Source organism: Pseudomonas sp. SAR267, from assembly GCF_052077595.1.
GTDB classification, from domain to species: domain Bacteria; phylum Pseudomonadota; class Gammaproteobacteria; order Pseudomonadales; family Pseudomonadaceae; genus Aquipseudomonas; species Aquipseudomonas vlassakiae.
The window spans coordinates 1,564,362-1,605,000 of record NZ_JBQIHU010000001.1 but is presented as its reverse complement, the minus strand read 5'-3'; the positions used below and the strand labels follow the sequence as shown (position 1 = coordinate 1,605,000).

The 40,639-nt window shown below is 63.0% G+C and carries 32 protein-coding genes and 2 rRNA genes (2 of these 34 only partly in view); 20 read left to right on the top strand and 14 right to left on the bottom strand.

Going from position 1 to position 40,639, the window contains the following annotated elements:
- From ACTORR_RS07795 to ACTORR_RS07760, 8 genes are all read left to right on the top strand, one after another.
- Positions 1-1,529, top strand: a 23S ribosomal RNA gene (locus ACTORR_RS07795) (it extends 1,364 nt beyond the left edge of the window).
- Between the two features lie 131 nt (positions 1,530-1,660).
- Positions 1,661-1,776, top strand: a 5S ribosomal RNA gene (gene rrf, locus ACTORR_RS07790).
- Between the two features lie 290 nt (positions 1,777-2,066).
- A complete protein-coding gene (locus tag ACTORR_RS07785) occupies positions 2,067-3,710 on the top strand; it encodes an acetolactate synthase large subunit (protein ID WP_054885603.1) in 1,644 nt (547 codons plus the stop codon).
- A 193-nt stretch (positions 3,711-3,903) separates the two neighbouring features.
- Positions 3,904-4,458 carry a UPF0149 family protein gene (locus ACTORR_RS07780; protein WP_313365579.1) on the top strand — a complete coding sequence of 185 codons (555 nt, stop codon included), beginning with the start codon at positions 3,904-3,906 and terminating at the stop codon, positions 4,456-4,458.
- 124 nt (positions 4,459-4,582) lie between these two features.
- A complete protein-coding gene (locus ACTORR_RS07775; protein ID WP_054885601.1) occupies positions 4,583-5,206 on the top strand; it encodes a glutathione S-transferase family protein in 624 nt (207 codons plus the stop codon).
- Positions 5,207-5,234: 28 nt separating this feature from the next.
- Positions 5,235-7,247, top strand: coding sequence for a pyridoxamine 5'-phosphate oxidase family protein (locus tag ACTORR_RS07770; protein WP_313365578.1), 2,013 nt, complete (start codon positions 5,235-5,237; stop codon positions 7,245-7,247).
- Between the two features lie 43 nt (positions 7,248-7,290).
- The gene (locus ACTORR_RS07765) at positions 7,291-8,187 is read left to right on the top strand and encodes a LysR family transcriptional regulator (RefSeq protein ID WP_313365577.1); all 897 of its coding nucleotides are present in this window, start codon (positions 7,291-7,293) and stop codon (positions 8,185-8,187) included.
- A 195-nt stretch (positions 8,188-8,382) separates the two neighbouring features.
- Positions 8,383-9,678 (top strand): MFS transporter, encoded by a 1,296-nt coding sequence (locus tag ACTORR_RS07760; protein ID WP_099815926.1) that lies wholly within the window; start codon positions 8,383-8,385, stop codon positions 9,676-9,678.
- A 44-nt stretch (positions 9,679-9,722) separates the two neighbouring features.
- Here the strand turns inward: ACTORR_RS07760 and ACTORR_RS07755 are convergent, their stop codons facing one another.
- The 8 genes from ACTORR_RS07755 to ACTORR_RS07720 form a co-directional block, all read right to left on the bottom strand.
- Positions 9,723-10,592: an aldose 1-epimerase gene (locus tag ACTORR_RS07755; protein ID WP_313365576.1), complete on the bottom strand. Its 870-nt coding sequence runs from the start codon at positions 10,590-10,592 to the stop codon at positions 9,723-9,725.
- Positions 10,592-11,512, bottom strand: a complete 921-nt coding sequence (locus tag ACTORR_RS07750; protein WP_054885596.1) for an EamA family transporter — start codon at positions 11,510-11,512, stop codon at positions 10,592-10,594. The genes ACTORR_RS07755 and ACTORR_RS07750 overlap by 1 nt, the downstream gene beginning before the upstream one ends.
- Before the next feature lie 139 nt (positions 11,513-11,651).
- Complete coding sequence (locus ACTORR_RS07745) at positions 11,652-12,932, bottom strand: TRAP transporter large permease (protein ID WP_441343608.1); 1,281 nt, start codon at positions 12,930-12,932, stop codon at positions 11,652-11,654.
- Complete coding sequence (locus tag ACTORR_RS07740) at positions 12,933-13,460, bottom strand: TRAP transporter small permease (protein WP_099815929.1); 528 nt, start codon at positions 13,458-13,460, stop codon at positions 12,933-12,935.
- A gap of 68 nt (positions 13,461-13,528) precedes the next feature.
- Complete coding sequence (locus ACTORR_RS07735; protein ID WP_054885593.1) at positions 13,529-14,500, bottom strand: TRAP transporter substrate-binding protein; 972 nt, start codon at positions 14,498-14,500, stop codon at positions 13,529-13,531.
- Between the two features lie 74 nt (positions 14,501-14,574).
- The gene (locus tag ACTORR_RS07730) at positions 14,575-15,450 is read right to left on the bottom strand and encodes a glucurono-1,5-lactonase (RefSeq protein WP_099815930.1); all 876 of its coding nucleotides are present in this window, start codon (positions 15,448-15,450) and stop codon (positions 14,575-14,577) included.
- Between the two features lie 25 nt (positions 15,451-15,475).
- On the bottom strand, positions 15,476-16,282 hold the full coding sequence (locus ACTORR_RS07725) for an NAD-dependent epimerase/dehydratase family protein (RefSeq protein ID WP_099815931.1): 807 nt from the start codon (positions 16,280-16,282) through the stop codon (positions 15,476-15,478).
- Positions 16,283-16,479: 197 nt separating this feature from the next.
- Positions 16,480-17,724, bottom strand: coding sequence for an OprD family porin (locus ACTORR_RS07720; protein WP_054885590.1), 1,245 nt, complete (start codon positions 17,722-17,724; stop codon positions 16,480-16,482).
- Positions 17,725-18,034: 310 nt separating this feature from the next.
- Here ACTORR_RS07720 and ACTORR_RS07715 point away from each other — a divergent pair, with 310 nt between their 5' ends.
- The 6 genes from ACTORR_RS07715 (at position 18,035) to ACTORR_RS07690 (ending at position 25,667) form a co-directional block, all read left to right on the top strand.
- The gene (locus tag ACTORR_RS07715) at positions 18,035-20,416 is read left to right on the top strand and encodes a glucose/quinate/shikimate family membrane-bound PQQ-dependent dehydrogenase (RefSeq protein ID WP_313365499.1); all 2,382 of its coding nucleotides are present in this window, start codon (positions 18,035-18,037) and stop codon (positions 20,414-20,416) included.
- Between the two features lie 228 nt (positions 20,417-20,644).
- Entirely contained in the window at positions 20,645-21,613 is a 969-nt protein-coding gene (locus ACTORR_RS07710) for a 2-dehydro-3-deoxygalactonokinase (protein ID WP_099815932.1), read from the top strand.
- A gap of 18 nt (positions 21,614-21,631) precedes the next feature.
- Positions 21,632-22,252 (top strand): 2-dehydro-3-deoxy-6-phosphogalactonate aldolase, encoded by a 621-nt coding sequence (locus ACTORR_RS07705; protein ID WP_054885587.1) that lies wholly within the window; start codon positions 21,632-21,634, stop codon positions 22,250-22,252.
- Between the two features lie 39 nt (positions 22,253-22,291).
- Complete coding sequence (dgoD, locus tag ACTORR_RS07700) at positions 22,292-23,440, top strand: galactonate dehydratase (protein ID WP_054885586.1); 1,149 nt, start codon at positions 22,292-22,294, stop codon at positions 23,438-23,440.
- Positions 23,441-23,498: 58 nt separating this feature from the next.
- Entirely contained in the window at positions 23,499-24,809 is a 1,311-nt protein-coding gene (locus tag ACTORR_RS07695) for an MFS transporter (RefSeq protein ID WP_313365931.1), read from the top strand.
- 60 nt (positions 24,810-24,869) lie between these two features.
- A complete protein-coding gene (locus ACTORR_RS07690; RefSeq protein ID WP_054885585.1) occupies positions 24,870-25,667 on the top strand; it encodes an IclR family transcriptional regulator in 798 nt (265 codons plus the stop codon).
- Positions 25,668-25,922: 255 nt separating this feature from the next.
- On the opposite strand, the gene ACTORR_RS07685 is transcribed toward ACTORR_RS07690, so the two are convergent.
- Both ACTORR_RS07685 and ACTORR_RS07680 read right to left on the bottom strand, forming a co-directional pair.
- A complete protein-coding gene (locus tag ACTORR_RS07685) occupies positions 25,923-27,173 on the bottom strand; it encodes a ribonucleotide-diphosphate reductase subunit beta (protein WP_054885584.1) in 1,251 nt (416 codons plus the stop codon).
- Positions 27,174-27,759: 586 nt separating this feature from the next.
- Positions 27,760-30,639 carry a ribonucleoside-diphosphate reductase subunit alpha gene (locus ACTORR_RS07680; RefSeq protein WP_054885583.1) on the bottom strand — a complete coding sequence of 960 codons (2,880 nt, stop codon included), beginning with the start codon at positions 30,637-30,639 and terminating at the stop codon, positions 27,760-27,762.
- Between the two features lie 662 nt (positions 30,640-31,301).
- Between ACTORR_RS07680 and ACTORR_RS07675 the strand changes: the two genes are divergently transcribed.
- Together ACTORR_RS07675 and ACTORR_RS07670 are read left to right on the top strand one after the other, a co-directional pair.
- Positions 31,302-32,000, top strand: a complete 699-nt coding sequence (locus tag ACTORR_RS07675; RefSeq protein WP_054885582.1) for a response regulator transcription factor — start codon at positions 31,302-31,304, stop codon at positions 31,998-32,000.
- Complete coding sequence (locus ACTORR_RS07670) at positions 31,997-33,598, top strand: ATP-binding protein (RefSeq protein ID WP_313364994.1); 1,602 nt, start codon at positions 31,997-31,999, stop codon at positions 33,596-33,598. Before ACTORR_RS07675 ends, ACTORR_RS07670 begins: the two co-directional genes overlap by 4 nt.
- Before the next feature lie 3 nt (positions 33,599-33,601).
- Here the strand turns inward: ACTORR_RS07670 and ACTORR_RS07665 are convergent, their stop codons facing one another.
- Both ACTORR_RS07665 and ACTORR_RS07660 read right to left on the bottom strand, forming a co-directional pair.
- Complete coding sequence (locus tag ACTORR_RS07665) at positions 33,602-34,303, bottom strand: 4'-phosphopantetheinyl transferase family protein (RefSeq protein WP_054885580.1); 702 nt, start codon at positions 34,301-34,303, stop codon at positions 33,602-33,604.
- Positions 34,304-34,369: 66 nt separating this feature from the next.
- Positions 34,370-35,164, bottom strand: coding sequence for a dienelactone hydrolase family protein (locus tag ACTORR_RS07660; protein ID WP_054885579.1), 795 nt, complete (start codon positions 35,162-35,164; stop codon positions 34,370-34,372).
- 128 nt (positions 35,165-35,292) lie between these two features.
- On the opposite strand from ACTORR_RS07660, the gene ACTORR_RS07655 reads away from it, so the two are divergent.
- From ACTORR_RS07655 to ACTORR_RS07640, 4 genes are all read left to right on the top strand, one after another.
- Positions 35,293-35,898, top strand: coding sequence for an outer membrane protein (locus ACTORR_RS07655; RefSeq protein ID WP_054885578.1), 606 nt, complete (start codon positions 35,293-35,295; stop codon positions 35,896-35,898).
- A 150-nt stretch (positions 35,899-36,048) separates the two neighbouring features.
- Positions 36,049-36,726, top strand: coding sequence for a response regulator (locus tag ACTORR_RS07650; protein WP_054885577.1), 678 nt, complete (start codon positions 36,049-36,051; stop codon positions 36,724-36,726).
- Entirely contained in the window at positions 36,723-38,069 is a 1,347-nt protein-coding gene (locus ACTORR_RS07645; protein ID WP_313364996.1) for an ATP-binding protein, read from the top strand. The genes ACTORR_RS07650 and ACTORR_RS07645 overlap by 4 nt, the downstream gene beginning before the upstream one ends.
- Before the next feature lie 413 nt (positions 38,070-38,482).
- A complete protein-coding gene (locus ACTORR_RS07640) occupies positions 38,483-39,805 on the top strand; it encodes a dicarboxylate/amino acid:cation symporter (RefSeq protein WP_054885575.1) in 1,323 nt (440 codons plus the stop codon).
- Between the two features lie 53 nt (positions 39,806-39,858).
- Here the strand turns inward: ACTORR_RS07640 and ACTORR_RS07635 are convergent, their stop codons facing one another.
- Both ACTORR_RS07635 and ACTORR_RS07630 read right to left on the bottom strand, forming a co-directional pair.
- Positions 39,859-40,353: a SprT family zinc-dependent metalloprotease gene (locus tag ACTORR_RS07635; RefSeq protein ID WP_313364998.1), complete on the bottom strand. Its 495-nt coding sequence runs from the start codon at positions 40,351-40,353 to the stop codon at positions 39,859-39,861.
- A gap of 145 nt (positions 40,354-40,498) precedes the next feature.
- Positions 40,499-40,639, bottom strand: partial view of a Yip1 family protein gene (locus ACTORR_RS07630; protein ID WP_054885573.1) — the end only. It continues 459 nt past the right edge of the window; only the last 141 of its 600 coding nucleotides appear in the window; its start codon lies off the right edge, out of view; the stop codon is at positions 40,499-40,501.

Sequence of the window (40,639 nt, the reverse complement as noted above, 5' to 3'; positions counted from 1 at the left end):
TCGATGGAAAACAGGTTAATATTCCTGTACTTCCAGTTATTGCGATGGAGGGACGGAGAAGGCTAGGCCAGCTTGGCGTTGGTTGTCCAAGTTTAAGGTGGTAGGCTGAGATCTTAGGCAAATCCGGGATTTCAAGGCCGAGAGCTGATGACGAGTGCTCATTAGAGCGCGAAGTGGTTGATGCCATGCTTCCAAGAAAAGCTCCTAAGCTTCAGATAACTGGGAACCGTACCCCAAACCGACACAGGTGGTTAGGTAGAGAATACCAAGGCGCTTGAGAGAACTCGGGTGAAGGAACTAGGCAAAATGGCACCGTAACTTCGGGAGAAGGTGCGCCGGCGAGGGTGAAGGACTTGCTCCGTAAGCCCATGCCGGTCGAAGATACCAGGCCGCTGCGACTGTTTATTAAAAACACAGCACTCTGCAAACACGAAAGTGGACGTATAGGGTGTGACGCCTGCCCGGTGCCGGAAGGTTAATTGATGGGGTTAGCGCAAGCGAAGCTCTTGATCGAAGCCCCGGTAAACGGCGGCCGTAACTATAACGGTCCTAAGGTAGCGAAATTCCTTGTCGGGTAAGTTCCGACCTGCACGAATGGCGTAACGATGGCGGCGCTGTCTCCACCCGAGACTCAGTGAAATTGAAATCGCTGTGAAGATGCAGTGTATCCGCGGCTAGACGGAAAGACCCCGTGAACCTTTACTATAGCTTTGCACTGGACTTTGAATTTGCTTGTGTAGGATAGGTGGGAGGCTTTGAAGTGGGGACGCCAGTTCTCATGGAGCCATCCTTGAAATACCACCCTGGCAACTTTGAGGTTCTAACTCAGGTCCGTTATCCGGATCGAGGACAGTGTATGGTGGGTAGTTTGACTGGGGCGGTCTCCTCCCAAAGAGTAACGGAGGAGTACGAAGGTGCGCTCAGACCGGTCGGAAATCGGTCGTAGAGTATAAAGGCAAAAGCGCGCTTGACTGCGAGACAAACACGTCGAGCAGGTACGAAAGTAGGTCTTAGTGATCCGGTGGTTCTGTATGGAAGGGCCATCGCTCAACGGATAAAAGGTACTCCGGGGATAACAGGCTGATACCGCCCAAGAGTTCATATCGACGGCGGTGTTTGGCACCTCGATGTCGGCTCATCACATCCTGGGGCTGAAGCCGGTCCCAAGGGTATGGCTGTTCGCCATTTAAAGTGGTACGCGAGCTGGGTTTAGAACGTCGTGAGACAGTTCGGTCCCTATCTGCCGTGGACGTTTGAGATTTGAGAGGGGCTGCTCCTAGTACGAGAGGACCGGAGTGGACGAACCTCTGGTGTTCCGGTTGTCACGCCAGTGGCATTGCCGGGTAGCTATGTTCGGAAGAGATAACCGCTGAAAGCATCTAAGCGGGAAACTTGCCTCAAGATGAGATCTCACTGGAACCTTGAGTTCCCTGAAGGGCCGTCGAAGACTACGACGTTGATAGGTTGGGTGTGTAAGCGCTGTGAGGCGTTGAGCTAACCAATACTAATTGCCCGTGAGGCTTGACCATATAACACCCAAGCAATTTGCTAGCGCAGATTGCGGTGGTGAAGATGACACGAACCGAAAGTTCGCAAGATCACAAATTCACATATCCGAATTAGCCAAGAGTGTTCAAAAGACATTCTGGCAACAGAATTTCTTGACGACCATAGAGCATTGGAACCACCTGATCCCATCCCGAACTCAGTAGTGAAACGATGCATCGCCGATGGTAGTGTGGGGTTTCCCCATGTGAGAGTAGGTCATCGTCAAGATTCATTTCGCAAAACCCCTATCTGCGCATGCAGGTAGGGGTTTTGTCTTTTCCGTCCTCCGGCAATGCGGCGCTATGACGCTGCAGCCAAATGTCTTTTGTCTGTATCCTCCTATCTGTGCCGTCTGTACGGTGCGACAATATTTCTCGCAAATTAACGTGACTTGTTTGCGCTTAAGCTGCGTCAAGACTTAAGTTCGGGGCAATCCTGGCCCCCGAACCGAGCGATGCCAGCGTACCGTGCTGCGCATTTCTGGACTTTCCGTCCGATCACTTGAGGTTACAAGCAAGATGGCCAAGGCCGCCGATGTCGTTGTGCAATGCCTGGAAAACGAAGGTGTCGAGTATGTGTTCGGCATTCCTGGTGAGGAAAACCTCGACCTGCTGGAATCCCTGCGCAAGTCGAAGATCAAGCTGGTACTGACCCGCCACGAGCAGTCCGCGGGCTTCATGGCTGCCACCTATGGTCGCCTGACCGGCAAGACTGGCGTCAGCCTGTCGACCCTGGGCCCTGGTGCGACCAACCTGGTAACCGCCAGTGCATACGCCTACCTGGGCGGCATGCCGATGATGATGATCACCGGCCAGAAACCGATCAAGAAGTCCAAGCAGGGCCGCTTCCAGATCATTGATGTGTGCGGCATGATGGACCCCATCACCAAGTACACTCACCAGTTCGCCTCGGCCGACAACATCCCGGCCCGTATGCGCGAAGCGTTCCGCCTGGCTGAAGAAGAAAAGCCGGGCGCTGTGCACCTGGAGCTGCCGGAAGACATCGCCGCCGAGCAGACCGACGCCCTGCCGATCCCGCGCAGCCTGCACCGTCGCCCGCTGGCCGAGCACGTGGCCATCGAAGCCGCTGTAGAGAAACTGCACAAGGCCCGTAGCCCGATCCTGGTGATCGGCGCCGGCGCCAACCGCAAGATGACCGCCAAGGTCCTCAAGCAGTTGATCGACAAGACCGGTATCCCGTTCATCACCACCCAGATGGGTAAAGGTGTGGTCGACGAGCGCCACCCGCGCTTCCTCGGCAACGCTGCGCTGTCGTCCGGTGACTTCGTCCACCGTGCCATTGAAGCCGCCGACCTGATCATCAACATCGGCCACGACGTGATCGAGAAGCCGCCATTCTTCATGGTCCGTGGTGGCACCGAAGTCATCCACATCAGCTTCCGCTCCGCCGAAGTCGATGCCGTGTACTTCCCGCAGGTCGAAGTGATCGGCGACATTGCCAACGCCGTGTGGCAGATCAGCGAAGCACTGAACGACACCGCGCACTGGGACTTCACCCGTCTGATGGCCATTCGTGAAGCGAACGAGGCGCAGATCGCCGAAGGCGCCGACGACAATCGCTTCCCGGTCTACCCGCAGCGTCTGGTCGCCGACATCCGTCGCGTGCTGCCGTCCGAAGGCATCGTGGCCCTGGACAACGGCATCTACAAGATCTGGTTCGCCCGTAACTACAAGGCGCACAAGCCGAACACCGTACTGCTCGACAACGCCCTGGCGACCATGGGCGCAGGCCTGCCATCGGCCATGGCTTCGCACCTGGTGTACCCGGACCGCCCGGTGATCTCGGTGTGCGGCGACGGCGGCTTCATGATGAACAGCCAGGAGCTGGAAACCGCAGTCCGTCTGGGCATGCACATCACCGTGGTGATCCTGCGTGACGATGGCTACGGCATGATCCGCTGGAAACAGGCCAACATGGGCTTCACCGATTTCGGCCTGGACTACGGCAACCCGGACTTCGTCAAATACGCCGAAGCCTATGGTGCCAATGGTCACCGCGTCGAAAGCGCCGAAGCCTTGCTGCCACTGCTCGAGCACTGCATCAAGACCCCTGGCGTGCACGTAATCGACTGCCCGGTCGACTACAGCGAGAACGACCGCATCCTCAACAGCGAGCTGCGTGAGCGTGCGCTGGCGGTTTAAGGCTTAAGGGCCTATTCGCGGCGGTTCGCCGCCCCGCTGAACCCGCTGCCACTGGGACCGCACAGCTTGCGAAAGTTGTGCAACCCTTGGCCGCAGGTTCAGCGGGGTGTCGAACCGCCGCAGAATGCTTTCTGCAGATCCGATCCCCCATGTGCTAGGGTGCAGGCAAATCTTCACCCCAGGATACCCGCACATGCTCCCTGCCCTCAGCGAAAAAGAACTCGCCCGCCTCGAAGACTTGCTGATCACCTACGGCAACGACTATTCGGTGCTCAACCTGGCCGAGCTCAACGGCTTTTTCACCGCCCTGGCCAGCTCGCCGGTCGACGAGCTGCCCGAGCAATGGTTGCCTACCGTCGCTGGCGGCAAGGTGCCGAAGTTCAAGAAACCCGCCCATGAAGAGGCCTACACCGCCTTGATGCTGCGCTATGCCTACCAGATCGCCGAGCAACTGGCGCAGGACCTCGAAAGCTTCGAGCCGTTGTTCGAAGAGAGCGAGGCCGAGGAGGGGCCAGCGATCATCATGGAAGAGTGGTGCTTCGGTTACATGCGCGGCACGCAGGTGGCGGGTTGGGGGGAGCTGCCGCCAGAGCAGGAGCAGTTGCTCAAGGCGATTTCACTGCATGGGCTGGAAGACAACTTCGAATTGCTCGATGCCATGAGTTTCGATGAATTGCAGGCTTGCGTGCCGCACGTGGTCGAGGCAGCGCGCGGGCTGTATCGCTATCAGAAGCAGTCGCGGCACTGACCGGCCTATTATTCCACTAGGCGAAATTATGGTTTGCTCCTCACGCTGATTCTGCTGCCCGCCGGATCAGTGCAGGATGGGCTCCACCTGGCATCACCCCGATGCCGGCCCTGGAGCCCAGCCCATGATCAAACTTTACAACTTCCCCAAGTCCGGCCACGCCCACCGCATCGAGCTGATGCTGTCGCTGCTCGGCCTGCCTACCGAGCTGGTGTTCGTCGACCTGGCCAAAGGTGCGCACAAGCAGCCGGAATTCCTCGCCCTCAATCCGTTTGGCCAGGTACCGGTGATCGATGACAACGGCACCGTGATCGCTGATTCCAATGCCATTCTGGTGTACCTGGCCAGCACCTACGACAAGGCGGGCAAGTGGTTACCCCATGACCCGGTCAAAGCGGCACGCGTGCAGCGCTGGTTGTCGGTTGCAGCCGGGCCGCTGGCCTTCGGCCCCGCAGCCGCCCGCCTGGTGACCGTGTTCGGCGCTTCGTTCAACACCGACGAAGTCATTGCGCGAGCACACACCTTGCTCAAGGTGATGGACGCCGAGCTGGCCAAGTCGGCGTTCCTCGCCGGCAGCGAGCCGACCATCGCCGACGTCGCCAACTATTCCTACATTGCCCACGCACCCGAGGGCAATGTCTCGCTGGAACCCTATCCCAACGTGCGTGCCTGGCTGGCCCGGATAGAAGCATTGCCTGGCTTTGTCGCCATGCCGCGCACGGCCATTGGCTTGCAGACCAGTATCTGAGCCGCTACTCCACACGAGGACTGCCGCCATGCAGCAACTCCCCAGCCATCGCACTTCGCCCTGGCATGCCGGCGAGAAGCGCCTGCAAGAACAGGTCGGTGTTTCGGAGCGCATGGAAGTGTTCGGGCAGAAAGTCATCCGCGACTACATGCCCGACCAGCACCGCGCGTTCTACCAGCAATTGCCATTCATCGTTGCCGGTGCTGTAGACCAGGGCGGCAAACCTTGGGCGACGTTGCTCGAAGGCCCGGCAGGCTTCGTCAGCTCGCCTGACCCACGGCAATTGCTGATCGACTGTCACCCGGCCAGCGACGACCCTGCAGCGCCAGGGCTTGCTGCTGGCGGGGCCATCGGCCTGCTCGGCATCGAATTGCATACGCGCCGGCGTAACCGCATCAACGGGCTGATCGCTCAGGGTGCAAGTGGTGCGCTGCAGGTGCGGGTCGAGCAGTCTTTCGGCAATTGCCCGCAGTACATCCAGCTGCGCCAGTACACCCGTGTCGATGAACCGCAACAAGGGCGGATTGATGCGCGAGGGCTGGACGCAACGACCGCCCAGATGATCGCAAACGCGGACACGTTCTTCGTCGCCAGTTACATCGACCACGCCGACGGGCACCGTTCGGTGGACGTCTCGCACCGAGGCGGCCGCCCCGGCTTCGTTCGGGTCGAAGGCAACCGCCTGAGCATTCCAGACTATGCCGGCAACCTGCATTTCAACACCCTTGGCAACCTGCTGGAAAACCCGGTGGCCGGGCTGTTGTTCGTCGACTTCAGCAGTGGTGATGTGCTGCAAGTGACCGGGCGCACCGAGGTGATACTCGACAGCCCGCTGATCACGGTATTCGAAGGCGCCGAGCGGTTATGGACACTGGACATCGAGCAGGTGGTCCTGCGCCGGGCGGCGGTGAGTTTGCGCTGGGCCTTCGAGGAGTACGCGCCAACCAGCTTGATGACCGGCACCTGGGCCGAGGCGCAGCAGCGGCTTGAGCTGCGTGAGCGGCAACGCCAGTGGCTGACCTGGCGGGTGGCGCGGGTGGAGCAGGAGAGTCGAGACATACGCTCGTTCTATCTGGCCGCGGATGAGCCGGTGATCTTCTCGCCCGGCCAGCATATTCCCGTGCGTATCCCGCTGGGGGCCGATGCGCCGCTGATTCGCACCTACAGCCTGTCCTGCGCGCCGTCCGATGGCTACCTGCGGATCAGCGTCAAGGCGCAGGGCCCGGCGTCGCGCTTTCTGCATGAGCGTGTCAGGGCAGGGGACAGGCTGGAAGTCCGCCGGCCGATGGGCAGCTTCATCCTGGACAGCGTCAGCACCAGGCCTGTCGTGCTGATCGGTGCGGGCGTGGGTATCACACCGCTGATCGCCATGCTGCGCGAGCTGTTGGCGAACGGGCAGGCGCGCCGCATCCATTTGTTCCACGGTGCCCGCAGCCTGAGTGATCTGCCGTTCCAGCAGGAACTGGCCGAACTGCGTCAGCGAGCCGGCCCTGGCTTGAGCGTGCATCGTTCGTTGAGCCAGCCTGAGGCCGAAGCCGTGCAAGGGCGTGACTTCGAGCACGTCGGGCGCTTGGGCGTCGAGCAGGTGAAGGGCGCGCTGGCACTGGATGATTACGACTTCTACCTGTGTGGGCCGGCCAGCTTCACCCAGGATCTGTATGAGGGATTGCGCGGCGTGCATGTGCCGGATGCCCGCATTCATGCCGAAGCCTTCGGGCCATCGACACTGCGCCGGCATGGCGACGACCAGCGCCCCACGCTGCAGCAGCCGCCGGCTGCCAGCGAGCCGGTACCTGTGTACTTCGCCAGCTCCGCCAAGGAGGCGCGTTGGGCACCGGGGGCTGGGACCTTGCTGGAGCTGGCCGAGGCGCGCGGGCTGTCACCGGAGTTCAGTTGCCGGGGTGGGTCTTGCGGGACGTGCAAGACCAAGGTGGTGAGTGGGCAGGTGCATTACCCGAATCCCCCTGCCGAGATGCCGGAGGAAGGCACTGCGCTGATCTGTTGTGCCGTGCCAGCGCAGGCACTGGTGCTTGAGCTTTAAGGCAGCCGATAATCTCCCGCATCCCCGATGCTCAGGAGCGTGCATGGACCAGATCCACCTGATGAAGGTGTTCGTTGCTGTCGGCGAGCTGGAAAGCTTTGCCGCTGCCGCCCGCCGCCTGGACATCTCGCCGGCCGCCGTTACCCGTGCCGTCAGCGCCCTCGAAGAGCAGATCGGGGTCAAGCTGCTGTTGCGCACCACCCGCAGCGTGCGGCTGACCGATGCGGGCGGCCGTTACCTGGAAGACACCCGGCACATTCTCGCCAGCATCCATGAAGCCAACGAAGCTGCGGTTGGGATCAACGCCACGCCCAAGGGTGAACTGGCGATCACCGCGCCGATCCTGTTCGGCAAGAAGTTCGTCATGCCTTGTATCGTGCGCTACCTGCAGCGCTACCCCGAGGTCGATGTGTCGGCGTACTTCCTCGACCGCGTGGTGAACATGGTCGAGGAGGGCATGGACGTGGCCGTGCGCATCGGGCCGCTGCCTGACTCCGGTCTCAAGGCGCTGCGCGTGGGCCGGGTGCGGCGGATGCTGTGTGCATCGCCCGACTACCTTGCCCGATGGGGCGAGCCGCAGCACCCGTCGGACTTGCTGGAGCATGCGGTGATCGCCACTACCACCCTCTCGCCGCGCGCCGGCTGGCGCTTCGGCCTGGCCGACGAACCCACCCTGGTACGCATGAAGCCGAGGCTGACAGTCACCAGCAACGATGGCGCGATCGCTGCGGCAGTGGATGGACTGGGCGTTGCCAGGCTGTTGTCGTATCAGGTGGTCGATGAGCTGGCCAGCGGCAAGCTGAAGGTCATTCTTGCCGATTACGAGGAGGCCCCCTGGCCGATCCATATCTTGCATCGAGAGAGCAAGTACGGCTCAGCCAAGGTGCGTTCGTTCATCGACATGCTGGCGCAGGATTTGCGAGCCCGTCACCTGGATTGAGTAAAGAGATCGTACAACAACGCAGGGTCATCAGAGGCCCGCTGCCAACTGTTCGATTTATAGCGTCATTGATATTTATTGTTGTACGACGACCTACGACATGGCACTCTTCACCTGAAACAATTTGTCTCATTTCGCCCTGCCGGCGCATGGGGCAGATCACCCGTCACTCTAAAAACAAGATTCAGGTGAACCATGAAGATCAAAGGCATCCGTTGGTGGATGGTCAGCCTTGTCACGGCCGGGCTCGTCGTCAACTACCTCGCCCGCAACACCCTCTCGGTGGCAGCTCCCACCCTGATGACCGACCTATCCATCACCACCGAGCAATACGCCAAGATCGTCGCGACCTGGCAGATGTGTTACGCCCTCATGCAGCCGATTGCTGGCTGGCTCATCGATTTCATCGGCACCAAACTGGGCTTTGCCGTCTTCGCCTTGGCCTGGTCGCTGGCCTGTGCGGGGGCCGCCCTGGCCAGCGGTTGGCAGAGCATGGCGTTCCTGCGCGGGTTGCTGGGCATGACCGAGGCGGCCGGCTTGCCGGCCGGGGTCAAGGCCACCACCGAATGGTTCCCGGCCAAGGAACGCTCGGTCGCCATCGGCTGGTTCAACATCGGCTCGTCCTTGGGCGCATTGCTGGCGCCACCGCTGGTGGTATGGGCGATCCTGCACAGTGGCTGGCAGCTGGCATTCGTCATCGTTGGCGCGTCCGGTGTGCTGTGGACCCTGCTGTGGATGCTGCTGTACAAGCATCCGCGTGATCAGCAGCGCCTGAGTGACGCTGAGCGTGACTACATTCTCAGCGGCCAGGAAGCCCACTTCAAAGCCGAGCAGCGTGAAAAGGGCGCGTGGAAGCGCATCTTCAAGACCCGCAACTTCTACGCGATCGCCTCGGCACGCATTCTTTCCGAGCCGGCCTGGCAGACCTTCAACGCCTGGATCCCGCTGTACCTGATGACCGAGCGGCACATGAACATCAAGGAAGTGGCAATGTTCGCCTGGCTGCCGTTCCTGGCTGCCGACATCGGCTGCGTGCTTGGGGGCTACCTGAGCCCAATGTTCCATCGTTACTTCAAGGTGTCGCTGTTCACCTCACGCAAGATGGTGCTGGTATTCGGCGCCAGCTGCATGATCGGCCCGGCCTGTATCGGTTTGGTCGAAAGCCCGTACACGGCGATCCTGCTGCTGTGCATTGGCGGCTTTGCCCACCAGACCTTGTCGGGGGCGCTGTATTCGATCACCTCGGATTCGTTCAGCAAGGACCAGGTGGCGACGGCGACCGGCATGGGCGGGATGTGTGGTTACCTGGGCGCGGCGCTGTTTACCCTGGTGTTCGGCATCCTGGTTACGCAAATTGGCTACAGCCCACTGTTCGTGGTGCTGGCGGCATTCGATATCGTGGCGGCAGTGCTGGTATGGAAGGTCGCACGCGAGGTGAATGGGGCTGCTTCGCCACAGTCGTTGGCAACCTCGTCCGAGGCACTGGCGTAAGGCTTGAAGTCTTGGGGCTGTAAAGCAGCCCCAATCCCAGCCAGTCACATTGGCTGATAGTGCATCCTCAATCCCAGGCTCATCGATTCTCCCTGCTGCAACATTCTCAATCCTGGTCGCCCTGGCAAGTGATGCGCATTGATCGGGTGGCTCACTGGCTCGAAGCAGAAGAATGGCTGCTCGTGCGGGCAGAACAACAGAAAATGTTCGGCGCCGCTGGCACTGCATAGCAGCCGATATCCCGCGCCCGGCTGCTCGATCACGCAGTGGCCGGGCCATTCGCTGAAGGCATGATCCACCGCCGTGGCCGGCAGTGTCCGTGCGCGGGCGAAATTCCAGTGATCAGGTACCTCGGCTTGCCGTGACGGCAACGCACCGTTCTCCGCCAGCCAGACGGTGCGCGCCTGCGCCTGCAATCGCGTATCAGGATGGCGCGGAAAGTAAGGATGCAGCCCGAGGCCATACCAGCTAGCCGCCGAATCCAGATGCGTGGCCTGCAGATCGATGGCAAGGCAGCCCTCATGCAGGTGCACAGCCAGTGTCGCACGGTAGGCAAACGGTATTGTGCTGTCGAGGCTCAGGCGGGCGTGGTGCTCGCTGTGCTGCTCCACCTGCCAGGGCTGCTGCCAGGCACTGCCGTGGATCGGGTAGGGATCGTGCCCGGTGTTCGGTGCCAGGGCCAGCCAGCCATCGGGGCGCTGGAAGCCGCCCTCGGCGATCCGGTTGGACCAGGGGACCAAGGGGTAGCAGCCCAGGCGCCGCGGGCTGCCGCTAGCCAGGGCGGCCGCGTCGGCAGGGCGCAGCAGCGCCTGGCCGGTGGCGCTGGCCTGCCAGTTGACCAGGCTGGCGCCCAGCTCAGGGGCGATGCTCAGGCGGGTCAGCGGGTCTTGCAGGTGCAGCAGGGGGACGCTCATCAGGGCCTCCGATAGGTCAGCAGGACGATGCCGCACACCACTACGGCACCGCCAATCAATTGCAAGCCACTGAGTTGCTGGCCGAGCAACGCCCAGCCCAACAACAGGGTAGCGATGGGCTCTACGTTCATCACCGGTGCGTTCTGCGCCATGTTCAGCCTCGGCACACAGACGAACAGCAAGGTGAAGGCCACGCCATACAGCACCACCAGGCTGGCCAGTGCCACCCAGCCGGTGGAGCTGCCCGGCAGCGACAAGCCGGCAGGCATCACGCCGCTGATACCAGCGGCCAGCATGCTGGTGAACACGATCAGCAAAGTCAGCAGGCTGCGCACCGGGCCGCGTACGGCGGCCAGCTTGTGGTCGGTGATCCACAGGGCGCAGGCAAACACGCAGGCGGCGCAGAACGCCAGGCCCACACCCAAGGTCCAGTGCGGGTTGGCGTCGCCACCGTCGGCCAGGCGTGCCGGAACATCCAGCGCCAGCACCAGGCCACACAGGATCAGCCCCATGAACAGCAGCGTGCGCCCGCTCGGGCGGGTACCGCCCAGTGCCCAGGTCAGCAGTGCCAGGAGCATGGGGAAGGTGTTGCCCACCAGCAGCGCCAGGGCGACCGGAATGCGTGCCACCGCCGAATACAGGCACAGGCTCTGGGTCGCGATCAGCAAGCCCAGCAGCAGCTGCCAGCGCCGTGTGCCGGCAGGCAGGCCGAGCGGCTGGCGTTGCCATAGCACCAGGCTGGCCAGCACCAGGAAGGTGATGCCCGAGCGGCAGAGAATGGCCAGCAGCACCCCGGTGTCGTCGTCGAAGGCGATGCGTGCGGCGATGTGGTTGCCGGCGAACGAGCAGGCCAGCAGCGCCAGGAGGGCGATGGCCAGTTTGCGCGGGAAGAGGGTGGTTGCAGAAGAGGGGGCAGCCATGTGCAGGATCCGTTTGCATGGGAAATCCGGGGGCTGCTTTGCAGCCCATTCGCGGGCACGCCCGCTCCCACAGGGACCACGCAATCCCTGTGGGAGCGGGCGTGCCCGCGAATGGGCCGCAAAGCGGCCCCCATTGCGATTACAGGACGACGCTCGGCAGCCACAGCGAGATGGCCGGTATGTAGGTCACCGCCATCAGCACCAGGAACAGCGCCAGGTAGAACGGCAGCAACGCCTGCACCGTGGCCTCGATGCTGACTTTGCCAATCGCTGACCCGACGAACAGCACCGCACCCACCGGTGGGGTGATCAGACCGATCCCCAGGTTGACCAGCATGATCATGCCGAAGTGCACCGGGTCCACGCCGATACCGGTAATCACCGGCAGCAGGATCGGCGTGAGGATCAGAATCAGCGGTGCCATGTCCATCACCGTGCCCAGCAGCAGGAGCATGAAGTTGATGCACATCAGGATCACGTAGCGGTTGTCCGGCAGGGTCAGGAACGCCGTGGTGATCTTCGACGGGATCTGCATCAGGGTCATCACATAGCCGAAGCTTGCGGCGAAGCCGATCAGGATCATCACGATCGAGATGGTGCGTACCGTGCGGTGCATCAGCTTGGGCAGGTCGCGCCACTTGTAGTCGCGATAGATGAACATGGTCACGAAGAACGACCACACCACCGCCACCGCAGCCGATTCGGTCGCGGTGAACACACCCGACAGGATGCCGCCAAGGATGATCACCATGGCCATCAGGCCCCACAGGGCTTCACCGGCAATCTTCAGCGCCTGGCGCAGCGGAATCACCTCGCCCTTGGGGTAGTTGCGCTTCTTGGCGAAGATCAGGCACAGGCCCATCATCACAGCGCTCAGCAGCAGCCCCGGCATCACCCCGGCCATGAACAGCGAAGCGATCGACACCGTCCCCCCAGCAGCCAGCGAGTACAGCACCGAGTTGTGGCTCGGCGGCGTCAGCAGGGCCTGCACCGAGCCGCTCACGGTCACGGCTGTGGAGAATTCACGCGGGTAGCCCTTGCGCTCCATTTCCGGGATCAGCACCGAGCCCACCGATGCGGTATCCGCCACCGACGAGCCGGAGATGGCACCGAAGAAGGTCGACGCGGTGATGTTCACCAGCGAAAGCCCGCCGCGCACGAAGCCCACCAGCACCCCGGCGAACGCTACCAGGCGCCGCGACATGCCGCCCTCGGCCATGATCGCACCGGCCAGCACGAAGAACGGAATGGCCAGCAGCGAAAACTTGTTAACCCCACTGGCGACCTGGATCATCATCGCCTGCAGCGGGATGTCGATGTACCAGGCGCCGATCAGTGCCGACAGGCCCAGGGCGTAGGCCACCGGCATGCCCAGCAGGATCAGCGCAATGAAGCTACCCAACAGAATGAACGCATCCATTTACGCCGCCCCCTCGTTTTCTTCAACCAGGTCGAAGCGCACCACCTTGCGCTGGCTCTGGTCGCCCAGCAGAAGTTTCTCCAGCACGAAGATCAGCGTCAGCACGCCGCCGACCGGGATCGGCGCGTAGCTCATGCCCACCCGTACGCCGGGCAGCGAGGCCATGTACTGGTTCCAGGTGGTGACGCACAGCTTGTAGCCGTACCAGGTCATGAACACGCAGACCCCCACCATCAACAGTTGAGTGAACACCGCCACCAGCCGACGCAGCGGCTCCGGCAGGCGGTCAGTGATCATCGCCACCGCCATGTGCGCGCCGGCGCGGTAGCTGGCGGCGGCGCCGATGAAGGTGAACAGCACCATCAGCAGGATCGACACCGGCTCCGGCCAGCTGGACCCGGTACCCAGCACGTAGCGGGCAAAGATGCCCCAGGGGATGATCAGCGCCATGGTCAGGATCGACAGGCCGGCGACCCAGATGCAGGTGCGGTACAGCGTGTCGTTGACGCTCAGGAAAAGCATTTTCATAGGCATCACCAGAGCGGCAGGGCGACGGGTGTCGCACTGCCGAGGTCATCTTGGGAGGAGGGCCGGGGTTACTGGACCGCGTCGATACGCTTCATCAGGTCGGCATATTGCGCACCGTACTTCTCGCGCACCGGGGCGGTGGCGTCGTAGAACGGCTTGGTGTCGACGGCGATGAACTCGACACCGGCGGCCTTGAGCTTCTCTTCGCTGGCTGCGGACTTGGCGTCCCACAGTGCGCGTTCTTCCATCTGCGCTTCACGGGCAACCTTCTTCACCAGCACCTGCTGCTCAGGCGTGAGCTTGTTCCAGGTGGTCTTGGACATCACCACCGGCTCCGGCAGGATCAGGTGATTGGTCAGGGTGAAGTACTTGGCGCTCTGGTAGTGGTTGTGTTCGAGCAGGGTCGGCGGGTTGTTCTCGGCGCCGTCGATTACCCCGGTCTGCAGCGCGCTGAAGATTTCGCCGGTGTCCATGGCGATGCCATTGCCACCCATGGCGTTCATCATGTCGATGAACAGCGGGTTGCCCTGCACGCGGATTTTCATGCCCTTGAGGTCTTCGAGGCGGCGCACCGGCTTCTTGGTGTAGAGGCTGCGTGAGCCGCCATCCATCCAGGCCAGGGCCACCAGGTTGAATTCGGAGTTGGTGATCTTGTCGAGGATTTCCTGGCCGATTTCCCCATCGATGATCTTGCGCATGTGCTCATGGTCACGGAACACGAACGGCATGTTGAACACGTTCACGTCCGGTACCACCGGGCCGACGATACCGAGGCTGACGCGGGTCATCTGCACGGCACCGATCTGCGCCTGCTCGATCACTTCCTTTTCCGAACCCAGCACGCCGCCGGCGAACATCTTGAAGGTGATTTCGCCATTGCTGGCCTGTTCGAGCTTCTTGCCCATGTTCTGTTCGGCGACCACGGTCGGGTAGCCGGCCGGGTGGATCTCGGCGAACTTGATGTCGAGTGCCGAGGCCGGCAATGACAGGCTGAACGCGAATGGGAGTACGGCAAGAAGCAGCTTGCGTTTGAAGGTCATGGTGAAACTCCGTGGTTTTTATTATCTGGTTTCGCGTGCGAGTGTCGGGTGCTGCGGTGTTGCATGGGCCGCGGTCAGCCGCGCCAGGCAGGTTCCTCCAGGCCTTGGACGCCGGGGTGCAGGGCAAATACGCCACCGGCCAGGGGCTGGTCGCTGAGGTCAGTGCCTGCAGGGCGGATCGAGGTGACGAACAAGGTGTCGAGGTTGGCCCCGCCGAAGGCGCACATCGCCGGTTTCTTTACCGGCACGCTGAGCGAGCGGTCGAGCCGCCCGTCGGGGGTGAACCGGTGGATCTGCCCGGCGTCGTTGCCGCAGATCCAGTAGCAGCCGTCGGCATCGATGGCGGCGCCGTCGGGGCGGCCGGGGAAGGCGCGCATGTCGACGAACAGCCGCTGGTTGTGCGGGGTGCCGCTGTCGGTGTCGTAATCGAAGGTCCAGATCTTCTGCACGTTGGGATGCGAGTCCGACAGGTACATGCGCGTGCCGTCCGGGCTGAAGGCCAGGCCGTTGGGCACGATCATGTCCTTGAGCTGCTGGTGCAACCGGCCCTCGCCATCGAGCCGGTACAGCGCGCCGACGTGGGCGCCTTGCTGCATGTCCATCAACATGCTGCCGGCCCAGAACCGGCCCTGGCGGTCACAGCGGCCATCGTTGAAGCGCATGCCGTGGTGCGGGTGTTCGACTGTGGCGAGCCGGCGGCTGTCGAGGCGGCCGTCGGCCTGGGCCCGCAGCTGGAAGATGCCGCTTTCCATGCCAGCGACCCAGCCCCCTTCGGTGCGGGCGATGCAGGCGAGCATCTCGTCACCCTGCCAGACCTGATGGGCGCCGTCCTGCCAACGGTGCAACTGGCGGGCCGGGATATCGACCCAGTACAGGGCCTGTTCGCTGGGGTGCCATACAGGGCTTTCACCGGTGCCATTGCGGGCGTCGACGATCAGTTCGCAGTGCATGCTGGAGCCTCCTGGCAGGGGGGTGTCAGCTGAAAGGGCCGGCAGCGACGAAGGCGCCACCCTGGTAGACCATGCTCGGGTCGTCGGCGGCGGGCGCCGGTTTGGCCTCAACTGCGGCGCGGAACACTTCCGAGGTGTCCTTGGGTTGGTAGCCCAGGTGCGCAGCATGGCGGTTGTCCCACCAGACGGTGCGGTTGTCTGAGGCTCCGTAGACCACGGTGTGGCCGACATCGGCGGTGAACAGGCCGCGCTCGATCAGCTGAGTGAGGTCGTCGTAGCTCAGCCAGGTGCTGAGCATGCGTAGGTTCTGTGGCTCGTCGAACGAGGAGCCGATGCGGATGCTGACGGTCTGGATGCCGTAGCGGTCGAAGTAGAAGCTGGCGACATCCTCGCCGTAGCACTTGGACAGCCCGTAGTAGCTGTCGGGGCGGCGCAGGGCATGGGCGTCGATCGTCTGGTCCTGATGATAGAAGCCAATCACATGGTTGGAGCTGGCGAAGATGATGCGCTTGACCCCGTGCTTGCGTGCGGCTTCGTAGATGTGGAACACGCCGCAGATATTGGGGCCGAGGATGTCCTCGAAGGAATGCTCGGTGGACACGCCCCCGAAGTGGACGATAGCGTCGACGCCTTCGACCAGGGCATGGACCGCGGCCTTGTCGGCCAAGTCGCAAAGGACAACTTCTTCATGGGGGCCAGTGGCAGGGGCCATCGGCGCGATATCGGAAAGGCGCAGGACTTCGGCGAAGCCGGTGAGGCGTTGGCGAAGCACCTTGCCCAGGCCGCCTGCGGCTCCGGTGAGCAGCAGGCGCTTGAAGGGGGTGGTGGTCATGGCGGCTCTACTTGTGATTGTTGTAAGTTGTCGTATGACTTGGCTGATTATCGGCAGCGCTTCCCGAGGTTGTCAATGCTGCTTTTGGGCGTTTTCATGGCCCTGTGGGAGCGGGCATGCCCGCGAACACCGGCAGAGCCGGTGCCATCCACCGCGTCGCCTGTTTCGCGGGCGCGCCCGCTCCCACAAGGGCCGCATTACAGCAACGACAGGGGATAGTTGAAGATCAACCGGTTCTCATCGAATTCGTTGTTGCTGTAGTCGCGACGAATGCTCGAGTTGCGCCACTTCACGCTCAGGTCCTTGAACGGCCCGCTCTGGATCACATAGGCCAGCTCCGACTCGCGCACCCACTCCTTGCCGTCGGTCACCGCCCCGGTGTGCACGTCGCGGCCACTGATATAGCGGTTCATCAAGGTCAGCCCGGGCACCCCGAGCGTCACGAAGTTGAAGTCATGGCGCACCTGCCACGAGCGCTCTTCGGCATTGTCGAAGCTGGAGTTGTAGCTGTCGTTGGCCAAGGTCCCGCCGCTGGTGCCATTGACCCGCATCCAGGTATCGCCATCGACTTTCTGCAGCCCGATCCAGAAGGTGTTACCGCCGTAGCGGGCCGAGAACATCCCCGAATAGGTCTTGTTGTCCAGCTTGCCGGCACGTTCCGAGCCGTCCTCGCCGCCACGGAAGTAACCCAGGTTGGCGCCGAGGGTCCAGTCGCCCAGCGGCTGGCTGTGGCTCAGTTGCAGGTATTGCTGCGCGTAGACGTCCTTGAGCACCGCCTTCCATAGCCCGACCAGGGTGCGGTTCTGGTTGAACGTGTATTCGCCACCGACAAAGTTGAAGCGGTCCGATACGCCGCCGCCGTAGCTCATGTCTTCCATGCTCGCATCGTTGCGCGGGCTGTTGCCGCGGAACTGGCCGCCATACAGGGTCAGCCCGCCAATTTCGCTGGAGGTTACCTGGCCGCCGCGGAAGGTCTGCGGCAGTGAGCGACCATCGTCAGAGCGCAAAATCGGCAGCACCGGCATCCACTCGCCGATCTTCAGTTCGGTCTTGGAAATACGCGCTTTGCCTGCTACTGCCAGACGCCCGTAGTCATCCGCCGGCTTGCCGTCGTCATGGCGTGGCAGCAGCGCCGTGCCGTAGGTGCCGCCACCGCCATCGAGCTTGAGCGACCACAGCCCCAGCACATCCGCGCCAAACCCCACCGGCCCCTCGGTGAAGCCGGAACGGGCGTCGAGAATGAAGCTTTGGGTCCATTCTTCAGCTTTGCTCTGTGGGTTGCCGGGGTTGGTGAAGTTACGGTTGATGTAGAAGTTGCGCAGGCCCAACACGGCCTTGCTGTCTTCGACGAAGCCCTGGGCGAGGCTGATGCCCGGCATGCCGCCGAGCAGGCTGGCGCCGAGTAGCGCAAAGGGAAGGGGGATATGGCAGATTTTCGACATGGGGTGGGTCCGCTGTTGTTTTTGTTATGTGTTGTCGTACAACTGCGGCGTTTTTTATCAAGCGGGAAATGCACTGTCAACGTCGAAAATCGCAATGAATTAGCGCAGTCAAGTGAAACCTCGCCAGCGAGCGCTCTAGATCAAGGTTCAGATAAAGCCAAGGTCATACGATGACGTCGGGGAATATTGTTGCATTTGCGGCAACGGAGTCCCTTTGGCGCGATGGTTAGTCGCAGAATCATTTCGTAATACTATTCTTCGCTGCTGAAGGGCTAATCGATTCAGTCCAATGGAAACGGAGAATTCACCCATGAGCACAACCCGTGCTTCGCAACCCTCACGCTTGCTGCCCAGGCTGCTAGGTGTGCTCTTTCTGCTGATGGGCCTGGCCCTGGTAGCCGGCGGCATCAAGCTGATGGGCCTCGGCGGCTCGCTGTATTACCTCCTGGCCGGCATCGGCATCCTGATCACCGCTGGCCTGCTGCTGGCCGTGCGCCGCGAGGCGCTGAGCGTCTATGGCATCGTGCTGCTGCTGAGTACGTTGTGGTCAGTGATGGAGGTAGGTCTGGACTGGTGGCAACTGGTACCGCGCCTGGCGCTATGGTTCGTCCTTGGCCTGGTCCTGCTGTTGCCTTGGCTGCGCAGGCCGCTGACCCTTGGCCAGCTCTACCTCTTGGGCAATGGCGTGCTGGGCCTGGCCGTGGTTGTGGCGGGGCTGATGGCCCTGGCCAGCCAGTTCACCCATCCCGATACCGTCGTCGGCCGTCTCGACCGGGAAACCGCAGGCACCACCAGCGCGGCGCCGCAAATGCCCGACGGTGACTGGCAATCCTACGGCCGCACCGAGTTCGGTGATCGCTACTCGCCGCTCAAGCAGATTACCCCGGAGAACGTCGGCAAGCTCAAGCTGGCCTGGACCTACCGGACCGGTGATATTCCCGGCCCTAATGATCCGGGCGAGACCACTGCGGAGAACACCCCGCTAAAGGTCAACGGCAAGCTCTACGTGTGCACCCCGCACAGCCAGGTGATTGCCCTGGACCCGGATAGCGGCAAGGAAATCTGGCGTTTCGACCCCAAGCTCAGCACTCAGAACGCTGCCAACTTCAAGGGCTGGGCGCACATGACCTGCCGTGGCGTGGCCTACTTCGACACGGCCAAGTCCCAGGCGAGCACCGCTGAAGGCCAAGCCTGCGCCAAGCGTGTCTACGTGCCCACTGCCGACACCCGCCTTATTGCCTTGGATGCCGATACCGGCAAGCAGTGCGAGGGCTTTGGCGACAACGGCCAGATCGACCTGACCCGCAACATCGGTATCTTCGCCCCCGGCGGTTACTACTCCACCTCGCCACCCACCGTGGCCGGCGGCCTGCTGATCCTCGGCGGCCACGTCACCGACAACGTCTCCACCGACGAGCCGTCTGGGGTAGTCCGCGCCTATGACGCAGTCACCGGCAAGCTGGTGTGGAACTGGGACAGCGGCAACCCCGAAGCTACTACGCCGATCGCCGATGGCCAGTTCTACACCCGTAACTCACCGAACGTGTGGTCGGTGATCAGCGCCGATGAAAAACTCGGCCTGCTGTACCTGCCCATGGGCAACCAGATGCCTGACCAGTGGGGTGGCAACCGCACGCCCGAAGCCGAGAAGTTCAGTGCCGGCCTGGTGGCCCTGGACATTGCCACCGGCAAGGTGCGCTGGAACTACCAGTTCACCCATCATGACCTGTGGGACATGGACGTCGGCGGCCAGCCTAGCCTGATCGATATCAAGACTGCCGACGGCATGAAGCCTGCGGTGATGGCCTCGACCAAGCAAGGCAGCATCTATGTGCTCGACCGCAGCAACGGCCAGCCGCTGGTGCCTATCCACGAGACGCCGGTGCCGCAAGGTGCGGTAGAAGGCGATCACACCTCGCCGACCCAGCCGATGTCCGAACTCAACTTCATGCCGCCGACCCTGCACGAGCGCGACATGTGGGGCGTGACGCCGTTCGACCAGATGCTCTGCCGCATCGACTTCCGATCGCTGCGCTATGAAGGCATCTACACCCCGCCGTCGCTGCAGGGCTCGCTGGTTTATCCGGGCAACTTCGGGGTGTTCGACTGGGGTGGCATTTCGGTCGACCCGGTGCGCCAGATCGCCTTCGTCAACCCCAGCTACATGGCGTTCAAGTCACAGCTGGTGCCAGCGTCCAAGATCGCCGGGCAGCCGGCGCGCAAGAGCGAGACCGAAGGCATCCAGCCGAACAAGGGCGCACCTTATGGCGTGATCATGAGCGCCTTCCTGTCGCCGATGGGGCTGCCGTGCCAGGCACCGTCCTGGGGCTATGTGGCGGCCGTGGACCTGACCACGCACAAGGTGATCTGGAAGCACAAGAACGGCACTGTGCGGGACAGCTCGCCAGTACCGATCCCGCTGACCATGGGCGTACCGAGCCTGGGTGGTGCCTTCACCACCGCCAGCGGCCTGGCGTTCCTCAGCGGTACCCTCGACCAGTACCTGCGTGCCTATGACGTACGCGACGGCAAGGTGCTCTGGGAAGGGCGGTTGCCGGCAGGGGCGCAGACCACGCCGATGACCTATACCGGCAAGGACGGGCGCCAGTATGTGCTGGTGATGGCCGGCGGGCATGGCTCGCTGGGCACCAGGCAAGGGGACTATGTGATGGCGTTTGCCTTGCCTGAGTAACTGCCTTTTCCAGGTCGATTCGCGGGCACACCCGCTCCCACAGGTACTGCATCGCCCTTGATGGCAAAGCAGATCCCTGTGGGAGCGGGCGTGCCTGCGAATGGCCTCACAGATTCTTGAATCAAAAAAATCCCTATATGTGGGATTCAATTCTACATATTGGAATTTTCGTCCCTCCAGGTTTATAGTCGCCCTCACTCACTGCCAAAAAACAGAACAGGTGAAGCGATGCAGGCGCAATTGATCGCGCTCGACTGGGGAACCACCTCCCTTCGTGCTTACAAACTCGCCACCGACGGCCAGGTGCTGGACGTGCGCACGCTGCCCAGCGGCATCATGCAACTGCCCAAGGCTCCCCGCCTGATCAACGGCCAACCCTGTGCCGACGGTTTTGAACTGGCCTTCGACGACGCCTGCGGCGACTGGCTCGACGCCCAACCGGGCCTTCCGGTGATTGCCTGTGGCATGGTCGGCAGCGCCCAGGGTTGGCGCGAAGCGGCCTACCGCGACACGCCAGCCAACGTCGCCAGCCTCGGCGCGTCCCTGCAAACGGTGCGCAGCCAGCGCGGCGTCGATGTGCATATCGTGCCCGGCGTGATCCAGCGTTCGCGGCTGCCCAATGTCATGCGTGGTGAAGAGACTCAGGTGCTCGGCGCACTGCCCAGCGTGACCACGGATGACCTGCTGATTGGCCTGCCCGGCAGCCATTCGAAATGGGTACAGGTGGCCGACGGCTGCATCATGCAGTTCGACACCTTCATGACGGGCGAAGTGTTTGCCGTGCTCAGTGAGCACAGCATCCTCGGTCGTACTCAACAACGCGGCGCAGCGTTCGATGCACCGGCTTTCGACCACGGTGTGCAGGTATCGCTGTCCGCCGAAGGCGAGATCGGCCCGCTGTCCACCGTGTTCAGTGCCCGCAGCCTGGGCTTGACCGGTGAACTGAGCGCCAGCGCCCAGCCCGATTACCTCTCCGGCCTGCTGATCGGCCATGAACTCTCTGCCCTGGCCAAGGTGCAACGCGAGCGACGCAACAGCGTGCACTTGCCGGCGATCTTGCTGATCGGCAATGGCCCGCTCTGCATGCGCTACAGCCGTGCCCTGCAGGCGTGTGGCTTCAGCCACGTGAGCGTTGCCGAACAGGCCACCGAACGCGGCCTTTGGCAACTGGCGCTCGCGGCCGGCCTTACTCATTGATCCTGAAGGGAGCTCGACATGCTCGAACAAGCACTGGCACAGAACGGCCTGATCGCGATCCTGCGTGGCATACAGCCGCATGAAGCCGCGGCGATGGGTGAAGTCCTCTATGGCGCCGGTTTTCGCGTCATCGAAGTGCCGCTCAATTCCCCACAGCCCCTCGAGAGCATCCGCATCCTGCGCGACACGTTACCCGCCGATTGCCTGATCGGCGCAGGCACCGTGCTGACGCCGGCGCAGGTCGCGCAGGTGAAGGAGGCGGGCGGACAACTGATCGTCATGCCCCACAGCGACTCGCAGGTGCTACGGGCTGCCAAGGCGGCGGGCCTGTACCTGGCACCGGGTGTCGCCACGCCGACCGAGGCTTTCGCCGCCCTGGCCGAAGGTGCCGATGTACTCAAGCTGTTCCCGGCCGAGCAGATGGGCCCGGCGGTGGTGAAGGCCTGGCTGGCCGTGTTGCCCGCCGGCACCGTGCTGGCGCCGGTGGGCGGCATCACGCCAGGCAACCTGCAGCAGTTCTTTGACGCTGGCGCCAGAGGCTTCGGCCTAGGCTCCGGCTTGTACAAGCCGGGCATGACGCCTGAACAGGTCGCGGCCTCTGCCAAGGCTTACGTGACCGCTTGGCAGGCCCTGCACTGATCCATTCCTGCGCCGCATCCCAACAAGAGAGACAAGCAGATGAAAATTACCAAGCTGACCACCTTCATCGTTCCGCCACGCTGGTGCTTCCTCAAGGTCGAGACCGACCAGGGCGTGACCGGCTGGGGTGAACCTGTGGTCGAGGGGCGCGCCCATACGGTTGCCGCTGCCGTCGAAGAGCTTTCCGACTACCTCATCGGCAAAGACCCGCGCAACATCGAAGACATCTGGACCGTGCTCTACCGGGGCGGCTTCTACCGCGGTGGCGCCATCCACATGAGCGCCCTGGCCGGTATCGACCAGGCCCTCTGGGATATCAAAGGCAAAGCACTGGGCGTGTCGGTCAGCGACCTGCTCGGCGGCCAGGTGCGCGACAAGATCCGCGTGTATTCGTGGATCGGCGGCGACCGCCCAGCCGACACCGCCCGTGCAGCGAAGGAGGCCGTTGCCCGCGGCTTCACCGCGGTGAAGATGAACGGCACCGAAGAGTTGCAGTTTCTGGACACCTTCGACAAGGTCGACCAGGCCCTGGCCAACGTCGCCGCCGTGCGCGATGCGGTGGGCCCGAACGTCGGCATCGGCGTCGACTTCCATGGCCGCGTGCACAAGCCCATGGCCAAGGTGCTGATGAAGGAACTCGACCCGTACAAGCTGATGTTCATCGAAGAGCCAGTGCTCAGCGAAAACTACGAAGCGCTGAAAGAGCTGGCGCCGCTGACCAGCACGCCGATCGCCCTGGGCGAGCGGCTGTTCTCGCGCTGGGACTTCAAGCGCGTGCTCAGCGAAGGCTATGTCGACATCATCCAACCTGACGCCTCCCACGCGGGCGGGATCACCGAAACCCGCAAGATCGCCAACATGGCCGAGGCCTACGACGTCGCACTGGCGTTGCACTGCCCACTGGGCCCGATTGCCCTGGCGGCCTGCCTGCAACTCGACGCCGCCTGCTACAACGCCTTCATCCAGGAACAAAGCCTGGGCATCCATTACAACGAGAGCAACGACCTGCTCGACTACGTGCGCGACCCAGGTGTGTTCGACTACGAAAAAGGCATGGTGAAGATCCCCAACGGCCCGGGCCTGGGCATCGAGATCAACGAGGAATACGTCATCGAGCGCGCCGCCGTCGGCCACCGCTGGCGCAACCCGGTGTGGCGCCACGCCGACGGTAGTTTCGCCGAGTGGTGACACCGCTTCGGCAAACGCGTTGAAACGACCTCAATAACCATAACAAGAGGCACTTCTCATGCTCCCGCACACCCTCACCGGGCAGGCCACCTTGGTGGCGCCCAGCCGCAAGCGTTTTTTCATCATGGTGCTGCTGTTCATCACAGTGGTGATCAACTACCTGGACCGCAGCAACCTGTCGATCGCCGCGCCTGCCCTGACCAGCGAGCTCGGCATTGACCCGATCCATGTCGGCCTGGTTTTCTCGGCGTTCGGCTGGACCTACGCTGCCACGCAGATCTTTGGTGGTTGGCTGGTCGACCGGGTGCCGCCGCGTATTCTCTACAGCGTGGCGCTGGTGCTGTGGTCGTTGGCCACGGTGATGCTCGGTTTCGCTGCCAGCTTCATCGCGCTGTTCGTGCTGCGCATGGCGGTCGGCGCGTTGGAGGCGCCGGCCTACCCGATCAACAGCCGTGTGGTCACCACCTGGTTCCCCGAGCGCGAGCGGGCCACTGCCATCGGCTTCTACACCTCAGGGCAGTTTGTCGGCCTGGCGTTCCTGACCCCGGTGCTGGCCTGGCTGCAGCATGCGTTCGGCTGGCACATGGTGTTCGTTGCCACTGGTGCGGTCGGTATCCTCTGGGGCGTGATCTGGTACGCGGTGTATCGCGAGCCGCGTGATTTCAAGGGCGCCAACGAAGCCGAGATCGAACTGATCCGCGAGGGCGGTGGGCTGGTGGACATTCAGCACGAGCAGGCCAAGGCCAAGGCCAGTTTCAACTGGGCCGACCTCGGCATCGTGTTGACCAAGCGCAAGCTGTGGGGCATCTACCTCGGCCAGTTCTGCCTGAACTCGACGCTGTGGTTTTTCCTCACCTGGTTCCCGACCTACCTGGTGAAGTACCGCGGCATGGACTTCATCAAGTCCGGCATGCTGGCATCGCTGCCGTTCCTCGCGGCTTTCGTCGGCGTGCTGTGCTCAGGCTTCTTCTCCGACTGGCTGATTCGCCGCGGGTCGAGCGTGGGCTTTGCCCGCAAGCTGCCGATCATCAGCGGCCTGCTGATCTCCACCGCGATCATCGGCGCCAACTTCGTCGACTCGACCCCGCTGGTGATCGCCTTCCTGGCCCTGGCGTTCTTCGGCAACGGCCTGGCCTCGATCACCTGGTCGCTGGTCTCGACCCTCGCCCCGGCGCGCCTGCTCGGGCTGACCGGCGGGGTGTTCAATTTCATCGGCAACCTGTCGGCGATCGTCACCCCGATCGTGATCGGCTTCCTCGCCAGCGGCGATTCTTTCGCCCCGGCGATCACCTACATCGCCGTTCTGGCCCTGTGCGGCGCGCTGTCGTACATCCTGCTGGTGGGCAAGGTCGAACGCATCGAGTTGTAGGCACGCCCTGCGGGCGAACATAATGTTGCCCGCCCACTCGCTCATCGATAAAGGCAGCATATGCTGGAAGACCCCGCAAAAACCGCCCCCACCGGCACCCAGACCCTGCTGCGCGGCCTGGCCGTGGTGCAGGCCGTGGCCGCCGGCGCGCGCGACCTCAAGGACATCGCCCAACACATCGGCACCACCCGCAGCACCACCCACCGGCTGGTCAGCTGCCTGGTGGACGAACGCTACCTGCGCGTGGTGCCTCAGGTTGGTTATCTGCTCGGCCCCAAGCTGATCGAACTGGGCTTTCAGGCCCGCGAAGAGCTGCCCCTGGTGACCCTGGCCGGTCCTTATCTGGATGAGCTGTCGGCGCTGACCGGCGACACCATCCACCTGGCGATCCGCGAAGGCGACGAGGTGCTGTACTTGCACAAGACCCCGGGGCGCAACGGCCCGGAGATGCGCTCGCGGGTCGGCCACCGCATGCCGCTTGCCCGCACCGGCATCGGCAAGGCGCTGATGCTCGACGACACCCCGGCCGAATGGCAGCGCCTGTATGAAACCAGCCTGCCGACGGGTGGCAAGAGCGCGTTCTGGCCGCACCACAGCGAGCAGACCTGGGCGCAGTTCGAGCAGCGCATGGTCGAGTATGTGGAGGGCGGGTATGCCTTCGACCTGGAGGACAACGAACCGTCGATCCGCTGCGTGGCGGCGCCGGTGCGCGATGCCAGCCGCCGGATCGTGGCGGGGATCAGTGTGGCGAGTACGGTGCCGTACATGCCTGAGCAAAAGATGCGTGAGCTGGTGCCGGTCATGAAGGATGTGACGGCTAGGCTGTCCGCCGAGCTCGGCCTGAAGCAACGCGTGTAGGAAGATTCCCCGTACGGTCGTGGTTTGGCGACTTCAGAATAGAACCAATGGCATCCTTCTGGTCACCGTGCTCTCGCGCAACCAGGCGCTCGCCCCAGCCACCAGGGGCCGCATCCCACCTGCCCATCACGCAGCACCGTCACCACCTCGTGGGTCAGCCACCAGCCGTAGTTTGTAGGACACTTCCTGTTCTGATTTCGTAGGCAATAAAAAAGGCTGCCGTTCGGCAGCCTTCTCGATATTCAGCCCGGACGATCAGTCCCAGCTCAGCGCCCCACCAGTCTGATACTCGATCACGCGAGTTTCAAAGAAGTTCTTCTCCTTCTTCAAGTCCATGATCTCGCTCATCCATGGGAACGGGTTGGTAGTCCCCGGGTACTCTTCCTTCAGGCCAATCTGGGTCAGGCGACGGTTGGCGATGAACTTGAGGTAGTCCTCCATCATCGCCGCGTTCATGCCCAGCACGCCGCGTGGCATGGTGTCACGGGCGTATTCGATTTCCAGCTGGGTCCCTTGCAGGATCATCTGGGTCGCTTCTTCCTTCATCGCCGCGTCCCACAGGTGTGGGTTCTCGATCTTGATCTGGTTGATCACGTCGATACCGAAGTTCAGGTGCATCGACTCGTCACGCAGGATGTACTGGAACTGCTCGGCAACACCGGTCATCTTGTTGCGGCGGCCCATCGACAGGATCTGGGTGAAGCCGCAGTAGAAGAAGATGCCTTCCAGTACGCAGTAGTAGGCGATCAGGTTGCGCAGCAGCTCTTTGTCGGTTTCGACGGTACCGGTGTTGAATTCCGGGTCGGAGATGGCGCGGGTGTACTTCAGGCCCCAGGCGGCTTTCTTCGCGACCGACGGGATCTCGTGGTACATGTTGAAGATCTCGCCTTCATCCATGCCCAGCGACTCGATGCAGTACTGGTAGGCGTGGGTGTGGATCGCCTCTTCGAAGGCCTGGCGCAGAATGTACTGGCGGCACTCCGGGTTGGTGATCAGGCGGTACACGGCCAGGGCCAGGTTGTTGGCAACCAGGGAGTCGGCGGTGGAGAAGAAGCCGAGGTTGCGCATGACGATGCGGCGCTCGTCTTCGGTCAGGCCGTCCATGCTCTTCCACAGGGCGATGTCGGCGGTCATGTTGACCTCCTGCGGCATCCAGTGGTTAGCGCAGCCGTCGAGGTACTTCTGCCAGGCCCAGTCATACTTGAACGGTACCAGCTGGTTGAGGTCGGCGCGGCAGTTGATCATGCGTTTTTCGTCAACGGCGACGCGGGCCGAGGAGCCTTCCAGCTCGGCCAGGCCTTCGGCGATGTCGAGGGCGTCGAGGGCGGCCTTGGCACGCTTCACGGCGTCGGAGTCCGAGGCGGTGGCGGCACGGGCTTCCAGGGCGGCGGCACCGCCGGCGCTGTCGAGCTTGTCGAGGGTGGCGGCGGCAGTGGCCTGCGCAGGGGTGTTGCCTTTGGCGGCGACTTCGCCGTCTTCCTTGTCGAATTCGTCCCAGCTCAGCATGGTGATTGGCTCCTGCTTGAGGGTTGCCCTGGGGCAACCGGTTGGATTTTAAGAATGTGATGCCTGACGCAAGGCCGTTACGGCGAATGGACAGCTCGAGAGGCTGACTCTCGTTACATCGGGTTCGTGCCTGGCCAGGCCTTGGGGAGGGGCCAGGGACGTGAATGGGTGCCCTTTTCAGAGGGGGCGCAGTATAACGGAATTCGCTTTCGATCGGGGCGCGTGTCTTGCGGGCGAGGGTAAATTTTCGACCGGTTTTGTGCGCGTCCGTTCAGGGAATCTCGTGTCGTCTTTTCCGGGGAAGGAGTTTAGCCGCAAACGGCGCGAGGCACTACATGTTGTGGGTTTTTATTTTTACATCACAAGATGATGGGTTGCAGAAACCCTTGTGGGAGCGGCCTTGTGTCGCGAAAGGGCCGCGCAGCGGCCCCGGCAATCTCGCACTGGAGCAGAGATCCCGGGGCCGCTGCGCAGCCCTTTCGCGACACAAGGCCGCTCCCACAAGGACAGCATTCCTGTGGGCCATTCTGCGGATACAAAAATGCCGCGAGGGGCACCCATGGGGCACCCCGCGCGGCATCAGGCCTTACTGGCAGGCTTCGCAGTCAGGCTCGTCGATCGCGCAGGCCTTTGGCACTGGCGCTGGGCCAGCTGCCTGGACCGGGGCGCTGTCGCCGCCGCTGGAAACGGCGTTGAGCTTGCCGGTGTTGATGGTCGACTTCTCGGTGCTGGTCGCGGCCAGGGCACGGAGGTAGTAGGTGGTCTTCAGACCACGGTACCAGGCCATGCGGTAGGTCACGTCCAGCTTCTTGCCCGAGGCGCCGGCGATGTACAGGTTCAGCGACTGGGCCTGGTCGATCCACTTCTGGCGACGGGAGGCGGCGTCGACGATCCACTTGGTCTCGACTTCGAACGCGGTGGCGTACAAGTCCTTCAGCTCTTGCGGGATACGCTCGATCTGCTGCACCGAACCGTCGTAGTACTTCAGGTCGTTGATCATCACCGAGTCCCACAGGCCGCGGGCCTTCAGATCGCGGACCAGGTACGGGTTGATCACGGTGAATTCGCCCGACAGGTTCGATTTCACGTACAGGTTCTGGTAGGTCGGCTCGATCGACTGCGACACGCCGGTAATGTTGGCGATGGTCGCGGTTGGCGCGATGGCCATGATGTTCGAGTTACGAATGCCTTTCTGCACGCGGGCACGGACCGGCGCCCAGTCCAGCGACTCTTCCAGGTTGACGTCGATGTACTTCTGGCCACGGGCTTCGATCAGGATCTGTTGCGAATCCAGCGGCAGGATGCCCTTGGACCACAGCGAACCCTGGAACGTCTCGTAGGCGCCACGCTCGTCGGCCAGGTCGCAGGAAGCCTGGATCGCATAGTAGCTGACCGCTTCCATCGACTTGTCGGCGAACTCGACGGCAGCGTCGGAGCCGTACGGGATGTGCTGCAGGTACAGCGCGTCCTGGAAGCCCATGATGCCGAGGCCGACCGGGCGGTGCTTGAAGTTCGAGTTACGCGCTTGCGGCACCGAGTAGTAGTTGATGTCGATCACGTTGTCGAGCATGCGCACGGCGGTGTTCACGGTGCGTTGCAGCTTGGCGGTGTCCAGCTTGCCGTCGACGATGTGGTTCGGCAGGTTGATCGAGCCCAGGTTGCAGACCGCGATCTCGTCCTTGTTGGTGTTCAGGGTGATCTCGGTGCACAGGTTCGAGCTGTGGACCACGCCCACGTGCTGCTGCGGCGAACGCAGGTTGCACGGGTCCTTGAAGGTCAGCCACGGGTGGCCGGTCTCGAACAGCATCGACAGCATCTTGCGCCACAGGTCTTTGGCCTGGATGGTCTTGAACACCTTGATCTTGTTGTACTCGGTCAGGGCTTCGTAGTACTCGTAGCGCTCTTCGAAGGCCTTGCCGGTCAGGTCGTGCAGATCAGGCACTTCCGATGGCGAGAACAGGGTCCACTTGCCGTCATCGAAGACGCGCTTCATGAACAGGTCAGGGATCCAGTTGGCGGTGTTCATGTCGTGGGTACGACGGCGGTCATCACCGGTGTTCTTGCGCAGCTCGATGAATTCTTCGATATCGAGGTGCCAGGTTTCCAGGTAGGCACATACGGCGCCTTTGCGCTTGCCACCCTGGTTCACGGCGACGGCGGTGTCGTTGACCACTTTCAGGAACGGCACGACGCCCTGGGATTTGCCGTTGGTGCCCTTGATGTAAGAGCCCAGTGCACGCACAGGGGTCCAGTCGTTGCCCAGGCCACCGGCGAATTTCGACAGCATGGCGTTGTCGTGGATCGCGTGGTAGATGCCCGACAGGTCGTCCGGCACGGTGGTCAGGTAGCAGCTCGACAGCTGTGGACGCAGGGTACCGGCGTTGAACAAGGTCGGGGTCGAAGCCATGTAGTCGAACGACGAGAGCAGGTTGTAGAACTCGATCGCACGGGCTTCTTTGTCTTTCTCTTCCAGCGCCAGGCCCATGGCCACACGCATGAAGAACACCTGCGGCAGCTCGAAGCGCACGCCATCCTTGTGGATGAAGTAACGGTCGTACAGGGTCTGCAGGCCCAGGTAAGTGAACTGCTGGTCGCGCTCGTGGTTGATCGCCTTGCCCAGTTTTTCCAGGTCGAAGTCGGCCAGGGCCGGGTTCAGCAGTTCGAACTCGATACCTTTGGCGACATAGGCCGGCAGGGCCTTGGCGTACAGGTCGGCCATCTCGTGGTGGGTGGCGCTGTCGGCAACGTTGAGGAAGCCCAGGCCTTCGGCGCGCAGGGTGTCCATCAGCAGGCGGGCGGTGACGAACGAGTAGTTCGGCTCACGCTCGACCAGGGTACGGGCGGTCATCACCAGGGCGGTGTTGACGTCCTTGATGGCCACGCCGTCGTACAGGTTCTTCAGGGTTTCGCGCTGGATCAGGTCGCCATCGACTTCGGCCAGGCCTTCGCAGGCTTCGCTGATGATGGTATTCAGGCGCGCCATGTCCAGCGGCGCCAGGCTGCCGTCGGCCAGGGTGATGCGGATGCTTGGGTGCGGCTCGACCACTGCGTCGGTGTGGGCGCGGGTGGCGCGCTCCTTGGCGCGCTGGTCACGGTAGATCACGTAGTCGCGGGCGACTTTCTGCTCGCCGGCACGCATCAGGGCCAGCTCGACCTGGTCCTGGATTTCTTCGATGTGGATGGTGCCACCCGATGGCATGCGACGCTTGAACGTGGCAGTGACCTGCTCGGTCAGGCGCGCGACGGTGTCGTGGATGCGCGACGAGGCAGCGGCGGTGCCGCCTTCAACTGCGAGGAACGCCTTGGTGATGGCCACGGTGATCTTGTCGTCGGTGTAGGGGACGACAGTGCCGTTGCGCTTGATCACGCGCAGTTGGCCCGGAGCGGTGGCGGCCAGATCCTGGTTGGAATCGGCGGCCTGCGGCGCCAAAGCCTGCGGGTTCTCGCGAGTTGTGTCGGTTTGCATGGGTGGGTGTCTCCACAGTTTCTATAGTGTTCAGGCGCCTTTTGGGCGCCCACCGTTCCGTCCACTTGCTCGATGGCCTTGGCGAGGATGCGTCATGCACGCGCATCCACCCGCTCGGGCGTACCGACTTCGGGACAGATCAGGAATAAGGGGCAATAACCTGCCGCTCCCTGGCCGAAGTCAAATGCTCAACGGGATGACCCCGAAGGCTGTTGCTCTCAATGCTTCCGCTGGAGCGGTTTGGCTGATGAAACCACGTAAAGTTCTGCCAGAAATATCGCTTGAATTTCTGCGCTGACTGGTGTTGGTGACGAAAGGTCAACCCCAACATCTAGTGGTTCGTTGCGATAGGGATACAAGATAATGCGGTCTTGGGGGCTTTGCAAGGCAATCGACTGTGGATAAGTTGTGCGTACTTTGTGAGTGAATAGTGGGTATTCCCTGTAGGCCTTGTGCCAAGAGGTTTGCACTATTTTTCACAGGGCTGCTGCCCGCAGCCACAATTTTTCGGGCGCGCACCCTACCACAAAAAACGGTTCAGTCGAGGCTACCGGCGGGCAGGTTGGCAGTACTGGCGGGCGGCACGTAGTATCCGGGGGTGATGTTGCCTTTTGGTTAAAGGCCGGTACCGACAGAAAAACAATAATCCAAAGGCAGGGGCCATGGACCAACCCAGCAATCGCATCCTCATCGTCGAAGACGACCAGCGCCTGGCCGAACTCACCGCCGAATACCTGCAGGCCAACGGTTACGAGGTTGCCGTCGAGGGCGATGGCGCCCGCGCCGCGCGCCGCATCGTCGACAGCCAACCAGACCTGGTGATCCTCGACCTGATGCTGCCCGGCGAAGACGGGCTGAGCATCTGCCGTCGCGTACGTGGCCAGTACCCCGGCCCGATCCTGATGCTGACGGCCCGCAGCGACGAACTCGATCAGGTCCAGGGGCTGGATCTGGGGGCTGACGACTACGTGTGCAAGCCGGTGCGTCCGCGTTTGCTGCTGGCACGGATCCAGGCCCTGCTGCGGCGCAGTGAAAGCCCAGAGTCCAAGCGCCATGACCTGGCCTTCGGTGCGCTGCGCATCGACAATCGCCTGCGCGAGGCCTGGCTCGGCGCGCAGCAGATCGACCTCACCGGCGCTGAATTCGACCTGCTATGGCTGTTGGCCAGCAACGCCGGGCGGGTGCTGTCGCGTGAACAGATCTTCACCGCCTTGCGCGGGGTCGGCTACGACGGCCAGGACCGTTCCATCGACGTGCGCATTTCCAGGATTCGCCCCAAGATCGGCGACGACCCGATCCACCCGCGGCTGATCAAGACGCTGCGCAGCAAGGGCTACCTGTTCGTCGGCGATGCCCCATGAACCGCTCGATTTTCCTGCGCATCTATGGGGGCATGCTCGCGGTGCTGGTGCTGGTGGCGCTGCTCGGCGCGCTCAGCCTGCACTGGGTCAACGAAGTGCGCGCGGCCCAGCACCGCGAACGCCTGGCCCAGGGCACGTTCAGCCTGATGGCCGACAACCTGGCGCAGCAGAACGACACCGAGCGCAAGCGCTCGCTGTTGATGTGGGAGCGCTTGCTGGGCGTGCCGCTGGCGCTGCAGCCGATGTCGGCGCGTACCCTCGATGGCGGCCAGCGCGCTCGCCTGAACCGTGGCCTGGTGGTGGTGGAAAAGACCGGGCCACACGCCGCCCAGGTACTGCGCAAGGTCGGCCAGGAGGACCTGATGCTGGTGGCTCAGGTCAAGCAGGTCAGCGAGCAGCTGGCGCGTGCCACGCTTTATCTGCTGGCCGATGAGCTGGTGCGCTATCCGGTGACCGAGCAGCAGCAGCGCCTGGCGGACATCACCCAGAGCAAGGGCTTCGGCTTCGGCGTCGCCCTGCAGCGCATCGAGCGGGTCGGCCTGGACGACGACCAGCGGCGCCGGGTGGAGGAGGGGGATACGGTGATGGCGCTGGGGCGCGATGGTGACTCCATCCGTGTGTTCGCCGGGCTGCCAGGTTCGCCGCTGGTGCTGGAGATCGGTCCGCTCTATCAACTCAACCCTTATCCGCCGCAGTTGCTGATCCTGATTGCCTTTCTTGGCCTTTGCCTCATCGGCCTGGTGGTGTACCTGCTGGTGCGCCAGCTGGAGCGGCGCGTGTCAGGCATGGAAATCGCCGCCACGCGTATCGCCCAAGGCAGCCTAGACACCCGCGTGCCGGCCGGTGATGCCGATTCGGTGGGGCGCCTGGCTGCGGCATTCAATGGTATGGCCGAGCACCTGCAACGTTCGCTGAACATGCAGCGCGAACTGGTGCGTGCGGTGTCGCATGAACTTCGCACCCCGGTGGCACGCCTGCGCTTTGGCCTGGAGATGATCGAAAGTGCGCCCACCGAGCAGGCCCGCGCCAAGCACCTGGCCGGCATGGATGGTGATATCCAGGACCTGGACCAGCTGGTCGACGAAATGCTCACCTATGCGCGGCTGGAGCAGGGCGCCCCGGCGCTGAAGTTCCAGCGGGTCGAACTGGATGCCTTGCTCGATCGGGTGATTGAAGAACTGGCGCCGCTCAACAGCAAGGTCCGTTTGCTGCGCGGGGCCTGCCAGGCCAGCGACGGCTGCTGGGTCGAGGCCGAACCGCGCTACCTGCATCGTGCGCTGCAGAATCTGGTGAGCAATGCCTTGCGCCACGCCAGCTGTGAAGTGCGCCTGAGCTACCAGTTGGGCCAGCAGCGTTGCCGCATCGATGTCGAAGACGATGGCCAGGGGATCCCCGAGGGTGTATGGGATCGCATCTTCACCCCCTTCACCCGGCTCGATGACAGTCGCACCCGCGCTTCCGGCGGGCATGGCCTGGGCCTGTCGATCGTACGGCGGATCATCTACTGGCACGCAGGCCGGGCCACGGTGGGGCGCAGCGAGGCGCTGGGCGGGGCCTGCTTCAGCCTCAGCTGGCCGCGTGAACAGGCTCCGCAGTAAGGCTCAGACGCTGATCAGGCTGAGCAGGTGGCCGTCCTGCAAGCAGAACTGGCCTTCGACTTCGGCGCCGTGTCGCCACTGCGGCGACAGGTCAGTAAGCAGCCGTAAACGCGCCAGGCCATCGGCGGACCACGCCAGCACTTCGGCATGTTCGAAATAGAAGCGCTGCCGGGTCAGCGGGTAGAGGGCCTTGAACAGGCTTTCCTTGAGCGAGAAGGTCAGGGTGACCGTGAGGCCCAGTTGGCCAGGGGCCAGCCGTTCGCGTTCGGCGGGCGTCAGGATCTCGCCCATGAGCCGCTCGGCGCGCTGGTCATCCAGCAGCGCTTCCTGGTCCAGGCCCAGGCCACGGCAGGCGCCCTCGGCAGCGACCACCGCAGCGGCCCAGCCTTTGCCGTGGGTGATCGATCCGTGGATACCCGTGGGCCAGATCGGCGAGCGGTCCTCATGGGTGCCGGGCACGTAGTCGCGGCCATCCAGGCGCTGCAGTGCAGCGCGCGCGCAAACGCGGCCGGCCAGGTACTCGGCCTGGCGCTTGGCCACCGAACGCTGCAGGCTGGGACTGGGCACGATGCCGACGCGCTGGAAGTCATCGGCGGCAAGGTGGGCCGGGTCGAAGGCACAGCTGACCAGCACTGCGCCGGGCAGTGGGCGGGGCAGGGGCCAGTGGTGCTGGAGCGGGGCGCAGCAGGCAGGGAGTGTGTTCATGGCGGGTATTGTGCCAGCCGCGAGGCTTGCGTGGGAGCCGGGGCCGCACGGCGGCCCCAGCGAGCTTTACTTGAACACTTGCTTGAAGAACGCCTGCATGTCGGCCCAGGACCGCTTGTCTGCCGCCTCGTTGTAGCCGATGTCAGGCCCGCCATGATCGCCATGGCTCAGGCGGTCTGCATCCGGGTTGGTGAACCCATGCTTGGCCCCCGGGATGCTGACGAACTGGTAGTTGACCTTCGCCGCGTCCATCTCCTTCTTGAAGGCATCCACCTGCTGCGGGGTGACCATGCTGTCAGCCTCCCCGTGCTCGACCAGCAGGTAGGCGCGTACCACACCAGGCTGGGTGACCGGTGTCTGGGTGGCCAGTGCACCATGGAAGCTGACCACGCCATCCAGTCGTGCGCCCCGGCGCGCGGCATCCAGCACCACCTTGCCACCGAAGCAGTAACCGACCGCGCCGAGCTTGTGTCTGTCGGTATAGGGCTGTTTCTTCAGCAGGTCCAAGCCGGCGTCAAAGCGCTTGGCCGATGCCGACGGGTCCTTCATCGCCTCGGCCATGAACGCCTGGGCGTCCTGCGGGTGCTCGGTGTGCTTGCCTTCGCCATACATATCGATGGCCAACGCGCTGTAGCCCAGCGCGGCGAGCTCGCGAGCACGGCGTTTGGCGTAGTCGTTCAGCCCCCACCACTCGTGCACCACCAGCACGCCCGGGCGTTCGCCCTTGACGGCGTCGTCGTAAGCGTAATAGCCGATCAGCGCAGTGCCGTCGGCGTCCTGGTAACGAATCTCGCGGGTCTGCACCGCCGCTTGGGCGAGGGCGGTGCTGCACATCAGAATCAGGGCCAGCAGGGCGCGCATGTTGACTACTCCTTGTTTGCACACGAATCGTTCAGCCGCGGTTCAGTCAGGGTTCAGCCGCGGTTCAGGGCACCCTGCTTACTCTAGCTTCCAGACCGCAACAGCGCATTCAACTGGAGTAAGAAGTCATGAAAACCTTCAACACCCTGCTCGCTGCCATGGCCGTGTGCGCCGCTGGCATGACCACTGCCCAGGCCGCCGATGACACCTTCGCCAGCCTCACCTACGGCCAGACCAGCGACAAAGTGCGCAAGTCCGGCCTGCTGCAGAGCAACACCGACCACCTGAACGCCGACGGCATCATCGGCAAGGACGATACCTGGGGGGTGCGACTGGGCAAGATCAATGATCAGGCCCGCTACTACATGACCTATGACAACGTTTCCGGCGACCACAGCGGCTACAAGCTGCGCCAGGAAAACCTGCTCGGCAGCTATGACTTGCTGCTGCCGGTGGGGGACACCACCAAGCTGTTCGGCGGTGGCAGCCTGGGCATGACCAAGCTGACTCAGGATTCGCCGGGCGCCAGCCGGGATACCGACTACGGCTATGCTGTCGGCTTGCAGGCCGGTGTGATCCAGGAAATCACCGACAATGCGTCGATGGAGCTGGGGTATCGCTACCTGCGTACCAATGCTGCTACCGAAGTGGGCGCCAGTGGCGGGCCGAAGGAGGGCACCTTGCGTCTGACCAGCAGTGCTCAGACGTATCTGGCTGCAACCTACAAGTTCTGACCGGCGAGCCGGGTTATCCTGTACCGGCCTCTTCGCGGGGAGCCCGCTCCCACAGGGATCGCACAGCTTTCACTACCTGTGCAGTCCCTGTGGGAGCGGGTTTACCCGCGAGAGGGCCGTTACAGGCAGTACATTAATGAGGAGCGTTGAATGAAACTGCTGGTGGTCGAGGACGAAGCCCTGCTGCGGCACCACCTCCATACACGTCTGGGTGAAAGCGGCCATGTGGTCGAAGCCGTGGCCAATGCCGAAGAGGCGCTTTACCAGGCCGAACACTTTCACTTCGACCTGGCCATCGTCGACCTTGGCCTGCCGGGCATCAGCGGGCTTGAGCTGATCGGCCGCCTGCGCAGCCAGGGCAAGGCCTTCCCCATCCTTATTCTCACCGCCCGTGGCAACTGGCAGGACAAGGTCGAAGGCCTGGCTGCCGGTGCCGACGACTATCTGGTCAAGCCGTTCCAGTTCGAGGAACTCGAGGCACGCCTGAACGCCTTGCTGCGCCGTTCCAGCGGGTTCACCCAATCGACCATCGCCGCCGGCCCCCTGGTGCTTGACCTCAACCGCAAGCAGGCGACCCTGGATGAACAGCCGCTGGCACTGACGGCCTATGAGTACCGCATCCTCGAGTACCTCATGCGTCATCACCAGCAGGTGGTGGCCAAGGAGCGCCTGATGGAGCAGCTCTATCCCGGCGACGAGGAGCGCGACCCCAACGTCATCGAGGTGCTGGTCGGCCGCCTGCGCCGCAAGCTCGAGGGCGAGAACGGTTTCAAGCCGATCGACACGGTGCGCGGCCTGGGTTACCTGTTCACCGAGCGCTGCCGATGATCCGCTCGCTGCGGGTACGCCTGATGCTGGCGGCCGCGGTGCTGGCGCTGCTGTTCATGCTGGCCTTGTTGCCAGCCTTGCAGAAGGCTTTCAGCCTGGCCCTGCAGGAGTCGATCGAGCAGCGCCTGGCTTCGGACGTGACCACGCTGATTTCCGCAGCGCGCATCGAGCATGGCCAGTTACAGATGCCCGACTTGCTCCCGGATGAGCGCTACAACCTGCCCTATACCGGCCTGCTCGGCTACATCTTCGACCGTGACGGCAACCTGGTCTGGCGCTCGCGTGCCACCAGCGACCGGCATATCAACTACCGCCCGCGCTACGACGGGCGCGGCAACGAGTTTGCCCGCATCCACCAGGACGATGGCGAAGAGTTCTTCGTCTATGACGTCGAGATCAAGCTGCTCGGCGGCCAGAGCGCGGCATACAGCATCGTGGCGCTGCAACCGGTGAGTGAATACAGGGCCACGCTCGATGGCCTGCGCAAAAAGCTCTACCTGGGCTTTGGCGCGGCCTTGCTGGTCTTGCTGGCGCTGCTCTGGGCCGGCCTGACCTGGGGGTTGCGTTCGTTGCGCCGGTTGAGTATCGAGCTTGATGAGGTGGAGTCTGGCGCACGTGATGGCCTCAGTGGCGAGCACCCACGTGAACTGCTGCGCCTGACCCGCTCGCTGAACCGCTTGCTGAGCAGCGAACGCGAGCAGCGCACCCGTTACCGCGATTCATTGGGCGATCTGGCCCACAGCCTGAAAACCCCGCTGGCAGTGTTGCAGGGTGTGGGCGAGAGCATGCAGCAGCGTGCCGGCGAGCGCGAACAGGCGCGGGTGCTGCAGAGCCAGATCGAGCGCATGAGCCAGCAGATCGATTACCAGCTGCAGCGCGCCAGCCTGCGCAAGAGCGGCCTGGTGCGCCACAACGTGCTGTTGTGGCCGGTGCTGGAGAGCTTGTGCAGCACCTTGGCCAAGGTCTATCGCGACAAGCGCGTCGAGGTCGAGCTGGATGTACCGGCACAGTCGCACGTGCCGATGGAGCAGGGGGCCTTGCTGGAACTGCTGGGCAATCTGCTGGAGAACGCCTACCGGCTCAGCCTGGGGCACGTGCGGGTGAGCCTGCAGGAAGCACCTGGCACGCTGAGGTTGTGCATCGAGGACGATGGCCCCGGGGTGCCGGCCGACCAGCGTGAGAGGATTCTCGAGCGCGGTGAACGGCTGGACCGGCAGCACCCGGGGCAGGGTATTGGTCTGGCGGTGGTCAAGGACATCGTCGACAGCTATGGCGCCGGGCTGACCCTGGATGAATCCGCGCTTGGCGGGGCCGCCTTCTGCATCACCTTGCACCTTGATTGATGGGTTGCTGTGCCGGCCCTTTCGCGGCTGAAGCCGCTCGCACAGGGACCGCGCCGCATTTGAGGCTGGTGCTGTTGCTGTGGGAGCGGCTTTAGCCGCGAAAGGGCCAGCACAGGCATTACCCGTTCGGGCGGATTCCCGCCATATCCCCTGTACATTTCCCGCCATCGGGCGGAAATCCGCCACCATTGCTCAGAAAAATCGCCCCGTCGTTGGGCGTTTACAGCCCGTAAACAGTAGCGCTGCACCCAAGATGGGCATTTTGGCATCGCCCTTGCTATCTCACTTGGCAGAGGCCTGCCCAGGCAGCTCGAACACAACGACAAATCCCTCCAGGTGCAGGAGGGTTAGCGATTCAGGTGCCCGAACACCCTGGGAAGGGTGAAGCCGGCACACTTGAGGAAAAATGAGCCATGACGACACGTCAGCCGCTGTACAAATCCCTGTATGTCCAGGTGTTGGTCGCCATCACCATCGGCATCCTGCTCGGCCACTTCTACCCCGAAACCGGCGTCGCCCTGAAGCCTTTGGGCGATGGTTTCGTCAAACTGATCAAGATGGTCATCGCGCCCATCATCTTCTGTACCGTGGTCAGCGGCATCGCCGGCATGCAGAGCATGAAGTCGGTCGGCAAGACCGGCGGCTACGCGCTGCTGTACTTTGAGATCGTCTCCACCATCGCCCTGATCATCGGCCTCGTGGTCGTCAACGTGGTCCAGCCGGGCGCTGGCATGCACATCGACGTCAGCACCCTGAACGCCAGCAGCGTGGCCGCCTACGCCGCCGCCGGCGCGCAGCAGACCACTGTCGGCTTCCTGCTCAACATCATCCCCAGCACCGTAGTGGGCGCCTTCGCCAACGGCGACATCCTGCAGGTGCTGATGTTCTCGGTGATCTTCGGCTTCGCCCTGCACCGCCTGGGCAGCTACGGCAAGCCGGTGCTGGACCTGATCGACCGCTTCGCCCACGTGATGTTCAACATCATCAACATGATCATGAAGCTGGCCCCGGTCGGTGCCTTCGGCGCCATGGCCTTCACCATCGGCCAGTACGGCGTGGGCTCGCTGGTGCAGCTGGGCTACCTGATGGCGTGCTTCTACATCACCTGCCTGCTGTTCGTGCTGGTGGTGCTGGGTGGTATCTGCCGCGCCCACGGCTTCAGTGTCCTCAAGCTGATCCGCTACATCCGTGAAGAGCTGATGATCGTGCTGGGCACATCCTCCTCGGAATCGGCCCTGCCACGCATGCTGGCCAAGATGGAGCGCCTGGGTGCCAAGAAATCGGTCGTCGGCCTGGTGATCCCGACCGGCTACTCGTTCAACCTCGACGGTACCTCGATCTACCTGACCATGGCTGCGGTGTTCATCGCCCAGGCCACCGACACCCACATGGACATCACCCACCAGATCACCCTGCTGCTGGTGCTGCTGGTCGCGTCCAAAGGTGCTGCCGGCGTGACCGGTTCGGGCTTCATCGTGCTGGCTGCCACCCTGTCGGCCGTCGGCCACCTGCCGGTTGCCGGCCTGGCGCTGATCCTCGGCATCGACCGCTTCATGTCCGAAGCCCGCGCACTGACCAACCTGGTCGGCAACGCCGTGGCCACCGTGGTCGTGGCCAAGTGGGTGAAGGAGATGGACGACGACAAGCTGGCCTCCGAGCTGGCTTCCGGTGGCGCACCGCTGGAGTTGTCGGTACCTACCGATGACCTGGGCGTGGCAGAAACCCCGGTACGCTGATCCTCAGGCGGTAAAAAAGAAGGCGACCCTCGGGTCGCCTTTCTTGTGCCTGGCTATTCGAGGCGGGTTTCACCGCTGAACACCAGAGTCGCGCGGCAGCGCCGGCACAAGTAGCGGCGCCCTTGGCGCACCAGCTTGTGCCGCTGCGCGGTAAACGGGAAATCACTCTCCGGGCATGGGCAGCGGTAGATGTAGCGGGTTACCACGCGCCGCTGCACTGCATAATTGTGGCAACGGTTCGGCGGCAGTTCATACACCCCACGCATGATCAGCTGCCACTCCTCACCATGGGCCTGGATGCGGTCACCGAACAGCTGATGGGCCACCAGGTGCGCCACTTCATGAGCCACGGTCTGGCGCAGGAAGTCGTCCTGGTTCTCGCGATACAGTTGCAGGTTGAAGCGCAGCAGGTTCTCGTGCAGGTGAGCGACGCCGGCTTTCTGGCCGCGCAGCTTGAAGCTGACTTCCGGGCGCGGGAAGGGGCGTCTGAAGAAGGCTTCGGCTTGCTGGTAACAGGTTTCGACGCGTTGTTTGAGCAGCTCGGGCATGGCGGGGTGGTTCTCCTGACCGGGCATTATGCCGCATGCCAGTCGCGCTTGCCGAGCCACCGGTCAGCAAGCAGCCATAGGTACAAAGGCAAAGGCCGCCTTTGCGGCGGCCTCTGCTTGATGCCCTATGTTGGCTGGATCTGATCTAGTTGGTGTATACCGGCCCCACGCCCAAGCCCCAGATGATCACGGTTGCGGCCATGATCGCCACCAGCACCACAAGGCCCACGGCCAGCACTGAGCTTGAGAACAGGAAGCCTTCATCCGACGGTATGTTCATGAACGT

Coding starts and splice junctions, on each gene's coding strand:
- ACTORR_RS07785 (WP_054885603.1), top strand. CDS start 2,067: ATGGCCAAGGCCGCCGATGTCGTTGTGCAATGCCTGGAAAACGAAGGT.
- ACTORR_RS07780 (WP_313365579.1), top strand. CDS start 3,904: ATGCTCCCTGCCCTCAGCGAAAAAGAACTCGCCCGCCTCGAAGACTTG.
- ACTORR_RS07775 (WP_054885601.1), top strand. CDS start 4,583: ATGATCAAACTTTACAACTTCCCCAAGTCCGGCCACGCCCACCGCATC.
- ACTORR_RS07770 (WP_313365578.1), top strand. CDS start 5,235: ATGCAGCAACTCCCCAGCCATCGCACTTCGCCCTGGCATGCCGGCGAG.
- ACTORR_RS07765 (WP_313365577.1), top strand. CDS start 7,291: ATGGACCAGATCCACCTGATGAAGGTGTTCGTTGCTGTCGGCGAGCTG.
- ACTORR_RS07760 (WP_099815926.1), top strand. CDS start 8,383: ATGAAGATCAAAGGCATCCGTTGGTGGATGGTCAGCCTTGTCACGGCC.
- ACTORR_RS07755 (WP_313365576.1), bottom strand. CDS start 10,592: ATGAGCGTCCCCCTGCTGCACCTGCAAGACCCGCTGACCCGCCTGAGC.
- ACTORR_RS07750 (WP_054885596.1), bottom strand. CDS start 11,512: ATGGCTGCCCCCTCTTCTGCAACCACCCTCTTCCCGCGCAAACTGGCC.
- ACTORR_RS07745 (WP_441343608.1), bottom strand. CDS start 12,932: ATGGATGCGTTCATTCTGTTGGGTAGCTTCATTGCGCTGATCCTGCTG.
- ACTORR_RS07740 (WP_099815929.1), bottom strand. CDS start 13,460: ATGAAAATGCTTTTCCTGAGCGTCAACGACACGCTGTACCGCACCTGC.
- ACTORR_RS07735 (WP_054885593.1), bottom strand. CDS start 14,500: ATGACCTTCAAACGCAAGCTGCTTCTTGCCGTACTCCCATTCGCGTTC.
- ACTORR_RS07730 (WP_099815930.1), bottom strand. CDS start 15,450: ATGCACTGCGAACTGATCGTCGACGCCCGCAATGGCACCGGTGAAAGC.
- ACTORR_RS07725 (WP_099815931.1), bottom strand. CDS start 16,282: ATGACCACCACCCCCTTCAAGCGCCTGCTGCTCACCGGAGCCGCAGGC.
- ACTORR_RS07720 (WP_054885590.1), bottom strand. CDS start 17,724: ATGTCGAAAATCTGCCATATCCCCCTTCCCTTTGCGCTACTCGGCGCC.
- ACTORR_RS07715 (WP_313365499.1), top strand. CDS start 18,035: ATGAGCACAACCCGTGCTTCGCAACCCTCACGCTTGCTGCCCAGGCTG.
- ACTORR_RS07710 (WP_099815932.1), top strand. CDS start 20,645: ATGCAGGCGCAATTGATCGCGCTCGACTGGGGAACCACCTCCCTTCGT.
- ACTORR_RS07705 (WP_054885587.1), top strand. CDS start 21,632: ATGCTCGAACAAGCACTGGCACAGAACGGCCTGATCGCGATCCTGCGT.
- dgoD (WP_054885586.1), top strand. CDS start 22,292: ATGAAAATTACCAAGCTGACCACCTTCATCGTTCCGCCACGCTGGTGC.
- ACTORR_RS07695 (WP_313365931.1), top strand. CDS start 23,499: ATGCTCCCGCACACCCTCACCGGGCAGGCCACCTTGGTGGCGCCCAGC.
- ACTORR_RS07690 (WP_054885585.1), top strand. CDS start 24,870: ATGCTGGAAGACCCCGCAAAAACCGCCCCCACCGGCACCCAGACCCTG.
- ACTORR_RS07685 (WP_054885584.1), bottom strand. CDS start 27,173: ATGCTGAGCTGGGACGAATTCGACAAGGAAGACGGCGAAGTCGCCGCC.
- ACTORR_RS07680 (WP_054885583.1), bottom strand. CDS start 30,639: ATGCAAACCGACACAACTCGCGAGAACCCGCAGGCTTTGGCGCCGCAG.
- ACTORR_RS07675 (WP_054885582.1), top strand. CDS start 31,302: ATGGACCAACCCAGCAATCGCATCCTCATCGTCGAAGACGACCAGCGC.
- ACTORR_RS07670 (WP_313364994.1), top strand. CDS start 31,997: ATGAACCGCTCGATTTTCCTGCGCATCTATGGGGGCATGCTCGCGGTG.
- ACTORR_RS07665 (WP_054885580.1), bottom strand. CDS start 34,303: ATGAACACACTCCCTGCCTGCTGCGCCCCGCTCCAGCACCACTGGCCC.
- ACTORR_RS07660 (WP_054885579.1), bottom strand. CDS start 35,164: ATGCGCGCCCTGCTGGCCCTGATTCTGATGTGCAGCACCGCCCTCGCC.
- ACTORR_RS07655 (WP_054885578.1), top strand. CDS start 35,293: ATGAAAACCTTCAACACCCTGCTCGCTGCCATGGCCGTGTGCGCCGCT.
- ACTORR_RS07650 (WP_054885577.1), top strand. CDS start 36,049: ATGAAACTGCTGGTGGTCGAGGACGAAGCCCTGCTGCGGCACCACCTC.
- ACTORR_RS07645 (WP_313364996.1), top strand. CDS start 36,723: ATGATCCGCTCGCTGCGGGTACGCCTGATGCTGGCGGCCGCGGTGCTG.
- ACTORR_RS07640 (WP_054885575.1), top strand. CDS start 38,483: ATGACGACACGTCAGCCGCTGTACAAATCCCTGTATGTCCAGGTGTTG.
- ACTORR_RS07635 (WP_313364998.1), bottom strand. CDS start 40,353: ATGCCCGAGCTGCTCAAACAACGCGTCGAAACCTGTTACCAGCAAGCC.